Raw genomic sequence first — 50,618 nt, 5'->3', positions numbered from 1 at the left:
GCTTCAAACTCCTTCCCGAACCGGCGCTGCGGCTTGCCCATGAAATGCTCCTCTTTCCTTCAGAAGAGCTCTCCACTTTCCCGGGGCAAGTCCAGGATGGCGGGGGCTTGGACCTGAGTTTGGCGTTCAAAGGCCCGGCACTTCGCCCCAGACATCAGTCACAGAAGACGGCTCGCAATGCCATTCGCCGCTTCGAGACGATGCGGATGTTCCGGAAGGGCCGGTTCCGCTTTATGGTCGACAGCCTGACCGGCGGATCGGAGGCCCGCTTCATCGGACGGCTGTTCCAGATGCCCGTCGCCTGAAATTGGAATGGAACTGGATCAGCGCGGCCGGATCGGCTATTCGCAACGGAGCCCTGCAACGCGTTGCGGATCACGTAGACAGTGCCGCCCACGACCCGCCGGGTCGCCGGGTCGCCGACCTGAGCCACCCCATGCGCCAAAGGGAATGCGGCGAGATTCCTGCCATCTGACGCTCGCGCAATATGACATGCGGGTGAGCGTCGTCGGACCTTTGCCGTGCCCCGATACCGACCGAGCGATGATCGCCAGCTCCCGGTACCGATCCAAAAATCGAACCACCATACTGCGCCTGATCCCACCCGGTCCGGAAACGCTTCAAGGCCGTTGGAGCAGCCGTCGTGCCGCATCAGCGACGATGCGTGTCGGGTCCGGCCTCGTCCAGACGAGGAACTCGGCTGCGGCCTCGCGGCAGCGAGCGGCGAGCAAGTCGTCGTCGTGGGCTGCACGCACCGCCTCGCGCACGAAGGCTGCGTCGGCCTGCGTCACGTGGCAGGCGAAGCCGAGGCCGCGCTCCCCAACGAAGCGCCCGGCGATCTCGTTGTCGAGTTCCTTGGCCAGGATGACCTGCGGCCGCCCGGCCGCGAGGCAGGCCGTGGTGAGCTGCAGGCCACCATGATGCAGGACGCAGCGCGGACCGCTGAGGATCCATGCCTGCGGCAACGCTCGGTCCGACACGCGAATGGCCGGGCCGAGCCGCTCGCGGACGGCCGGCATGAGACCGGGAAGGTAGAGCGTCGTCGCGCGCTGCGCATCGCTCAGTCCGTCGAGGATGGCGCTGGCTCCCTGCACGAAGCCGTGGAGATAAGCGAAGACGCCCTCGCCGCGTTCGTAGCGCGTCGGCCTTTCGAACCCGGCGAGATAGGGCGGCAAGGCCGGCGTCTCGCGCTGAGCGGCATAGGTGTCGAAGGCGGGCGGACCGAAGGGATAGATCGAACCTGCCGGCAGAAGGTCGGTGAGTTCGGACAGGCATGGGCGCCCGGCCGCGCCGAGTTCGACGTTCAGCGCGTCGCGGATGTCGCGCTCGTCGAACATCGCCGCCTCGGCCTGTGTGTCGGGGCGCAGCGCGAACCGCCCGTCCCGGACGGGGGGAAGCGTCGCGTTGGTGCCGAAGGCGATGGCCGGCACCCGGCCGCGCGCCGCCAGGAGCGCCCCGGGCGCGTTGTCGCCGAGAACCACGTCCGGCTGGAACAATGCGAAAACGCCGTCGTAATGGGTCAGCGCGGCGCCGAGCGCACCGGGAAACGTCATGCCGAGATGAACGAGGACATCGCCGAAGGCCCGGACTTCGCCCTCGTGCCAGCCGGCCGCGAGGCGTCGCCGACCCGGCCAGACATAGGTCTGAATGACCGGCACGCCGATCGCGGCGAACTCGTCGCGCAGGGAGGGCTCGTAGAGCGCGGCGAGGCATTCGACCCCGGCCTCGCGCAGATGCCGCGCCAATCCCAGGATCTGCAGAACATGCGTGCGCCCGGCACCGAACTCCCATGCGAGAAGGGCACGGCGGGGTCGGGTCATGTCGGCGTCATATCCAGCGGGAGGCGCGGGGGCAAACGTTCCAGACGTGTCTCGTCGGGCTCGGCGATCTCTCTGCAGGGCGAGCCGTCATGCGCTCGAACCACCGCGTTCCGCCGGGGCGCTGCCACTTGCGTTCGGCCGGAAGTCCACCAAGAGGCAGGTGAGGTCGTCGAACTGCGGCGCGTCTCCCACGAAGGCGTCCACCGCTTCGATCAGCAGGGCCGCGACTTCCGCACCCGGCTGGCCGGCCGTCTCGGCGAGTAGCGCCGCTAGACGCTCCTCGCCGAACTCCTCGCCCGTGGGGTCCGGAGCCTCCGTCATGCCGTCGGTATAGGCGACGAGACGATCGCCCGGACCCAGCCGCGCCGTCCGCGCCGTGAACGACGCGGGGCTGAAGGTCGCCAGCGGGGGGTTCGGCAGCTCCTGGCCGAGGCGCTCCGTGGAGCCGTCGGCCCGCCGCAGGAACGGTGGATTGTGGCCGCAATTGACGAAGGCGAGATCGCCCGTCTCGAGGTCGAGCACGCCGCCGAAGAAGGTCGCGAACATCGACTGTTCGTTGTCGGCATCGAGAAGGTCGCTGGTGCGCGCCGCGGCCAGCGCCATGTCGCCGGTCTCGCGCACGGCATGGCGCATCATCGTCTGGCACATGGCCATGAACAGCGAAGCGGGAATGCCCTTGCCGGAGACGTCGCCGACCGTGAAGGCGACGTGGCCTTCGTCGATCCGGAACACGTCGAAGAAATCGCCGCCGATGTCGGAGGCCGGCCGGAATGCGGCCTCGATGGCGATCCGGGGCTCGCCGGGCAGGAAGGGGCCCTGCGGCAGCATCGAGCGCTGGATGGCGGCCGCGTTCGCCATCTCGCGGCGCCGCGCGCGCCCTTGCGTGATCTGTGCGGCGAGCTTTCGGAACGTCAGAGCGAAGTTGGTCAGCTCCGCCGGCGGGCTGAGAAGGTCGTCGAGGATCCCTGCGTCCTCGCCAGCACTTTCCAGCGCGGCGAGGGCGTTCGTGTAGGTTCCGATGGCCTGGTTGAAAGCGCGCAGACGTCGTCCCAGCTGCTCGATCGCATAGCGCAGGAGGTCGGGATGCGAGCGCCCCGTCTCGTCCAGCGCTTCGCGAGGCAGGCGCAGCGCCTCGCCGGCCGAAAGGGACCGCACCGTCGCCGTGCGCGAGACGTCGGCGAACACGCCGATCTCTCCAAGGAGGGCCGGGGCGTCGATGCGGGCGAGTTCCACCGAGCCCTGGTTCGTCTGGACCTCGACCACGACGCGTCCGCTGAGGAGAAACAGCGCGCTGTCGCTTGCTTCTCCCTCGGCCAGAAGAACGTGACAGGCGCCGAACTCGAAGGCCGTCCCCCGTTCGCGCAGCCTGTCGAGCGCATCCTCGTCGACCGAGGCGAAGGCGGGATGCGAGCGGAGCTGGTGGAGGTTGGACGAGGGGACGCTCATACGGGCTCGGGAGCCTTCCATCGGTTCGGAAGCCGAGGGCCGAGCGGCGAGTGCCGACCGAACTCTCGAATGCAGCACAGGCGATGCAGCGTGTCCCGCGCCCGCATCGTTTGCGGTCCGATTGTGGTGGTAACGACACGATGACGCCATCCCGGTACGATTCCCGCATGCTAAGGTCAAGCCGGGCGTGAGCCAGGGTTCGTCGGGGTAGTCTGGAGTTCGAGTTCGATGGTGAGGACCAGGAGCCGCGTGTCCCGCAGCTCGTCATGCCGTTGGCCCGTGGGGAGGCGAAACGGGGCGGCCGCGCTGGTCGCGCTGCTGGCATCGACCGCACTGCCGTTCGGGCCCGGAGCGGCGTCTGCCCAGTCCGCCTCCTCCGTCAACGTCGCGCCACGGGCGTCCGCGGACCGGTTGCCCGGGATCGCGGCGCAGCGTCAGGCGCTGTTCGCGCAGATGCTCGCGGATCCTTCGGATCTCGACGCCGCGTTCCGCTATGCCGCTCTCTCCGCCGAGGCCGGCGACCTCGAAGGGGCGATCGCGACGCTGGAGCGCATGCTGATCTTCGCGCCGGGGTTGCCGAGGCTCCAGCTCGAACTCGGCGTCCTCTACTTCCGACTCGGCGCCTACGACACGGCGCGCACTTATCTCGAGGGCGCGTTGAGCTCGCCGGAAACCCCGGACGAGGTTCGCGAGCGCGTGCGCCCGTTCCTCGCGGCGGTCGAGGATCGTTCGAGCCTGCAGTCGCTGAGCGGCGCGGTGCTGCTCGGCGGGCGATACCAGTCCAACGCGAACGCCGCCCCCGAGTCGCGAACCGTCAATCTCAACGGCATCGACTTCCTGCTCGGCGACGCCGCGATCCGTTCGGCCGACGTGAACGGCTTCGCGTCGGGCACTCTGCGCTACGTCCACGCACTGCCGGGGCAGGGCGACCGGTTCGAGGTCAATCTGCAGTCCTACGGCGCTCTCTACGCCGAACGCCGCGAGCTCGACACGATCCTCGGCGAGGTGACGGCCGGGCCGGTGTTCGACCTGCGACGCTGGCGGTTCGAGGGCACCTATCTCGGGGTCTACGCCATTCTCGGCGGCGTGATGCTGGACGCCGATCCCTATCTCGTCTCGGGCGGTGTCGGCACCAGCCTCGCCAAGACCTTCGATCCCGCGACGCAAGGGCTCCTGCGCGCCGAATACCGGCGCGAGGAGTTTCGCGACTCGGCTCTGCGCCCCACCGCCTCCAGCCGCACCGGCGACCGCTACAGCCTCAGCGGGCTCCTCGAGCACCGCCTGTCGGACACGCTGTCGGTGTTCGCGATCGGCAGCGGCGAGCGGCGCGACGCCGACGCAGACTTCCTCAGCCTGTGGGAGGGCGGCGCGACCCTCGGCGTCACGAAGACCTTCGTTCCCTCCTTCGCGTGGACCGAAGCCCCCTGGTCGGCGACGCTGTCGGGCGGCTACGCCCATCGGTGCTACGACGATCCCGATCCGATCATCGACCGCGTTCGGTCCGAGCGCGACGACGAATTCTTCGCCCAGGCCGCCCTCTCGGTTCCCGTGAACGACCGTTGGTCGATCCAGTCGATCGTCGGCTATCGGGACCTGTCGTCGAACTACGACCTGCGATCCTTTTCCAACGTCAGCGCCTCGCTCGGCGTCATGCGACGCTTCTAGGAAACCGCCATGCCTGGAAAGACCGCTCTCCTGTCGGCCGCCTGCCTCGTTCCCCTGATGGCGGGGGGCGCGCTCGCGCAGACCGCCGGCGTCACCGCGGCGGTGAACCAGTCGGCCACCGGAACGCCGCCCGGGCGTGCGGTGCGCACGATCGCCATCGGCGACAACATCATCCAGAACGAGCGGATCGACACGAGCGGCGACGGCCTCGTGCAGATCCTCCTCGCGGACGGCACGGCCTTCACGGTCGGGCCGAACTCGGCGCTGACGATCGACCGGTTCGTCTACGATCCGCAGGCGGGTTCGGCGCAGGTCGCCGCCACCCTGTCGCGCGGCGTGTTCCGCTTCGTGGGCGGCAGAACCTCGAAGACGGCCGGGGGCGTCGCGATCGATACGCCGGTGGGGACCGTCGGCATTCGCGGCGCGGTGGCGGACATCGCGATCCGCCCCGGCGGCACCGGACCGGCGGCGACCTTCTCCATGGTGTTCGGCGACGAGATCACGCTCGAGCGGCCGAACGGGCGGACCGAGCGCGTCTACCGTCCCGGCTACACGATCACGGTGGCGCGCGACGGCACCACCACCACCGCACGAACGCCGCCCGGCACCGCCAACGAGATCCAGGCGGCGCTCGCGGGCAAGCCGGGCCGCAGCGGCGGCTCGCCCAACGTGCCGGTCGATCGCACGGTGGCGCAGAGCCCGGTGCCGCAGGCCAACTCCGCCGAGCGCATCGCGGTGATCGCCCCGCCGATCCCGACGCCCCGTCCGGTCGATCCCGTGTCGGCCGACCAGGACGTCGTCGTCCTCGCCGCGCTCGACACGATCCGCTACGAGATCGCGCAGGCCACGCCGCCGTCACCCCAGCCGCCTCAGCCCGAGCCGCAGCCGCAGCCGCCGGCCACCCCCGAGCCGCAGCCGACCGTGCCCTCGCAGCCCGCGCCGCCGAGCCAGCCCGAGCCGCAGCCACCGGCCACCCCCGAGCCGCAACCGCCCGCCGAGCCGGAGCCGCCGATCCAGCCGCAGCCACCCGTCGAGACGCCCGCCCAGCCCCCCGCCGATCCGGGTCCGGGCCCTGCGCCGCAACCGCCTGCACAACCCGAGCCCGGTGACGCATTGCAGATCTACGGCGCAAATTCCGCCGGCGTCGTCGGCAATTATTCCCGAACCTTTCGCCTCGATGCCGGTCGAGCCGGCGCCGACGTGCGCACCGCCTCCGGCCGCGTCACCGGAACGGTCGGCGGCCTGGCGTTCGACGTGCCGGCGTTCGAGAGCCCGCCGGTCGGCAGCGGCGCGGCGCCTCTGCAACGGCAGGAGATCCTGGCGTTTCCTTCATCCGCCACTTTCGACGGACAGCCGCTGGACGGAACCGTCTTCGTGGGACGCGAGGAGTTCCGCGCCTATCTCCTCGCCACCCAGGAGGCTTCGTCCCTTCCGAGCCGGGCCTTCTATGGCGTCACCGGGCAGGAGACGAATGTGGAGACGGCCCTCAGCGGCATGGCGGTTCGGCGCTACGCCGTGCAAGCCGACCCCTGGGCCTTCGACAGGACAAACGCGATCCCCTTCAGTTCGCTTGCGACATCCGGCCTGCCGAGTTCGACGACGTTGCGATCCGATCTTCTCGTCGTCGAAGGCGCCGGCACCGCGTCGCAGGCGAGAGCGCTGCAGACGACGCTCGGCATCAATGGGACCGGAGGGAACCAGCGCAGCGCCGTCAATGTCGTCGTCGGTGCTGTTTCCGGAAGCGGGATCGAGGCGGTTCGGCGCGGGGGCGCAGCGTCCGCCTTCGGCGACGTTCCCGCCGCGACCTATCTGGGAACCATCGCCACACTCGCGGGACCGCAGGGCGCCGGCTTCTTTGGAAGCGACGGCGAGTACCTCGTCCTGTCGGGCACGCCCGGAGCCGACCGTTCGCTCACCGACCGTTCGCTGTCGAACAGTCCGACCGACACCGCGTTCTCGCGCACCCATGTCGCCTCGCTCCAGAGCGAGGCCCCGGTCGGCACCCGGCGCGCAGGATTGTTGCAGGGCTTCAACGCCGCGCTGTCCCAGTCCTTCGAGACGTCCGGCGGGGCGGTTCGAACCCTGCTGCGCGGGAAGGACCCGGCTTCGACGCGCATCGGTCTTTCGCCCGGTGTCAACGGCGCGGAAGGTACCTTCCGGTCCGCCCGTGTCGAGGGGTCAGACGGCACGTCCACGCTCGCCGTCGGCGTCGGCGGCGCCAACGGGCCGTCCGCCTACGTGGGAGATCGGCAATACGCGGCCGTGGCGACCACCGGCGGCGTGACGGCGACCACGGCGAGGGGAAGCCTGACGCCGGCCGGCGACGTCGGCAGCTACATGGTGTCCGGGCGGGTTGCGGAGGTGTCCGGCTTCGCCCTCTGCTCGGCGTGCGACTTCATCGAATGGGGCTGGTGGGGCACGCGTGCCGACGGGGCGGTGGCGTTGGGCGACGGCGCGACGGCGCAGAGCGGCGTCGCCGTTCACCTGGGCTCCTGGGTGGCGGGCGATATCGCCACATACGGACAGATCGCGACGGCCGGACCGCCGGGGGCGGGGACGCCGACGAGCCTCGTCACCGCGACCTATGCCGGCGGCGCGATCGGTACGGTGCGCAACGGCAGCGATGCCTATCTCGCACGCGGAACCCTCGACATGGGCTGGAACTTCGGCAGCCGCACCGGCAACCTGACGATCTCGGGGTTCGACGGCCGCACGCAGGCGGCGTCGCTCACAGGGACCGGAAGCACCGGTTCCACGGATCCGGCGCGCTTCACCCAGAGCGAAGCCGGTTCTCTGCGGGTCGACGGTGCTTTCGTCAATGGTCCGGCTTCGTTGCCGGGAGGCGGCGTCGCCGCGGGCGTGATCGGCAGTTTCGACTGGCGGGAGAGCGGCAACTGGTCGGCCACCGGGGTGTTCGGGGGAACCGCGAGCGCCCTGCCGCCGTCCTCCCTCTCGCCGGGCGGCGGCGGCTAGGGCCGGGGAACGACGGACGCGTTCCATTCCAGCCCATCCCGATCCGGCGAGCCCCGCGGCGACATTCGTGAAACATTCCAAGACATCACGGCGTGCAACCGCCCGCACCCGCAAGGCTCGCCTCGTCTGGCTCGCCGGCCTGCCGGTGCTCGCCGCGGTGGTGCTGCTGGCCGCCTTCGGCCAGACCCCTCTCGAACGGCTGACCCCGCTCGTCTTCGACGCTTACCAGCGCGCACTGCCGCGTGAGCAGGCCGGGGCGTCGGTGGTCGTGGTGGACGTCGACGAGGTGTCGATCGCCCGGCTCGGGCAGTGGCCGTGGTCGCGTGCCGTCCTCGCCCGCATGGTCGACCGGCTGGGCGAACTCGGCGCCGCCGCGATCGCCTTCGACATGGTGTTCCCCGAGCCGGATCGCACCTCGCTGTCGGAGGTGGCCCGCGCCCTTGGTGAGGCCGGCATCGACTTCCAGCCGCCGGGCGGCGTGCCCGCCGACAACGATGCGCTTCTGGCGGATGCCTTCTCGCGACACCCCGTCGTCGCGGGCATCGCCATCTCCAACGAGACGCGGACGTCGCTCGGCGATGCGAAATCCGGCTTCTCCTTCGGCGGCGCCGATCCGCGCTCCATCCTGCCGCCGTTCGCCGGGGGCGTCGCGAACCTGCCGAAGCTGACGGCGGCCGCCACCGGTCTGGGCTTCTTCTCGTTTCCCCCGAGCCGCGACGGCATCGTGCGTTCGCTGCCGCTCGTCGCCTCCGCGCAGGGGCAGATGTTTCCCGCGCTCGGCCTCGAGGCTCTGCGCGTCGCACAGGGCGCGGGCTCGTTCGTGGTGCGCACGAGTTCGGCCAGCGGCGAAGCCGATACCGGCACGCCCGCCATCGTCGCCGTTCGCGCCGGCGCGCTCGATGCGCCGACGGGGCCGGGGGGCGAGTTCAACGTCTACTTCTCGAAGATGCCTGAGATGGCGACGATCCCCGCCGCCGACATCCTCAGCGAGCCGACCGCGGCGCTCTCCGAGCGGATCGCCGGCCACATCGTGCTCGTCGGCACGAGCGCGGTGGGCCTGCGCGATCTCGTGGCGACGCCCGTCGATGCCGCGATGCCCGGCGTCAACGTTCATGCCGAGATGATCGACCAGATCGTTGGCGGTCAGTTTCTCCAGCGGCCGGACTGGGCGCGTGGCGCCGAAACCACACTCGCGCTCGCCGGCGGGCTGCTGCTTCTCTTTGTTGCCTCCCGGCGCGGCGCAGTCGCCTGTACCCTCGCCACGATGGCGCTCGCCGGCGGCGCGCTCGCCGTTTCATGGTTCTCCTTCTCGCGCGCGCAACTCCTTGTGGATCCGATCCTGCCGCTCGCCGCTCTGGCGGCGGCCTTCGCCGTCGTCATGCCGCTGCTGCTCCTCCTCACCGATCGAGAGAAGCAGTTCGTGCGCGGGGCGTTCGGGCGCTACCTGTCGCCGACATTGGTGGAGCGCCTCGCCGAGCATCCCGGCGCCCTTCGGCTCGGCGGCGAGATCCGCGATCTCACCGTCCTGTTTTCCGACATCCGCGGCTTCACCGGCATGAGCGAAGCGCTCGACCCGCAGGAACTGACCGGCCTTCTCAACGACTTCCTGACGCCGATGACGGACGTCCTCCTGCGGTCCGAGGCGACGATCGACAAATATATGGGCGATGCCATCATGGCGTTCTGGAACGCCCCCCTCGACATTGCCGATCACCGGCGCAAGGCATGTCTGGCTGCGCTCGACATGCTCGCGGCGCTCGACGCGCTCAATCGCGAGCGCTCCAAGCCGCTCCGCGTCGGCATCGGCCTTCATGCGGGGTCTGCCTGCGTCGGCAATCTCGGTTCGGCCCAGCGCTTCTCCTATTCCGCGATCGGCGACACGGTGAACCTCGCTTCGCGCGTCGAGGGACTGACGAAGGGCTACGGCGTTTCGGTGCTCGTCACCGACGAGGTACAGGCCGGGGCGCCCGAACTCGCGTTTCTCGAAATCGACCGCGTGCGGGTCGTGGGCCGCGCCGCGCCGGTGCCGGTGTTCACGCTTCTGGGGGGTGCCCAGTTGCGAGCGTCCGCGGCGTTCGAAACCCTCGCGTCGGCCCAGACGCGGCTGCTGGAGCGGTATCGCGCCGCGGACCCAGCGGGCGCCGAGGAGGCGCTGCACGAGGCACGCGCGACTGCGGGCGACCGCCTCGCCGGCCTCTACGATCTCTACGAAGAACGGATCGCGCTCATGCGACAGGAGCCGCCTGCGCCCGATTGGGACGGCGTCTTCGTGTCGCGCACGAAATGAGATCTGACGCCGGTTTGCGACATGGGATCGGTCTCGGCCGGATGGTGCACCGATGGGTTGACGTCGCCTCAGTCGTCGTGCGCGTTGACATGCTTAGGTTGCGTCGAACATGACCAGAGGCTTGACGTCATCAGACTTTGCATTCGCAAATTCGAAAGACCAAAGCCGCGTCCAGCGTGGGAATCGAATTGAGCGAGCACGATCTAGGAAAACGGTGAGCCAGACCCAAATCCCAGCCGACGCCGGAACTCAACCCTAACGCTCAATCGGCCTGTATGCGTTCTATCGATTTTACAACGAACTGTGTGAAGCCAAAAGAGCGTTACGATGTGTGGCGTGAGCGGCCGTGGCCGAGCTATGCCCATATTCTAAGGACGGAGCGTCCGCTCGGGGAGTTCTACTCTCATTCCCGGACATTCAAATTGGGTCCGCTCGAGTTTACGGATACGCGAATGGCGGGTCAGAACTACGAGCGTACCCAGTCCATGATCGATGCCGACGGGTTCGACGTCGTGACATTGGCCCTTGTCCTCGAAGGGCGTTTTCATGGAGAGACGTCGGCCTCTACTTTTCGGGGCGCCGCCGGAAGCGTCCTGATCGGCGATATGAGCATGGTATTCGATCAATCCTTTACCAACGCGCGCGTCATCACCTTGAGCTTCAGGCGTGGAACCATCGAGAGCTTGGTGCCACGCATCGAGACGCTTCATGGCCTTGTCCTGGCGGGCCGGGACGCCGAACCTCTCATGCAGCAGGTGCTGCATGACCTCAAGCATCTGGCGACGATCGACGATGCCAGCGGCATCGTGGTTGGTGACAGGCTGACCGGTACCTTTCTGTCTTGTCTGGGAAAGTCTGAGCTGTGCACCTTGTCCATGAATGCGGCGGAACGGCGTCTCAAGACGGAAATCTGCTGGATTCTTGAACAGCGCTATCGAGAACCCGATCTCGACATTGACACGATCGCCATGTTGGCGCGCGTCTCACGAGCTACCTTGTACCGTGCCTTCAACGACCCGACCGGCATCACGGCGGCCCTGACCAGTCTGAGGTTGCGCAAGGCTGCCGCAGCCTTGCAGGATCCTCGGGACCGACGCCTCATCGCGGAAATTGCTTACAGCGTCGGCTTCGCGCGAAGCGACACATTCAGCCGCGCCTTCCGCGAAACCTACGGCTGTAGCGCAAGGGAGTGGCGTCGCTCGGCCGCCGTCAACGGTCCAAACCAGGACTGAACGGCGTTTGACGGCAGCTCCCCGTCAGGCGGGACGGTCGACGAGGCCGAGGGCGTGCGCCAGAACGCTCATGTCGTGTCCAGACAGGACGGACGATCGTTTGATGTTCTCTTCCCTCAAGTTCGGAATGAACATCTGCCATGCCTCGCCGTCGCCCAGCGTATCGGGGACCTTGAAGCCTGCAAGCGCTTCCTTCTGCTTCATCTTCTTGACCCGATCCAGCACCTTCGCACCGGTGAACGTGTCCTTGCTGTTCGTCCAGTCCGGCGTGTACAAAGCCTGACTGAACTTCGGCATGGGAGCGAAAGTGCCCCAAAAGATGCGAGCATCGTCCAGAAGTTCGACCTGCACGTAGTTATCGAGATCGTTCCAGTCGATGCAGACGCAGGACATGAGCCGCACCATGGCCGACATGTCCATGTTCCGGCTTTTCGCCTGTTGGAATCGCCCGAGGGCCCCTTCCTTATCATCGAGGAAAGGCTTCACGGCGGACCACCAAGGTGTGACGCCTCCCTTGTCGTTGGCGGCAGCTGCGCCAGCCGTCATCTTGAAAAGCAGCGTTCCTTTCGGGACTGTTACCACCCGAAACTTCTTGAAGCCGGCCCTCTGATCCTTGTTGATAAAACTCTGATCGTAGAAGTGTTGAGTGCCAAGTCCAGCATTGATCATTTCGGTCTCCTGCGCAGTCGCCGAAAGCGATCTACGTTTTATGTTTTGTGGCCTACTTCTGAATCTGAATGAGAACCAGCTTGGCACTGACGACAGAAGAATTTTACCGTTACAAAAGCCGGCTGCGCATTTCAGTCCGACAGCGACCTGTGCATGCCGACGAGACCGAAGTGCACGTCGCCTTGCTGGTTGGGTTGACCCTGTCGCGTCGACGATGGACTGGACCCAAGAAGAGTTGACTCAAAGCGTCGTCGCAATTCTCGACGCCTTCGTGGTGGCGTAGGATGTGAACGACGCAGCGAGAAACGCCGCAGTTTGACCTACGGCAACGGCTCTTGAAGCCGGTGATATTCGGAGGCAACGTGAGTCCCTGCTTCTGTAGGTTATAGTTCTCCGAGCCGAGTTCTAATTCGAAGAATTACTATCATGGCCTCCTTTCGCGCTCATCGTGGAGTTTTTTGCCGAGCGTCTCATCATGATTGCAGAGGAAGGTTCCGCCCCATAGACGTGATCGGACGTTTATTGAAGCCGCTCGGGAAGCAAACGACGTAGAGGATGCTATTGCACTGCAAAACCCGAGAACGAGGGCCGTGTCGTTCCAACCGGAAAAGCTGCGAATCGCGCAAGGAAAAGTTATGATTTTATTTTTATATATGTGGGAAAATATATCATAAAAAATAATACGGCGTTACTCAAAATCTTGGGTCGTTCGCGAATGTGCGCGAAGAGTCCATCATCTCCGTAGTGCTGGAGAATCTTGAGGCAAGGCCGTAATAAAATGTGCACGAGGGATCGAGTAAGGTTCGCCAAATAGAGGAGCGATACGGGCGTGACAAGACGCAGCTGCGTCATGTCATCGGTTTGCTGCAACTCCCGCAGACTGGCCGGGACACCCGCGCTGCAATGGCAGGTGCCTCGCGTCCGGACGCGAAACAAGCGGAGGCGCCGTGCGGCCTTCGATCTTTGCTGACGCTTACGGCCGCGGCGTTTTCCGGCTTACCAGGAATGACCTTCGCATGCAGACTGCCGCACGGAACTCGACATTGTCTCGCAGCCCGCCGCGTCGAGCCATCCGTTTCCGTTTCGCACTGGCGGCGCTGACGGTGCTTGTGCTGGCACAGTTGCTTTCGGGTGTTCTGACGGTCTCCGCCATTCGCAAGACGGCGTTCGATGGAACCGTGACGGCCGTGCGCATCGTCGGCCACGACTGGTCGTTCCGTATCCAGAACTCGCTCCGTTTCGGCAAACCGATCTCGCAGATGTTCGGCCTGCCCGAAATCCTCGCGGGCATTCGGTCGGATCTGTCGTTCCTCACCGGCGTGGTCGTCACGCTGCCGGATGGATCCATCGTCGAAAGCAATTCCCCTGACGGCCTGTTGCGAGGTCTCGGTGCCTTGGTCGCGGAACGGCTGGCCGCCGAGCCGTCGACGGGGTCAAACCGAGCGCTCGCGCCGGCCACGCTCGACGGGACCCATGTCTTCGTCCTGCCCGTATCGGGAGCGGGCGGTCGCCTTGCCGGCGCACTGGTCATGCTCGTGCCGGCCGAGGCGATTGCGCAGCAGACGGCAAAACCCGTGGCCGACGCCATCATCGCTCTGGCCATGGCGACGCTGCTCGGCGCTATCGCGGTCGTTCTTGCGTCTCTCGTGGTGCCCATCGGCGCAGACGGAACGGTCGGTCGCTGGAAGCTCCTGGCGATCCCGGCTCTGATCCTGGTGCTGGTTCAGGGTGGATCGTCCTGGCGCAACATCGTCACCTTTCGCGACGCCTATGTCCAAGCGGCGACGCAGAACGTGCAGCGTTCGGTGGATCGCTTCGGAACCGACCTGCAGGGTCTCGTTGCCAAGGGCGTCAAGCTCGATCGTCTGTCGGATTATGCCGCGCCGTTCGCCCGTCTTGCCGCCGACATTCCCGAACTCGCGTCCCTGAGGCTGGACGGTCCGTCGGGGCGCAGCATTGCCGCGTTCGATGCCACAGGCGAGCCCCCGACCAACCGCGCGCCGATCACCTACCAGATTCTTTCAGCCGACGGCGCGAGTCTCGCAGCGCGCCTGAGTGCCAGCCTGTCGGACATGGCGATCGGACAGGGCGTACGACGTCGCGCGCTCGACGCCGGCACGGTGCTTCTGACCTCGGCTTTGTTCGGTTTCGAGCTGTTGGTCCTGTTCGGTATTTTGATGCGCCGGCTCTCGGTCCACGGGGGAGAGGGTACGACCGTAGACCGGGATGGCCATCATCTTCTCGCCCGTCCGGCATCCTTCCTGCTCGTCTTCGCCTGGGCGCTGCCTCTGTCCTTCGTGCCGCTGCAGATGGGCGTTCTGACGAGCGAGCCGCTGTTCGGCCTATCCAGAGCCATGACGCTGGCCCTGCCGATCTCCGCCGAGATGGGCTGTGCGCTCGTCACGGCGCTGATCGCTGGCATTCTGACGGATCGGCGAGGCTGGCATCTGCCCTTCGTGTTGGGTGGGCTCGTCTGCGCTGCGGGAGCGCTGGCCGGCACCCTCGCCATCGGGCCGATGACCTACATTCTCTCGCGCGCCGTGGTCGGGCTGGGCTACGGCCTGGCCTGGATGGGGATCCAGGGCTACGTCTTCTCCTGGTCCAGCCCGCGCACCCGAACGCAGGCGGTCGCCAACCTCGTCGCAGGTATCTTCGCCGGCCAGATCTGCGGCAACGTGACGGGCGCCATGCTGGCGGACCAGATCGGCTTCTCGTCGGTCTTCGCCGTTGCAGCGATCCTCGGTCTGGCGCCGATCCTCTTCGCATTCGGTTTCATGCGCATTTATTTCGGTCGCCCGCTCCCGGCCCCCGAACAAGCCGCCGAGGCACCGGTGCCGGTTCCATTGGCGCCGCCGTCAGGCTCCGCGCTCGGCGATCTGTTCAAGGACCGCAACTTCGTCGCGCTGCTCCTCCTCAGCGTCGTGCCCTTCTCGATCGCCCAAGTCGGGCTTCTCTTCTATACTTTGCCCGTCTACCTCTCCCAACAGGGCATCGAGCAGGGCAATATCGGCCGCATCATGATGATCTACGGCCTGTCGGTCATCTACATCGCTCCGCTGCTCGGCCGTTGGGTCGACCGGCATGCGCGCAAGACGCCTTTCATCGTGATGGGAGGCTTGCTCGGAGGGCTCGGGCTCGCCTTCACCTATTTGGATGTCGGCCTCGCCGCGCTCGTTGCCTCGGTCTTCTTCCTGGGGCTCGCCAGCAGCCTCGGCGGACCTGCGCAGACCAGCTTCGCCTTGCGCTTGCCGAGCGTTCAGCGACTGGGCACGGGACGCGCCATGGGCATCCAGCGCGCCGCCGACAAACTCGGTCAGATGGTGGGTCCGCTCGCCTTGGGCGGCCTGTTCACCTTCCTTGGGACCAGCGACGGCCTGGCGGTCGTCGGGGGCTACTATCTCGGCTCGACGCTGCTCTTCTTCTTGATCGCGCGGGATCCCCGACAGCCGCTGATGCAGAAGGGCGCCTCCAGCAATGCCTAGCATGCGTACGCACCCGACCCTCGGCGTCGAACTCGAAATGCCCATCGTCGATCTCGCATCGGGGGCGGGTTTCGATGGCCGAGACCTCTTCCCCCGACTGTTCGCGGCGCGTCGCAGTCGAGGCGAGATGGTCATCCCCGTCATGGCGTGCGGCAGCATGATCGGCGTTTGCAGCCCCCACGTCGTCTCGTCGATCGACAACGGCTTCAACAACTTCGAGAGCGCCATCGGCGTCGTCGGCGGGCCCGGGCAGGCAGGCTCGACCCTCAACGACCTCGCCGGTCTCGTCCAGCAGGAACTGGCGGACCTCGTGACGGGGCTCGGCGAACTGGGTGCCGGAGTTGCCAATCTCTCCCAGCATCCGGCGACGTTGATCGACGAACCCTTCTACAGGGCCATGCGTGCGCCCAAGCCCATCTACGACTACTGGCGCGGCGTTCGGGGATGGCGGCACGAAATCGGCATGGATGCCAAGGCTCAGAACGGTCCCACGACCGGCGTCGACGCCGAAGACGCGGTCGAGGCGCTGAACCTCGCGCTCCATGCGGCGCCAGCCCTCATCGCTCTCTTCGCCAACAGTCCCTTCGAGGCCGGCGAGCCGACGGGCTGTAAGGAGAACCGGCTGCGGATCTGGACGCGCATGTTCGCCGATCCGACCTTTGCAGGGGACCGCGCCACCCATCGCCCCCCGGTTCGACCCTTCGAGGATCTCGCTCACTACCTGCGCTGGATGTTCGACGGCAACCGGGCCATGCAGGCGCTGCCGCTCGGCGTCAATTCCTACAAGGGCTTCGGTGAACTCGCTCGGATGACCGGCGATCCCTCGCTCTTCACCTTCCTGCGTGCGAAGACCTGGACCGGCCGTCGGTTGTGCGATGGAGCCGGGGTCGAGGTGACACCGGATCTCTGGCATCTGGAAAGCCTGCAGTTCTCACAGTTCATGGATGCCCGCATTCGCTTCGGCTTCGCCACGGCACCGAGCGTCGACGAATTCTTCGACGCGTTGGAAGGGCGGACGGTCGAAGCGCTTTTCGCCAGGCACTGCCGGTCTCTTTACATCGAAGGCCGAGCGGCCGGCGCGAACTTCCCGGACGACGAGCTTTGCGATCTCGACGATCCGCTCGTGTCCGCCTCGGTTGCGATGGCGCCTTCGGCGATTCAGAAGGGCCTGCAGTGCAACCGTGGCAGTCTGAATCGCCTGTCTCGCCGACTCCCGTGGCAGGATCTCGCCTTGGCGCGCGAGCAAGCCATCCGTCATGGCCTCGAAGGCTGGGCAGGTCCCATGTCGCTGGCCCACTTTGCTCGGGCCGTGGTGGAGGAGGCGGAGGCCGGCCTCCTGCCGAGCGAGCGCTGGATGCTCGCCTATCCGCTTCACGTCCTTCAGACGGGTCGAAACGGCGCCGATCGGGCCATCGCCACGTTCGAGCGCGGGAGCGGCGACCGCACGACGCGCTTCCACGAACTGACCGTAAGCCGCGTTTTGCGCCAACTGCCGCTTCTACCCTTCCCGAAACGCGAGCGGATCCCCGACGCCGAGATATTCGCTACGGCGTCCGTGGCATGAGACCGGAACCGAAGATCTCGTCGCTGGCGAGGAGAATATCGACGGACGGATCGTAGCCGATCTCTTCGGCCGTCTGGAGGTTCAGCGCGATCTTCGCCGGCGCCTGCCAGACCTGGGGCAGGTCTCTTGGCTTCGCGCCGTTGAAGATGCGGGCGATCGTCTCCGCATGGAAGCGGCCGACATAGATGAAATCGGACTGCGCCACGCTCATCAGTGCTCCGAGCCGAACCTCCGATTCGCCCGCCATCGAGAATGTCGGCAGATCGTGCTCGATGAGAGGTGCAAGGCTCTTGGGCAAGCTCGTTCCCGTCAGGCCGCGATGGACGGTCAGGTAGACCGCGTCGCTCCTGGTGGCGATCTCGGCATAGCAGGCCTCGAGCTTCGCCTCGGCCTCCTCCTGCGCAATGTTGTTGAAGGGCGCGAAGCAGGAAACGATCTCGAAGCCGCGGTCCTTCGCGATGCGCTCGATATCGTCGACGGCCGCGAAGCTGCGCCCCTCCGGACTGTCCTCGTAGACGAGACCGAGCTTCTTGAAATGGAAGATGTCGCTGAACAATTCCACCTGCCGGGCGTATCGCTGCGGCTCGACCTTCGCGGTGAGGTGATCATGACCCGAGTCCGTCTCGCTCCTGATGATCTTCGACCCGATCGGATCGCTGGTCGAGGCGACGACGACGGGTGTCGACACCTCGTCCGTGGAAAGATCCTGACCGGCCCAGGTGCCGAAGGCCAACACGAGATCGATGTCGCCGCGCGTCTTCAACCGGTCGAGCAACTCGGTCCGAACCTGCGGACGCCGCTCCTTGTCGAAATTGCCAGCCGCGTAATAGGCGTCGGAGGAAAACTCGACGAAGTCGCTGACGGCATTGGTGGAAAGCCAGCGCCAGAAGCCGCCGGGCTCGGGATTGTTGCCGACCGGAAGGTCCATGGGCTTGATCCAGCCGATCGCCATCAAGCCGCGAACCGTCGATTTGAGGATGACCTCGTAATCCTTGTACTGCCCGCCTTCGTAATAGCCGATGCGCCACTTCCTGCCGTCCGGCTTGAGGCACGGCTCGGATGGCCAGATACGAACACTTGCCGGGGCGGCCGTGATGGAGCCGGCCTCGTGCATCCCGGTCGATGCCTGCGACGCCGCATCTACGCTGGAGCCCGCGAGAATGCCGAGGCCGAGAAGGGCGGTGCCGAAACGAACGGAACGGATCATGACGACCTCTTGGGCTGCTGGTGGAAACGAAGGGCGACAAGCGTGATGTCGTCTGATTGCGCGGTATCGCCAGCATGGGCCTGGACGTCGACCATGATCCGCTCGACCAGCATCTGCGCCGGTACGAAGGGGTCCTGCAATTCCAGAAGTTGCACGAGGCGCTCGTCCTCGTAGAGCTCGTTGCGCCCGTTCATCGCTTCGGTCACGCCGTCCGTGTAGAGGACAAGCGTTTCGCCGGGGGCGAGACGCATGACGAGGGGCTCGTAGTCTACCCCCTCCACCACGCCGAGAGCCGGGCCGCTGATCGAGCGGAGGCATTCCACCCGGCCGCCTTCGCGGATGATGAGAGGCGGGTTGTGCCCTCCGTTGGCGTATCGGATCTCACCCGTGACGCAGTCGAGAACGCCGATCAGGCTGGTCACGAAGATCGAGTTCGGATTGTCGCTCGAGAGGGCTTCGTTCACGACCGTCATCATCTGCCAGGGATCGGAGAAGCGATCCGCCGCCGACTTGATGAGGGTCTTGGTGATGGCCATGAACAGCGCCGCCGGCACGCCTTTGCCCGCGACGTCGCCGATCGTGAAGCAGAGGTGTCGCTCGTCGATGAAGTAGAAGTCGTAGAGATCGCCGCCGACTTCCTTCGCCGACACAAGGGCGGCGTGAATATCGATTTCGGACCGATGCGGGAACGCGGGAAAGATCTTCGGCAGCAGACCGAGCTGGATGTCGCGGGCGATGTTCAGTTCGCCTTCGATGCGCTCCCGCTCCTGCGTCACCTGCATCACGGTCTGGACGTTGCGATAGAGAGAGTCCTCCATGAAGGAAAAGGCAGCGGCGAGACGGCCGACCTCGTCGCGGCTCGTCGCAGGTCGGTCGGGCGAGACGAATTGCGAGCGCCGTGTGAAGTCCGTTTCCGACAAGGCACGAGCGCGATGCGTCAGGGCGACCAGCGGTCGGCTGACCTTCTGCGCGAGGAACCAAGCCAAGATGGCGGCCAGAACGATGCCGCCGGCGAACACCAAGCCCTGGTTGACGATGAGATCCTGCGCAGGCTTGGCCAGCGCGGCAGAGGAGACCACGGCTGCCACATACCAGCCGAGCGCCTTCAGGCGGAAAACCTGCGCCTCGACCTTGCGATCCGGCCCCGCCGCTGCGAGAGGCGCCAGCCGCGACGGCTCGTCGCCAACCGACGCCATGCCTTTCAGGTCCGTCAGGACTGATGGCGTCAGCCAGTCTCCATCGCGCGATTGGGGTGCCACGACAGACTGTCCGCTTTCGTCGAACACGAAGACGAACCCATGTCCTGCCAGTTTGAGGACGCCGAGGCTTGAGCGAAGGCGATCGACGAGTTCGGCGCGTTGCACGTCCGTCTCGCGCTGGAGATCGGCGACATCGCCGACGATGCCGATCATCCAGCCCCAACGCGGGAAAGGGACGAAGAGACCGTATTTCTGCTCCGTCGTTGGGCCTTTCAGTGATCGCCAGGAATAGGTGAGGAAGCTGGAGCCATAGAGTTCGCTGTCGCTCCACGCGGTCTGCGTGACGCCGCGCCCTCGAATGTCGCGGAACCCTGACAGATCCTGCCCCACCATGTCCCTGTCGGGGTAGACGAGGGCCCGACCCTCGCGATCGAACACGAAGATGTACTCGCCCGAGACCGGGGAAAGCGCGCCGAGCCAGTCCAGCGCGTTGGCGCGCGCCGCCTCGTCGCTCGTGCCGACACTTCTGGCCTGCGTCGCGAGTGTGTCGAGGGTCGATCGCACGGTCTGTCCGAACTGGCGGAAGGCCTCCTTCCGACCCTGGATCGCGCCGACCTTGCCGGACAGGAGCTGGTGATACTGGCTGCGAATGGCGAGTTCGGCCATCTGCAGGACGTTCTCGACGGAGCGTTGCTCCGCCTCTACCATGGCGGTGCGCACGGCTCGTAGAGAATAGGCCATGATGCCGCCGGCCATCAGCGCCAGGATGGCGATGACGCCCACGAATATCTTGACCCTGAGGCTATTCACGCGTTGTATCCTGTCCAAGATGGCCGACACTGTAGGCGCGCGCCGTGAACAAATCATGCCCTCGAACCCGGTGGGACTTGGCTTCCAGTCTCACTCCGCAGGCCGATCACGACGGCATCTTTCTTTGGACCCTCGGAGGATCGAAGAACGAGGAGAGGCTCGTACCAAGGTGACGGCACCCCCCAACTCCGGCCGCAATCGGCAGTCGCGGCCCGGCGCGTGGGAGATCAAGACGATCGAAAGCCGCTCGGAGACGGCGAACTGGCCGAAGGGCAAGATCATCACCACCGCATCTTGCCGAGACGACCACCATCGCGAAGCGTCCGCAGAAGCTCGATGCCGTACAGCTCCGGCAACATCACATCGAGAAGCACGAGGTCGAATGGCTCGTCCCGGATGCGTCGCAGAGTTTCCAACCCATCGGCAGCCTCCGCCGTGTCGGTCGACTGCATGCGCCGTAAGCGCCGCCGAAGAAGATCACGGTTCTCGACAACGTCTTCCACCACAAGAATACGGGATGCGGGCAGGGACACGGGACGGATGCCGTCGTGCGGAGGCGAGAGCGACCTAGGGCCCGCTCCTCTTCGACTGGCGTAGCGCGCCGGATGCGGCTTCAGCTCTTGGGGGCTCAAGGGCTTCGACGAAACCGGCTGCGCTCGGTCGCTGGCCCGGTACGGCGGAAAGACATTGCTGCAGCAACGGTCCGAGTGGCGACGCCACGTCGTCGGGGTCTTCCCGGCCGGTCAACCACAGGCCAATGCAACCCAGCGACCAGAGATCGGCGGCGGGGGCCGGTGCCGCGCCAGCCCATTGCTCTGGCGCGGCCCAGGCCGGCGAACCGATGGCCTCCCGCCCTGCCAGTGGATCCCCGGCGATCAGGCCGGCCGAGCCAAGATCGATCAAGACGACACGACCGGTTGCGCGAAACAGGACGTGGGCGGGCTTGAGATCCTGATGGACGATGCCTCGTCCATGAAGATAGGCCAGCGTTCGGCCCATCGTACGAAGTAGAGCAACGACGTCCTCGACCCGACCAAACGCGTTCCGGCGTTCGTCCAGGCTCGTCGCCAGAACCTCCAATGCGAGCCAGCCTTCGCCCATGCCGAGCCAGGCGGGCAGCCCCGGATGGTTCAGGATCCGCGCGAACCGTTGTTCCCGCTCGAACCTCCGACGAGCGATCGGATCCGGCGTCTCGAGATCGAGGCGTTTCAGAACGGCGATCCGGCCGTCCGGGGCTGTCGCCCGATGGACGCTCACACCATTTCGGCACGACAAGGCCTGCCAAACATTCCAGCCTTCCGGCAGGGCGAGAACCGACTCGCGCGCCTCAGAAGGCACCGATGCGTCGCCAGACCGGAAGGTCGATCGAGAGAATGGACTCGGCCTTCCGGCGCATCACGGACAGCACCTCGCCCTCGTCCTGGATGATCTCCCCGTCGCGTCGCAACTGCTCGCCTCGCGACTGAAGCAGTTCCAGGCATCTTGCGGCCAGTGCCTCGACCGTCTCCGGCGTCTGCGTCGCGAGAGCCTCATAGGCCAGCATCGAGAGCAGGGGGATCTGGAGCCCGCTCTGGATCGCGCAGGCTGCCAGGGTGATGGACGGTCGGCCGTGTTCGATGGCATTGCGCACGAAGGCAAGGTTCACCGAACGGAGGCGCTCGAGTTCGTGAGCCGTGGGCAGATGCTGAACCGTGATGGCGTTGCGCGTCTCGATGCCGACCGCCAGAATTTCCTCGTTGTTCGGCGAGGGAGGTGCGCCCGGCTTGGCCCGAAGCTCTGCGAGCGACGCGTCGCCCTCCGTCAGAACCCCGCCCATGAAGGCGTAGAAGGGTGATTTGAATTCGATCTCGCCGCTCGGCAATGTCAGTTTCGGCGCGAGCTGCGCTTTGGCATCCGCCAAGGTCAGACGCTTGCTCTCCAGCAGTCTCGCTTTGGGCAACGGCGCGATGGCGCGTGCGCCGCGCACGAAGACGTCGCGGCGAAAGATGCGGGGATTGAAATGATCCTTCAACGTTTCGCGCATCGCAGCAGGCACGGCCTCGACGAGGCGCCGCTGCTCCTCGGACAAGAAGATGGCCGGGAAGTTTTCCAGAAGAGTGGCACTCGCGACGTAGGAAAGCTTGGCGTGCGCGAGGTCCGCCGCAAGATCGGCATGATAGACCGGTTGCCAGGAGCCGTTCAGATATTCATGTGCGAGATAGGTCAGGCCGAGCTCGCGCTTGTTCAACAGGAACTTCACGAACTCCTCGTCGATGGCGATCGAGCCGGCCTGCTGGATGGCTTCGGCGAACCCCAAGGCCGCGTTCACGCGCCGGTCGCTCGGTCCGTCCTGTGTCGCCGCGAAATCATACAGGAGGCGCTGGATCGGCATCTGACGGCTCCAGCCGGGCAGAGCATTGTAGGTGACGGCGACGACGCCCCCCGGCCGCACGAAGCGCGCCAGGATCTCGATGATCTCCAGTTGATGCGCACGCGCGATCCAGGTCCAGATCCCGTGAAGGGTGACGTAGTCGAAGAGCGGAAGTTCGCCTTCGCCGCTCTTGGCCAACTCCGCGAAGGACCTTTCGGCGAAGTGGATATTGGACAAGCCGGCGCAGCGCGCCGTTTGCGTGGCGTAGGCGATATGGGCCGGGTTGAAGTCGAAGGCGTGGATCTCCGCCTCCGGATGGCAGGCGGCCAATGTCAACGCCGTCTCGCCAAGCCCGCAGCCAAGTTCGCAATAGGTAAAGGGTTGGTTCTCCTGACGAGGGGGGTAGACGCCGCGGATCAGGCAGGCGAGATCGAGATGCGACGGCATCTGCTCGGCATAGAAACCCGGAATATAGTCGATGTCGGCGACATAGCCCGAGGCCCAGTCGGTCATGATGAACCCTTCGCATGCGGATTGAGCGCGGACGTGGAAGCGAGGTCGACGACGCCCGCACATTGGCGTGGGCCGCTCGTTCCGACCCAGGTGTTCCACCCGAGCCGACTGGCGCCCAGAGCCTCCGCCGCACCGCCGATGCGCAGGGTCGGCACCGCCTCGGCCTTCAGCGTCAGACGCTGGACGAAGGAGAGGTCGGGCCCCAGCGAGAAGGCGGCGAGGTCGCCGAGCTGCTTCTGACGCCATTGCCCCGGCAGGAAGCTTTCGAATGGCGCATGGTCGAGTGGCCCGACGAGCAACCTCACGCGGCCCTGAACGCTCCAGCTCTTCTGCCCGACCACGGCGTCCCGACCCAAGCGGGAAAACGCGCCGCCGCCGAGGCCTGGCCGCCCGAGGCGCGTGCGCTCGGCGGCTGCGATGGGCAACCATTCGCCGACGAATTGCTCGATGCGGATCGGCTGGCCGATGGCGTTGGAAAGCACCTTCTCCACCGCGTGGGCAGATCGGGACTGTCGGCCGAGGAGCCCGGCATGGTGCAGCATGACGCTGTCGGGCAACGCGAGCCGCTCAGCCAGCTGTGGTGGCACCAGCCCCAGCACGGCCCGTATCGCGTCGTTACTCGTCGCCTTGCCCGTCAAGGGAAAGCGCTCGGCTTCGATCACCGGCCGATACTTGGCGAAGGCTTCATAGAAGAGCCCCGCCAACCGGTCGTTGAACAGGTCGAGAAAATCGCGCAGGCCCGGATTGCGCTCACGCAGCGAGGTCTGGACGATCTCGCTGAAGGCATGGGGCATGGCACCGCCGGCACCCGTCAGACCGATCACGGCTTGCGTCAGGCGCGCCGGAGCGCCGTCCGCAAAGCGCACGCGCGTGACCTCGCCACTGGCGAAGGACAGATTGGAAGAGGCCTCGATGCGCAGGGCGGCTCGGCGTGGATCCACACCACGACCGATCGCGTCGGGCGACGCCTTCCCGGCTCGCTGGCGCTCTTTCGCGACGATTTGCTCGACCAGACGCATCGCCTGAAACAGCTCGAACCCGTCGGGATTGCGCTCCAGCGTCTCGATCAGAGAAGAACGCGGTCGCCGGCGCGACTTGGCCATTGGCGCAGAACTCCGGTGCGCCCTTTGATGCGGGCGGTGAGACGGGAAAAGGAATTGACGGAGGCGTAGAGCCCGAGAAAGCGCTCGAGAATGCTGGCGAGCAGGAAGACGCTGGAGCCGGAGAAGTTGGCATCCTCGAAGAGGATCTCGACATCGACGCCCCGACAGAAGGCGATTTGATCGACGCCTCGCACGCGGGCCGAACCCAATTTGGCCGAGACCGACAGGACGCCGTCGATCAGCGCACGCGTCTCCGCCGAATCCTTCACGTCGTAGAGGGTCAGGAGTTCGCGGATCGCGCTGGCATCTTCGGCTTCGACCAGTGACAGATGATTGAGCGCAAGATGCGAGATCAACCTCCAGCGTCCTGCCTGACCGAAGGGATTGCGCAAGGTCGGCGTCGGAGGGGTCAGGAGGCGCAGCTTCGCGATGGCCGGCGAGGGCCTCACCATGGAAAGCCGCGGTTGCGAGCCGCCGAAAGGCAGGCGCTCTGGCAGGTCCCGATTGAGGCACATCGTATCGACCGAGAGCACGGCGTCGGGGAGAGCCCGCGCGTCGAAATCGGGATCCACCAGCGAAATCAGCGTTTCCGTGCCGGGATGATCGGCAGATCCTTCGCGCTGGTTGGCCAGCCACCAGACCTCGTGCGAGCGATCGTCGGTTCGGCCCTGCGAGGCGTCGGCATGTCGGAGACTGTAGAATGGAAGGGCCTGCTGTGGCGATTCCCGGCCACCGCCGCTGATCGCTACGTTGTCGATGCTGTAGACTTCGAGGGCAGCCTGTCGCCGGCTGTCGGGAACGATGCGGTATTCGCTCGTCCTTTGGTCGAGGCGGATCGGCTCGGCCGCTTGTGGGAAGAGGTTGACGACCGGCGTGCAACCCAGTGCGAAAGCCTCCGGTGACACCGCTCGCTCGATCGAGGATGCCGAACGCTTGAGAAAGACGAAGATCTCGAGGCGCCGTGCTTCCGGATCGAGACGCGCGGCCTCCGGCAGGTCCAGATCGACAAACAGAAACTTTTCCGGGAAGACGAAGAACTCCGTCAGCAGGCGATAGCCGGCATGGGCGGTCTCGGGATAAAGCAGCAGGCCCTCGTCCGAACCGAACCCGACGGGGCGCAGGGCCGTCGGCTCGGCGACGACGGGGTCGGTGTCGCCTGGACCATTTGCAAAAGCGACGGCCAGCGCGTCGTTCAGAAGCAGTTCGTAGAGTTGATAGGTGAGCGAGGGCTGGCCGCGCAGAAACAGACGGACACGCCCGGGGGCGATGTCGGCGAAGCTGCGTTCGCCCGAGGTCGGCTCCAATGTCAGACGAAGGCACGAAACCGCGCCAGCGGCATCCGGTACGATCGGCGCCTGAAAGGGGCGGCTGGCCAGGCTGGCGCCCACCAGCCGCATGGGATGCAGCTCGACCGGATAGGCCGTACGGAACCGGCACGTTTCCCCCTCCACCGGCTCGGTGTCCAGCATGGCTCCGGCCTCGATCAGGTAGCGCTCCTGCAGGTCGGCCGGCGGCTCCACTTGAAGCACCGACATGGACGGGATCGGCCGCTGGTAATGCGGATAGAGCATGCCGAGCAGGGCATCGGTCAGTTCGGGGAAGTCGTCGTCGAGCTTCTGGCGTACCCGCGCGGTCAGAAAGGCGAAGCTCTCGATGAGGCGGCCGACAGAGGGATCCTCGACGGCGTCGGCCGACAGACGAAGGCGACCGGCGATGCGCGGGTGCTCGGCCGCGAACTCCGCGGCCGTGCGCCGGATCGCCAGCAGCTCCCGATTGTAGTGGGTCAGAAAACTATCGGACATCGCACCCCTTCAGCCGATCATGCGCCGCCGGCTTCGACGCCGGTGATCGAAAGGTTGCGCGCTGCCGGATCGATCGCCGTATCGTAGACGATCGTGTCAACGCCGGCTTCGGTGACGAGAAGGCCGCGGATGCGAAAGCGCAAGGTCCGATCCAGCGTGTTGGCAAGGCCGACCATCTCGACGCTGACATCGCGCAGCCTCGGCTCGAAGCGGCGGATCACGTCCTCGAACTGCCGCCGGAAAGCGTCGCGCTGGGCATCCGACGCCATGGGGCGCGTCTGCAGATCGCTGAGCCCATAGGTGAGGAGCGACGTCCGGAGCTCCTTGAGCTGAGCCGGCGCGGAAACCTGGCAGGGACGCGTGTTGAATAGCGCCTCTAGGTCGCGCCGGACGCTGTTGCGTATGGCCGCCACGCTGGCGAGCGTTTCCCGCGAACCCTCCGCCGCATCACCGGCCAGAAGGCGGTCGAGGACGGAGAGACGAACGGGTTGGCGGCCTCGCGTGTTCGACATGGGAGGCTCTAGCGCTCGCGAAGGCCATTCAGTTCCGTGAAGAGACGGAACGAAGCCACCATCTGGTCGATCTGGAAATGCGGCTTGAGATGCATCACGCAAGCAAAGGATCCCGGCTTGCCGGGAACTTCGCGGATCTCGACGCGGGAACTGTTCAGCGGATACTGCGCTTTCAACTCCTCGGGAGCGTCGGCATTGCCGGTGACATATTGCTGAAGCCACGTGCTCAAGCGCGACTGCAATTCGTCGGCCGTGGTGAATGCCCCCATGACATCGCGGGCGATGACCTTGATGTAATGGGCGAAGCGGCTGACGCAGAGGATGTATTGGAGCATGGACGAGATGCGTTCGTTGGCGGCGCGCACGTCGGTTCCCGCGTGGGCGGGAGCATGAAGGGAGGGCGCCCCGAGGAAGGCCGAGTTTGGCGTGTAACGGCATGGACTGAGGGTCATCAGCCCGATTTCCTCCATCTGCTTCTGCTTGCGGTCGGTCAGCTCCACTTCGAGCGGCCGGCGATAGGCCTCCGCTTCTCCTGTGGAAAAGGGAGCGCTGGGCAGATTCTCGACCAAGCCCGCGCCGCTCTCATCCTGCCGGGTGCCGCGAATGTCGGCAAACCAGCTCCAGTCACGGAACGACGTGACGACAACGGCGCCGAACGCATAGACACCGTTGCCGAAGAGCCAGTTCTTGACGGGCAGGCCATGCCGGCCTTCCTCGTAGCGAAACCCGTCGGTGCGAGCGCCGCTGTCCGCGTGGCGTCGTCGCAGCAGAATGCGCGGCGCTGTGACGGCTAGGAAGCGGCTGTCGTCCTGGGCCTGAAGGGCACGCCAGCGAGCGTAGTCCGTGCCGCGGAAGGGGAGGGCGATGTCCTGAACGAAGGACAGTTCGGAGAACTCTTCGACGCCGAGAAGGGCAGGGCTCGCACCGATGACGCACGGGGCGAACGCAGCGGCCGCGACGCCGGCCAACGAGGCCAGGGTGGAGATGTCGTCGCCGGGAATGCCGCGCGCCGCGCCGTGCCGATGCTGGATCTCGTAGTCGCACAGGACGAGTCCGTACGGCAGCCCGCCGGGCATGCCGAACTCGTCGCTGTACAGGCGCTCGAACAGCAGGCTGCGGTCGAATTCCGACGCGCGGTTGAAGTCTCGCGCCAACTCCGCCCACGTGGCTGACATGATGCGCACCACGACGCGTTCGTCGTTGTCGGCAGAGGCCAGCAGATGGTCCAGGCCACGCCACGACGCCTCGAGCGCCTGGAACTCATCACGGTGCAGGATTTCGTCGACCTGCACCGACAGGAGGTCGTCGATCGCGGCGATGTCGCGGTCGATCGCGGCACGAAGACCGCCTCCTGTGCGGGTCAGAAGATTTTGCAGCCGGTCGCCGAACCAGAGCTGCAGGGCTTCCGCCGTATCATCGCTCCCGACGAAGCGGGCGAGATCGCTCTCGCCCGCTTCGTCCTCGTCGAAAAGGGCTTCGGTCAGCCGAAGCCCGAGCGGTGGCGCGACGATACCGGCGATCCGTTCCCCTTCGGAAGGGGAGGAAAGGTTCACTTGCATGCCGCGCCGCCCGTCAGGCCGACGCCGGAATGCGGGCCACGAGCCGCATGGAGGTGGTGAGTTCTTCCATCTGCAGCCAGGGACGCAGATAGGCGACCGCGTTGTAGGAGCCGGGCGCACCCGGAATCTCCTTCACCGTGACCTTGGCCTCGGCGAGCGGGAAGCGTGCCTTCGTCTCCTGGCCGGCCGCCGCGTTGCCGTTCACGTAGTTGCTGATCCAGCTGTTCAGCCAGCTCTCGGCGTCGCTTGCCTCGAGGAAGGAGCCGACCTTGTCCCGGCCCATCACCTTCAGGTAGTGCGCGATCCGGCCGGTCGCCATGATGTAGGGCAGACGGGCCGAAATGGCCGCGTTGGCGGTGGCTTCGGGCGTGTCGTACTTTTTGGGCTTCTGGGTCGTCTGCGCGCCGAAGAACACGGCATAGTCGGTGTTCTTGTAATGGCAGATCGGCAGGAACCCGAGCTTGGAGAGTTCCGCCTCGCGCCGGTCCGTAATGCCGATCTCGGTCGGGCATTGCTGGTCGGTGTCGCCGCTGTCGGAAACGAAGCTGAAGCTCGGCAGGTTCTCGACCTTTCCGCCACCTTCGGCGCCGCGAATGGCGGTGCACCATCCGGTCTGGGCGAAGGCATCGGTCAGGCGCGTGCCGAGCGAGAAGGCGGCATTCGTCCAGGTGAACTTATCGGGCGTCATCGCCGTCGTCCGGCCATCGGCATCGACCGGGGCTTCCTGGAAATCGAACTCCTCGATCTGCGTGCCGGCCGAGCCGTAGGGCAGGCGCGACAGGACGCGCGGCATGGCGAGCGTCACGAAGCGGCTATCCTCGCTCTCGCGGAACGAGCGCCACTTGATGTAGTCCGGCGTCTCGAAGATCTTTTCGAGGTCGCGCGGCTTCGACAGCTCGGTGAAGGAGTCGAGGCCGAACATCTGGGGCGCAGCCGCCGCCACGAAGGGCGAGAAGGACGCAGCCGCGACATTCGACATGCTCTGCAACGTCGCCATGTCGTCGGCGCCGGGGCCGAAATCGTAGTTCCCGATCAGCGCGCCGTAGGGCTCGCCACCGGACAGGCCGAACTCGTTCTCGTAGATCTTCTTGAAGATCGTGCTCTGATCGAATTCCGCGGCCTTCGCCAGATCCTTGCTCAGCTCCTTCTTGGAGATGTTGAGCAGGCGGATCTTCAGGTTGGCGCTCGTCTCGGTGTTCTTGACCAGATAGTTCAGCCCGCGCCATGAGCCTTCGAGTTCCTGGAACTCGGGATGGTGCAGGATCGCGGAAAGCTGCTTCGAGATCTTATCGTCGATCGCGGCGATCGCCTTCTGGAACGTCACGGCGAGGTTCTTGTTGAACGTCACCGTTCCCTTCATCGCCTCCTGCGTCAGGTTGCGCAGAAGGTCCTGAACTTCGTTGGCGTCCGTGTTGCGCGTCGCGCCGATGGCCTGATCAAGCAGGCTGCCGGTCTCGGACGTGGCTTCGGCGCCGGTGGCCGACTTCAGCTGGGTCTCGCTCATCACTCGTCTCCCTTACCGGAATCCGCACCGAGCTGGCTGGCTAGGGCCTGGATCTGGTCCGTGTTCTTCAGAACTTCCTCGAGAAGGCTTTCGAGCTCTTCCGAGCGATCGACCTTCGTCATCAGGTCGCGCAACTTGTTGCGGGCCTCGATCAGCTTGCGCAGCGGCTCGACTTGCTGAACCACGGCGGCCGGCTCGAAATCGGCCATCGACTTGAACTTGAGGTCGATGGCGATCTCCGAGCCGTCGTCGGAGAGCGTGTTGTCGACGCGGAACTGCGCGCCCGGCGTCAGTCGCTGAAGGGTCTCGTCGAAATTGTCGCGGTCGATCTGCGTGAACTTGCGATCGCGCAGCGGCTTCTGGGGCTCGTAGGACTTGCCCGCGAAATCGCCGAGCACGCCGACCACGAAGGGCAGTTCCTTGCGGACCGCCGCGCCTTCGGTCTCGACATCGTATGTGATGTGAACGCGGGGCTTGCGCACCCGGTTTAGCTTCTGCTGTACGCTCTCAGACATGCTTCTCTCCAGTCATAAGGTAATTACCACCCATCGCTCGACCCGGAACTGCTCGCACTGTAACTGTCTTCGCTACTGGGCGACGACGTGGAATAGACGGGTTGAGTAAGGGTAATCTCTTCTTTGCCTTCGATGCGCATGCCCGCGGCAAGAATAAAACGGCTTATGTGCGATGCGTCGGTTGTAAGCTCTTGAAGCAATTCGGGCAACGACATTCGCGCACGGCGAACGGCCTCGGTGAGCGTATAGGAAATGGGAGCTTGCGGTTCTGTCGTGCGGAAATACTGGGCCAACTGCGTCACCGCGTCCAACGCTTCCTCACGGTTGGCGAAACCGTTGATCCGGTGGACGGAAGCCGACACCCGCACGGGAGACGAGGCTTCGTCGCCGCTCACGCCTGAGCCGCTGTCCTTTGCGGCAGCGGTGCTTGACACCTGAGGCAACGCGGCGTTTTCCAGCTTCTGGAGGGCCTTCTCCTGCGTCGCGAGCTTGTCGGCGCCGAAATGGCGGATCGAGCCCGCGACATGCTCCAGCAGCTCGCGCAGTGGCGTGAAGGAGGGAGCATCATAGCCGGCGACCCTGTCGAGCGCGGTGCCAAGCGCCGCCAGTGCCGCCAACGCCTCCTCGATCGTCGTTAGAAGCTCGTGGAGATCATGCCCGGCCGTTTCGGCCAGACTGTCTCGGAAGGCCTCGAGGGAAACCGCGCCACCGGCGATACGTGCCGCACGCCGTTCCGGGTCCGTGAGCTTCTCCAGCTCCATCGCCTGATCGTAGTTCCAGATCGAACAGGGCCTGGCGATCCCCACGATGGGCAGGGTGCGCAGCGTCTGAGCCAAGGTCCCTGCTGCGCCTGCGCCGCTCAGAGCGGCGACCGCCGTCAGCCGGCCCTCGTTGCCATCTTCTTCGTCGGGTAGCGGATGGATCGTGTCCCAGAATCCGTCGACCAGCACGGTGAGCATGCGCAGTCCGTCGCGGAGCCCAAGGAAACCTTCCAGCCGAACCAGGGCTTCCGTCGTCCAGGCGGCGACTTCGAGATCCTTGGCCTGCCCGGACAGGAGCGCCAGCCCGCTCTGCAGGACGACCCCCCAAGTTTCGGGAGGCGGTGCGTCGGCATCGACATTCCCGCGTTCGGCGGCGCGAGCCGAACCCCGCGCATCCTTGACGCGGTAGTAGAGCGACTGCGCCGAACCGTCGGCGCGTGGATCGTTGCCCGATGATGTCTCTTCGCCGACTGGCTGGGACAGGGCCTCCAGATCGATCACGGACGGAAGCGACATCAGTTGAACGCTCTGCTGCTGGGGAACTGCGATACGACCGGCTGGCGCCCGTCTCCGCCATTGCCGATATCGATGCCTCGGTCGATCACGTCCTGAAAAAACGATGCCGCCCGCTCCGGGTTTCCAGCCGCGACGGCAAGCAGGATTGAGGCCGCGATGCCGGTCGGCGCCAGCACCGGGTCCGGCAACACTTCGGGAAGGCCCAGGGGCGCCATGCTGCCACCGGACCAGAACGCCGCGAGAGCGGCATAGGCACCCGGCGTCGCCGACTGGACACTTTCGGCCGCTTGCAGGCAGAGAAAACGTCGCTCGTCGGTGGTCTCGTAGACCCAGTCTTGAGCCGCGCGATAGGCCGGGTCGGGATCGATCGAAGTCGCGCCGGGCACGGCCGATCCGGCCATGCAGGCCCACCACACGCCTTCGCGCACCGGCAGGGCGAAGGCCAGGAAGCGCACGGCATCGGTCAACAGTCCGCTTCCATTGAGAAGCGTCAGGAACCCCTGCGGCGAGAGACTCGGCGTCAGGTAGGCCTGTGCATCGACCGACAGGGCGACACGACCGCAGACCTCGACCGCGGTGGCGGCACCAATCTTCTGAATGGGGGCGATCGGAACGGCCATCGTCAGTTGATCTTCACCAAGCCGCCATTGATCTGCGTCATGCCCGAACCTTTGACGTCGACTAGGAGACCGGACAGTTCGGCTTTGCCCGTCGCCTGCGTCGTGACCATCGGTCCCTTGATCGTCACGCCCTGCGGGGTCACCTCGATGGTGCTTTGCCCGCATTTCAACGTGATGCCGCGAAGCGCTTCGATCGTGACAGAACCGGCGGCGCAGGTTTGTGAAAGATTGCCCGCCTGCAGTTCGACCGTCATGTTTCCGCCCTGCAGTGCGATCGAAAGGTTGCCGCTCCCGAGCTTCAGCGCGTCGTTGCCCTTCGTCAGGCTCGCCGTTCGGTTGCCCTGAGCGATGGTCAGCGTTTCGTCGCCCTGTGAGAGTGTCTCCGATCGGTTGCCTTTGGACAAGGTCAGCGTGTCGTTGCCGTCCGCGATGGTCGTCGTGCGGTCGTTCTTGATCGTGCGGGTCTGGTCGTGGCCGATGTCGACGACATCGTCGTTCTCCACGACACGCCTGAAATCCTTCTGGGCGTGAAAGAGCACCTGCTCCTTCTCTTTCGTGTCGTCGAAGGACAGTTCGTTGAACGTGGTCGTGTCGCCGGTCTTCGTGCTGCGCGTCCGCAACCCGCTCTTGTTCATCTCGCCCGGCAAGGCGAAGGGCGGCGTGCAGTCGCCGTTGTAGAGCGCGCCGGTCACGACCGGCTGGTCCGGGTCGCCGTTCAAGAAATGCACCACGACCTCCATTCCGACTCTCGGAATGAACTGCGTGCCCCAGCCCTTGCCGGCCCAACTCTGCGCAACCCGGATGAAGCACGAACTCTGCTCGTCGTGCTGACCCAGCCGATCCCAATGGAACTGAACGCGAACGCGGCCATGCGCGTCCGTGTAGACTTCGGAGTTCGAGGGACCGACCACCGTCGCCGTCTGCGGCCCATGGGCGCGCGGCTTGGCGATGTGGATGGCAGGCCGCGCCGTCCGGCTCGCGGGAATGGCCTTGAAACGATTGGAGTAGACCGGCTTTCCGTCGTCCTCGACCTTGTTGTTGAAGAACGAAGAGTCGATCAGCCGGTGCTCGATCTCGGATATCACGAAGCTCTCGCCCGACACGGACGCATCGTCCGCAAGCGCCACTTCCGCAAACGAGTCGCTTTCGATCGAGAATTTTCGACCGGGAACGAGCGAGGCTGCCGTGGACTGGCCTTCGATCTCCTCGATCGTCGCGTCGGCCGCATCCACGTTGCGCGTGGCCGCGCCCCTCTGCCGCGCACTCAGCGCTGCGCCCTCTCCATAGGCGAAATGTTCCCAACCGCGAGTCGGCGACAGGCTGGACTCGCTCGACCCCTCGATCGCCGTCGAAGGCGCGGCGAAATCGAACTGCCGGAAACTCCACTTGGTGTCGGTAAGCCGTCGATGCAGCATGATGGACTGAACCAGCCGCTCGCCCTCGATGCTGTGTTCCACATGACGCAAAGCCGGCCCGGAGGCGCTCGCATACTTCACCGCGCTGTCGCAGACGACGAGCGTGTGCGCACCGTCGGTATGTTCGAAGAAGAAGAAATAGCCCTCCTCGTCGAACAGTCGGCAAATGAAGTCGAGATCCGTTTCGCCGAACTGGACGCAATAGGCGCGAGGCGTTTTCGTGCCGACGATTTCGAACCGGAAAGCGTTGACGTCGCGCTCGCCGAGGATCGCCGACGCGATGTCGACGACGCTCTTTTCCTGGAAGATTCTGTAGTTCGAAGAATGACGAAGCACTGCGAGAGTGGGCTCTATGTCGAGTGCGCAACGTCGATAGCCGCTGCGGAGCTGCGGGCCGAAACGAAACCCCGTCACGATCCCGTGGATCAGCCGCGTTTCATCGGCGAAGCGCGACATCGTCAGGCTCACCGCTTGACCGAGAAGGTCCGAGGCGCCGAAGGTCGGTGTGCACATTCCGCGAAGATGAAAGGAGAAGAGCCGCGACAAAGCTTCGCGACCCTCCATTTCCTCGACCACGACGACATCCTTGCCGAGCGGCGTTTGCAGCCGCAGCCAGCGCTGATCCTGCGACAGGGAAACCGTCGACATGAAGACCTTTCAGGATGCCATGAGGGTCGAACCGCGCGCCGGAATCAGGCGTTCTTCGCGGTGGACAGATCGTAGGTCATCGACACCGGCTCGCCTGCGTTGTCGACCTTCGCGACGGAGTTCTTCACCATGACCTTGGTGAAGTTGAGCGAAACGGACTCCGACGGCCGATCGCCACCCGACGAGACCGAGTAACCGGACGTCAGCGTGTTGGTCAGCTCGTAGCGCAGGAACTCCTCGACGCCGCCGCCGCCTGCCTTGGTGCGTGTGAACACGACTTCGGCCTTGACGGGCTTTCCGTGAAGGGCCGCCGCCAGGATGTCGTTCGACGCTTTATCCAAGTTCTTGGTCACGGTGACCTCGCTGAGCGAGGGCTGCGAGCTTTCCCGTACGCCTTCGCTGCCATGCGGCGAGCCGATGCCGCGCCCGACGCCCCACTGGAAGCTCTGGAGCTCGATCCACTCCTTGAAGCCCTCGGCGGTGACGTTGCCCTTGATCTGATCGTATTTGAGGTAGATGGCCATGAATGCGCTTCCTTGGTGGACGACTGTTGGGGCGACGCGGTTATTCGGCCGCGACCGGTTCTTCGACCGGGAGCGTATCCCCCTCCGCCGCGTCGGCAGGGGAGAAGTTGAAGCTGCCGTCGGAATGGAGGGAGATCCGCACGTTCGGCACCTCGCGATCGTTGGCGATCCAAGCGAGGACCTGCGCCGACAGTTGCGGCAGCAAACTGCGCGACAGGATGTACTCGATGTTGCGGGCCCCGCTTTCGACCTCCGTGCACCGCGCTGCGATGGCCGCCACGAGCTCGGCATCCCAGAGCAGCCGCGACTTGTAGGTTTCGGCGAAGCGTTTGGCGATCCGCTTGAGCTGCAGGTCGACGATCTGGCGGATCACGTCGTCGGCGAGCGGGAAATAGGGGATCACCGAACACCGACCGAGGAAGGCCGGCTTGAAGCTTTTCAACAGCTCGGGACGCAGCGCCTCGGACAGCTCGTCCGGACTCGGACGCGTGGCCGGATTTGCGCAGAGGCGGTGGATCAAATCCGTGCCGGCATTCGACGTGAGGATGATCACGGTGTTCTTGAAGTCGATGTCCCGACCTTCGCCGTCCCGCAGCATCCCCTTGTCGAACACCTGATAGAAGACGTCCTGAACGCCGGGATGCGCCTTCTCGACCTCGTCGAGCAGGATCACCGAGTACGGCCGCCGCCTCACGGCCTCGGTCAGCACGCCGCCTTCGCCATAGCCGACATAGCCGGGAGGCGAGCCGACGAGCATGGAAACCTTATGCTCTTCCTTGAACTCCGACATGTTGATGACGGTGAGGTTCTGTTCGCCGCCATAGAGCAGTTCCGCCACGGCCAGTGCGGTCTCCGTCTTGCCGACGCCGGACGTGCCGACCATCAGGAAGACGCCGATCGGCTTGCGCGGGTCGGACAGTTTTGCACGCGAGGTGCGGATCGTTTCCGCGATGGCCTCCAAAGCCTGCGGCTGGCCGATGACGCGTTCCTCCAGCTTCGGCTTGAGGTTGAGCACCGTCTTGATTTCGTTCGAGATCATGCGGCCGACGGGAATGCCGGTCCAGTTGGCGATGACCTCGGCGATCGCTTGAGCATCCACGGTCACCCGCATCAGAGGGTGCTCGCCCTGCAGCAGGGTCAGCTCTGTACCAAGCTGGCGCAACTCCTCGCGCAGCACGGCGGGGTCGCCTGCTTCCTCGCCCGTCGTCTCGCTGCCCAGCGTTTCGTGCAGGGCGCGCATGCGATCGACGATCGCCTTCTCACGTTCGAACTGGCGCTCCAGCGCGTCGAGCCGATCCTGCGTCGCTTCGCGCCGCTCCTCAAGTTCGGTCATGCGTGCGCCGTGGTCGGCGCCGATGCGCGTCTCGCGTCCCAGCACCGCCAGATCCGTGTCGAGCATCTGGATCTGACGCCGGGCATCCTCGATCGCGGCTGGCGTCGCGTTGCTGGCGACCGAGACGCGGCCTGCTGCCGTGTCGAGAAGGCTGACGGCCTTGTCGGGTAGCTGGCGACTGGGAATGTAGCGGCGCGACAGACGAACCGCATCCTCGACCGCTTCCGACAGGATGCGCACTCCATGGTGGCGCTCGAGCGTCGGCACGAGACCGCGCATCATGGCGATGGCCGCTTCGTCCCCCGGCTCCTCGACCTTCACCACCTGGAAACGCCTGGTGAGCGCCGGATCGCGCTCGAAGTACTTTTTATATTCGGCCCAAGTGGTGGCTGCGATGGTTCGCATTTCACCGCGAGCAAGCGCCGGCTTCAGCAGGTTGGCTGCATCGTTCTGCCCGGCGGCTCCACCGGCGCCGATCAGGGTGTGAGCTTCGTCGATGAACATGATGATCGGCTTGGGCGACGACTTCACCCCCTCGATCACGTTCTTCAGACGGTTCTCGAACTCGCCTTTCATTCCGGCTCCGGCCTGCAGCAAGCCGAGGTCGAGCGAAAGGAGTTCCACGTCCTTCAGGGCATCCGGAACGTCGCCGGCGGCGATCTTCAGCGCAAATCCCTCGACGACCGCCGTTTTGCCAACGCCCGCCTCGCCGGTCAGGATCGGATTGTTCTGCCGGCGGCGTGTGAGAATGTCGATGATCTGGCGTGTTTCGGCATCGCGGCCGAGAACGGGGTCGATCTTCCCCTCGCGGGCTCGGGCGGTGAGGTTCACCGTGTATTGGTCGAGAGCGGCGGATGCGGCGCCGACAGCGGCCCTCGGGCGTGTCGGCTCTCCCGTGGGCTCCGCGCCTTCGGGGGCTTCGGTGCTGGAGGCGGTGATCGTCCCGAGCGCCGCCTTCAGATCCTCTCCGTTGATCTTGGCCAGTTCGCGAGACGCGTCCCGCGCCACCGCCGAGAGCGTATCGTCGTCCATCAAGGCCGCCAGGACGTGACCGCTGCGGACGCTGGCTTCACCCGACTCGAGCGATGCCAGGAGCCACGCTTCCCGCATCAGGCGGACGACGTTGGGAGCCAGGGACGGGGCGCGGCTGTTGCCGGTCTTGAACCGATCGAGCACTCGCGTGAGATCGGTCTGCAAGCGCGCCATGTCGATCCCGAAATGGCGCAGGATCGCCGCAGCGTCGGTGTCGGCCGGTTCCACCAGCTTCGTCAGCCAGTGCTCGATCTCCACGTTATAGTGGGTCCGCGAGAGGGTCAGGCCCACCGCGGCTTCAAGGGAGGCACGCGCCGGCGCATTGAGGCGCCCTACCAGAACCTGCAGATCGACAGCCAATGAAATCTCCCGATGCCTTCGACGCGAGGCCCACGGTCATGCGTTCTTAGAACCCGTCAGGATCCGAGAGCCTGCGGAAATTGCGACCGAGACCTACACCGATCGAGCGGTCGGGATCGAGCCTGCCCGAAAACCAAGACTTGGCTCTCAGTCTCAAAAGGCACCAAACGGCTTGATGGCGCAACTTGGATCGGATGCATCGGGTGCACCTCGTGCGTTTATCTTAAAGAAAGGTTACGTTAGGGTTGGGCGACGGCCTCGTCGACATTGGTGAAGATTGGAAAAAGACGTAGAAAGCCACTCATTTCGAAGACAAGCCGGATGCGGCTATTGAGACCCGAAAGAGAAAGCGAACCGCCCGGGATCGGCTTAATTTTCTTGGCGGCGGACAAAAACACCGATAGTCCTGTACTGCTGACGTAATCGATACCGGCGAGATCGAGCACCAGTCTCGTATCGCCGCGTTGGATCGCCGCGGAAAGATGACGGTCCAGTAGGGGGGCCGTATTGCTATCGAGCCGGCCGACCGGGGCGACGACGAGCCGGTCGCCTCGTCTAACTTCAGTAATGTTCATGGCATGATCCCGAAAAAATCGCGTCTCGATGGGTATCGTCAAGGCTTCGTCAATGCAATTTCTATCTTCTACTCATCGGGCAGTACTCTTACAAATGCGTTTTCATGACCGCTTCATCGATCAAACCGCATCCGACGACGCCCGGTGACCGGCTGGCCGCCGAGGTCGCGCGCATGTTGCTGCCGCAGCGGTTTCCCCACCGGCGCGACCTCGAGCTTTCCGGTTTGGTCGCCGAGTCGGCGGATGTCTGCTCCTTCTATGATACGTTCTGGCAGCCGGGTGGCCTATTGGCGCTCTGTGCCGCGCATATTCCGCGCGCCGGCGCGTCGGGCGCGATGCGGGCGGCCGCTCTCCAGAAACTCGTGCGAGCCGGGCTTGGCCTGTCGCTGCCGACGGACGAAACGCTGATGCTGGTGGAGCGGGCCTACGAGGCGGAGTTCGCCGACACCGCCTTCGATCTGGCGCTTCTCACCCTCGATCCCGCAAGCGGGCGGTTCAGCGGCGGCGGCCGGGGGCAGCACGTCAGGGCGATCGGCGGGCAGACCGTTTCCAGCGATGGCGTACTGCCGGCCGGATCGGTGCTCTGGCTCGTCGCCGGCACGCGGGCGCTGGGCGATCCGGCGAAAGAGACCCCTGATTTCGGCATGGACGATCTCGCGTCTCGTCTCCTCAAGACGCTGGTGCCCGGCGTGTCGTTGGTGGGACTCACGCTGCGCGCCACCAGCGGGAAAGCCCCCCACGATTTTTCGATGATGAACGATCTTGCTGCCATTGCCGGCCTGGTTTCGGGTATCGAGGCGACCCTGGCCCGCGAAGGGGTTCCTGAGCCGGTCGGTGCAGCGCTGGGACTGGCGCTCGACGAATTGCTGACGAACACGGTGAGCTATGGTTATCTCGATGGCGGACAGCATGAGATCTTGGTGGGGCTTGACGTCGCGCCCGGCTGCGTTGATCTGTCCGTACGCGACGACGGTCGCGCCTTCGATCCTCTCCTTGCGCCCGACCCCGATCTGACCGCAGAACTGGAGGATCGCAAGGTCGGTGGGCTCGGCATCCACTTCGTCCGCACGCTCGTGGACGAGACGAGCTACGAGCGGGAGAGGGGATGGAACGTTCTAAGGCTGAAGAAGCGGTTCGACGCGGAAGCGGATCGTGAGCCATCTGGCGGTTGAACCGGCAGATCGTTAAACAGACATCGTTTTCTCCGGCAGAGTTCGCCTGCCCAAGGTCTCCTATGCCTCCAGCTGCCAGAATGACCGACCTCGTGTTGCAGGACGCACCACATTGTCATGCGCCCATTCATCCGGCAGCGCCCGTGCCGACGGCTGTTCCCCATCCGGCCATGCCGCTTCCCATCGTGAAGGGCCAACCCAACGTCCTCATCGGCAATCTTCCGGCCGCGCGTTTGTCCGACATGACGCAACCCTGCCTTCTGGCCGGCTGCGTTCCGGGTGGGCCGGGGATGCTGGCCAAGGGATCGGCGACGGTGATGATCGGCGGCCTGCCCGCGGCTCGGGTCGGCGACCTGACGATGCATCCTGCCTGCGTTGCCCCCGTTCCCAGTCCCACCGGGAAGGTTCTGCCGCCCGGCTATCCCACCGTCATGATCGGTGGTTGAATGCGGCTCGGGCATTTTCAATCCTTGCGTCCGGTCTGCGTGGCATGTCGCCTGAAGGGCGGTCTCGCACCACTGACGCTGACCTGCGTGGAGGAAGAGCGGAACGACGATGTGCGGGCCGGCATCCTCCAGTGCGACGCTTGCGGTTCGCGCTATCCCATCCTCGATGGTTTGCCGGTGCTGGTGCCCGACCTGTCCCGCTATCTGTCCGACAATCTGTTCTACCTGACGATGCGACGCGATCTGTCGCCTGCCGTCGCAGATCTCCTGGCGGAAGCGACGGGCCCCGGTGCCGGGCTTGACGCGATTCGCCAGCACGTCTCCTCCTACGGTTGGGATCATTGGGCCGATCGCGATCCGGCGGAAGCCGGAGCCGAGCAGGTCGAGCCGGGGCAGGCCGCCCGAATCATGGCGCACCTTCTCGATGGGATCCCGGCATCCCTTCCTCCCGGACCGCTCCTCGATCTCGGCTGTGGGGCGGGGCGCACCGTGGCGGAACTCGCCGAGCATACGGACCAGCTGGTGCTCGGGCTCGACCTGTCCGTGCCGCTGGCGCGTGTGGCCCAAGATGCCGTGGTCGGCGGGCAGGTGGCCTACGACCGACGGCGCGGCGGCCTGCATTTCGAACGACGCGCCTTCGACGTTCCCGCCCATCCGCGCTGCGACATCTGGATTGCCGATGCGCTGGCGTTGCCGTTTGTCGACGCGAGCTTCGCACTCGTCACGGCGATCAACCTTCTCGACTGCGTCGCGGATCCCTCGCAGGCGCTGGCCGAGTTCGGCCGCGTGCTGATGCCCGACGGAGCCTGCGCCCTCGCCACCCCGTTCGACTGGAGCGGTGCGGCGACGCCGCTTGCGAATTGGCTGGGTGGACGTGCGGCGCAGAGCGCGCACAAGGGGCGTCCCGAGCAGGCCCTGGACGCACTTCTGTCCGATGGAGCGCAGGCTGCCGGTTCCCTGCGTCGAAGCCGTCCAACCGAAGAGGCGGAATGGCAGATCCGGCTCCACGACCGCTCGTCGATGCGTTACCTCACCCATCTGTCCTGGTCCGCCAACGCTCTTGTAGACGTGGCGACATGATCGCCGTCCCAACACGCTTGCGGCGTCCGATCTCGTCTTCGGTCCACGCTCGTCCCGCACGTGCCCGGCAGTCTCCATCACGTTCTTCTTTTGGCCATCAGCCTGTCCAGGACGGCCGCATCGCGCCCCGGTCCGACAGCGCTAGCCGGGCGGCATCGATCATGCGTCTCACCCTGACCCTTCAAGGACCGGAACGACTGATGGGCGCGGCGCGGTCGCGAAGCCTCGACACCGGCAGCCTGCTGATCGGCCGCTCGCCTGTCTGCGACTGGGTTTTGCCCGATCCCGATCGGGTCGTGTCCGGACGTCATTGTCGGATCGACGGCGAAATCGACCGCTTCGTCCTGACCGATCTCTCCACCAACGGAACGTTCCTCGGCGATGCAAGCGATCCGATCGGCTTCGGCGCCAAGGTCGAACTTCAGGACAAGCAGGTGCTTCGCCTCGGAGATGCGTGCGTCGTCATCGAACTGACCGGCGCGTCCCCCGCCACCGCGCCACATACGATACCGGGAAGTCTGGTCGCCGACGACTGGTTCGCGGCTCCCGCATCCATGGCCGGTGGATCGAGGCTGGAAGAAGAGTTCGACGAGCTGTTCGCCCGAGAACTGGTCGATCCGTCCCGGCAGGTAGAGCCGGCCGTGGGGCTTGCGGCCGGGGGCGCAAGCCTTGCCCACCTGTGCGATGGGCTGTCGGGCCGTGCTGTTCTTGCCGCTTTGGAGGACGTGACCGCCGATTGGGAATCGGGGACGGCAGATCGACTGAAGCGCCAACTGGCCGCACGCCTTCAGCAGATGCTATCAACGGCACCGCTGTCCGACGACCGCGAGGTCGGTGGTGCGTGACGTGACCTTCAGTCGCCGATCTTTCTTTGCGCTCGGTCTCATTCTGCCGGTGGCAGGCTGCAGCCTTCTTAAAAAAGACCCTGTGCCGGCCAAGGAGATCGAGATCAAGAAGCCGGCCGACGGAGCCAAGATCGACTTTCTCGCCACCGCTTCGCCCCTCGTCAATCCGGGTCGGGATGGCGTGCCGTCGCCGATCTCGGTTCGTCTATACGTCTTGTCGTCGCCCGATGTCTTCACGGAGGCGAACTTCTTCGAGTTGTGGGAGAAGGACGAGGCGACCTTGGGTGCGACGTTGCTCGGCAAGAAGGAACTTTTCCTCACACCCAGCGACGTGCAGCGCATTTCCGCGCCGCTGGCCCCGGATGCGCTGGCCGTCGGCGTGACGGTGGGCTTCGAGGAATTCCAGAAGGCGAAATGGCGCGCGATCATTCCGCTGCAGGGCGAGAAGACCCTCAAGATCCGCGCGAAGATCGACAGCGAATCGGTCACGCTCGGACCACAGGACGAATGAGACTGAAAACTTCCGGCACGCGGGACGTCCGCGTGGTGATGACTGCGAACAGGAACGGGACCGCAACGTCATGGCATTTGCGAACAGGGTCGTCTGGTCCGAGGGCATGTTCATTCGTGCCCAGCATTTCCAGCAGGATGCCCGTTACATGGAGCGGCTCGTGCGCGGGCGGGCCGCGGGGCTTCGCGGGTACGGCTGGGGGCTGCTTGAGCTGAAGCTCAATCACGAGTTGCTGTCCACCGGACGGTTCGCGGTGGAGCGCGCCGGCGGCGTGTTCGAGGACGGCACGCCCTTCGTGCTGCCTGACGACGCGCCGCATCCCGAGCCGCTGCATCTGCCGGAGAATACGCGCAACTGCATCGTCTATCTGTCCGTCCCCATCAGCCAGCCCGGCGGTTTCGAAGCAGCGGGCCCGAACGGCGAATCGACGACGCGCTTTCGCGTGGTGGAACGGGACGTGCCCGACGCCAATGCCGGAGAGACGGCGTTCGCGCCCATCCAGGTCGGTGAGCTGCGCCTGTCCTACACGCTGGAGACAGCCGAACGCAGCGGTTTCCACCATATCGGCCTCGCGCGCATCATCGAGGTGCGCTCCGACAACAGCGTCGTTCTCGACAATAACTATGTGCCGCCGCTTCTCGATTGCGCCGTGTCTCCGTATCTGACGGCCCTGCTGAACGAGGTGGTCGGACTTCTCAACCATCGCGGCGAAGCCATTGCCGGTCGGCTCGTGGCGGGCGGCGGGGCAGGGACCTCGTCGGACATGACCGACACGTTGATGCTGCAGGTGGTCAATCGCTGGCAGCCGCTGTTCGAACATCTCGCCGTCGCGTCCGTCGTCCATCCCGAAACCGTCCTGACGGCCATCGCTTCGCTGGCGGGGGAGCTTGCGACCTTCACCAGCGCCGAGCGACGGCCACGCTCGTTCCCGGCCTATCGTCACGATCAACTGCACCTGACGTTCATGCCCGTCGTGACGGCGCTGCGGCAGGCGCTTTCGACGGTTCTCGACCAGGGAGCGATGGCGATCGCGCTGACGGAACATCGCTACGGGATCAGGGTCGCGCAGGTCCCGGAGCGCTCCATGTTCGCCAAGTACAGCTTCTTTCTCGCGGCGAAGGCCAACATGCCCGCCGACGTGCTCATGCGCGGTCTGGTCGGGCAGGTGAAGATCGGTCCGGTCGAGCAGATCCGGGAACTGGTCAATACGGCCTTGCCAGGCGTGCCGTTGCGCGGCCTGCCCGTCGCACCGCGGCAGATCCCGTATCATACGGGCAAGGCCTATTGCGAACTCGACCGGTCCTCGCCGCTTTGGCGTCAGTTCGCCACATCGAGCGGCATGGCGCTGCATGTGGGCGGGGATTTCCCCGGTCTGGAGCTCGAACTCTGGGCGGTGAAGGACTAAACCGTGCAGATGAGGCCACCCAACCCCTTCGCGCCGGATCCGGCAGCGGGCTCGCAGTTCGATCCGGACGCCACGATCCGGCGTCCGCTCTCGCCCTCCTCACCTTACGCTGCGCCGTCCAACTCGCCTGCCCAACAGCCGTCCTACGGATCGCGGGTCGGCGGTTCGGGCTTGGGCGCCCCTCCGGCATGGGGGGCACCCAGCAGTGAGTTCGCATCGTTCGACGGCCCGAACAAATCGGATCCGTTCGGCTTCTCCGGCAATGGGCGAGACCCACTGGATTTCGGGTTCTCTTCCGACAGGTCTTTCGGCAGCCCGCCCACCCCGCTGCGCTCCGAGTTCGGTGCTCTCGCAACCACGATCCGTCTTGGTCCGGACTCGCATGTGGAACAGGCTTTCGAACTCGCGGCGCTGAACCCCCTTGTCGCCGTCGCATCGCCGCTTCTGTGGCTCGCAGCGCGCCTCAACGAAAGTCTTCCGGTTGACGACGTCGGGCAGTTCCGGGCGCGCGTGATGGACGACGTCTCGCGTTTCGAGAGCCACGCGATGACGCGGGGCGTCTCGCCAAGGCTCGCTCGTGTCGCCCGCTACGCTCTTTGCGCGACGATCGACGATATCATCCTGAACACCGCCTGGGGCGGGCAGTCGGACTGGCCGGCAAAAGGGCTCGTCAGCACCTTCTATCAGGAGACGTGGGGCGGCGAGCGCTTCTTTGATCTCCTCGGACAGCTTTATGGGCAGCCCGAGGAGAATCTCGATGCGCTGGAACTGATGGCACTCTGCCTGTCGATCGGCTTCGTCGGCAAGTATCGCGTGATGGAGGGCGGGCCGGCTCATCTCTCGCGGTTGCGCGGCGAGCTGTACCGCACAATCCGCCGGCTACGTGGGCCGCATGAGCGCCGTTTGTCGGCGGGCTTCACGGCAGTCGATGCACCCTATCGTCCGCCGGCCCGGATGATCTGGTTCTGGGCGCTGTCGGCCGCGATCGTCGCCGCGCTGGTGGTCCTCCATGTCGTCCTTGGACTGCTCCTGTCCTGGCGCGTGGACGCTGCAGCGGAGCGCGTCGCCGCCCTGTCGCCGGCCATGCCGATCTTCGTCGGGGCACCGAACCTGCCCGACGTTCCCGAGCCGTTCACGCCGCAGGGCGAACTTCAGACCCAGCTGCAACGCGTTCAGGATGCGGTCGCGACGGACATCGCCAGCGGTGAACTCGAAGTGGTGGCCGACGGCGGCGACATCGTGGTTCGGTTGCTGCGCGCGTCCTTCCCGACGGGCGGCACCGCCCTCGGCGAGAACGAAGCGCCGATGCTTCGCCGGATCGCGGCGGCCCTCGACCCGGAGCCCGGCCGCGTCACCGTGATCGGGCACACCGACAACGTGCCGATCGCCAACGCCTCGCCGACGCGCAACAACGACACGCTCTCGCGCGACCGGGCGGCATCCGCCGCGGCCATGCTTCAGCGCTTCCTCTCCGATCCCTCCCGCACGTCGTTTCTGGGCCGTGGGGATGGTTCGCCCATCGCATCGAACGCCACCGCGGAGGGGCGGACACGCAACCGACGCGTGGAGTTCCGCATACCGGCGGAGGACGCGACGCCGTGACGCCGCGCCGCATTGCGATCTGGAGCCTCAGCCTGTTGCTCGCGCTTGGCGCGGGGCTCGTCGTCTGGCGCCAAGCTCCCGTGGCCGCAGACGACGTTCGGTTCGTCCTGACCGCCGCACCGGTCGTCCTCTGGGCGATGCTCCTTTTGTTGCTTGGAATGCGTCCGGCGCGGCCGGACGTGGTGGCTGCGGTTCCTCTGGCGCGCGAGGGCGCGCGGGAATGGCGCTCGGCGTTGGCCGCGCGCCGCCTGGCCGGGCCGCACCAGCGCTATCGGCTCCCGCTCTTCGTCGTCGTCGGCCCGCCCGGCATGGGCAAGACACAGCTTCTGGAACGATCGGGCCTCGATCTCGATGCGCCGGTGGAGGCGGAGGGGGCCCGCTGGTGGCTGGGATCCGAGGCGATCTTCGTGGAGATCGCGAGCGTCCCGGCCGAGGTCGAGCGTTTGGCGGCATTCCTTCGACGCTTTCGTCCGGCCTGCCCGATCAACGGCGTCATCCTCGCCGTCAGCCCCGCCGATCTGACGCTTGCCGATGCGCTGGAGCGCCGCGAGATCGGGGAAGGCTTGGCGGCAAGTCTCGCTGCGCTCGAAACGCAGGCTCGATCGCGCCCCCCCGTCTATGTCGCGCTGACCAAGATCGATCTCGCACCGGGCTTCCTCGAAGGATTCGAAGCCCTGGAGCCGGGCGAACGCCACCAGTCCTGGGGCTTCTCGTTCCCCTTGTCGCTGCGCGACGGTGCCAAGACGGCCGATGTCGTCGAGGCCTTCCATGCCGGCGTGCGCAGCTTGGTCGAAGCCACGCGAACTCGACTCCTGGATGCGCTGGCCCGTGTGGACGACCCGCTGCGGGGGGGGCGGCTCATCGGCTTCGGCGCGCAGGTCGCGGCCATGGATCCGATCGTCGATACGGTTCTGCGTCCGATCCTTCCCTCCGATATCCGTCGTCGCAAGGGCGCTTTCCTGCGCGGCGTCTACCTCACCAGTTCCCAGCAGGACGCGTTGACGATCGACGCGCTGCTGCCCGAGCTGGCAGCCCGCTACGCCATGCCGCGCAGCGGCACGCTGCCCGATATCGAAGTGGGCGATGCCGAGCACGGGTTCTTCGTGGCGGGCCTGCTGCGAGACGCGGTGATCCGCGAAGCAGGTCTCGTCGGCATGGCTCGCCCGCCTTGGTATCGTCGTCCCATCTTCGGCGTGCTGATCCTGACCGTCTGCGTGTGTCTGTCGCTCCTTGGCGCGGTGACGCTGCGTCTTGGGTTCGACCGGGCCGAAAGCCGGATCGAAAGGGTGGAGACACAGCTGTCGCGCCTTGACACGGCGGTGCTGTCGTCCCGCGATGCCAGCGACGACGTGCTGAGCCGCGTCGCCGAGACGACGGATCGCATCGGTCGGCTGAATGGCTTGGACGAGCTCGGTATACTCTTCCGACCCTTCCCGATCACCGATCTGCGTCGGGAGATCGCCACGGCCCACGAGACCGCCCTGCGCAACAGTCTGGGTCCGCACCTCACGGCGCGGCTGGCGCGGGATCTCGCCGATCTCGGCGCTGACCGCGATACCGTTGCGCTTCGTCTCGCCGCCGCCTCGCCCGATGCGCAAGGTCACGCGGCAGCGCTTGGCCAATGGTTGGAGCAAACCGCTGCGGCGCTGCCGGGTGGCGGAACCCAGGCTTCATTCCTGCATGAAAGTCCCGCTGCGTTGTCGCTGGCGCCTGCTAGACCCGACCCGGTCTATCTCGACGTGGCACGACGTATCCTCGCCTGGAAGGACAGCCAGCCATGAGCCGGTCGTCGTCCCGCGGGCGCATGCGTCACCTCGTCACCCATCCGCTGACCTGGATGTCCGCCGCGGCCCTCATCGTCGCCGCCCTCGTCTGGTTCGGCGGGCCGCTCCTCGCCTTCGGCGACGTCCGTCCCCTCGGTGACACGACACCGCGTCTCGCGCTGCTTCTGACGATCGCTTTGGCCTGGGGCATCGCGGCGGTGCTTCTGGGTTGGCGCAAGGGGGCGCACGACCAGCGCCTGGTGTCGGCTCTGCGCCAGCAGGAGGCGGAGACGAATGCCGGTGCGAACCAGCACCGCTCCGAGGTCGAGCGTCGCTTGACCGTCATCCGGCGCAAGACCGACGAGACGCTGGCCCGGCTCGGACGCGACGGCGGACGCGGACGCATCGGGCGGCGCGCCTTTCGCCTGCCGTGGTACCTCGTCATCGGGCCCACGGCATCGGGCAAGACGGCCCTGCTTCTCAACGCCGATCTCAGCATGCCGTTCGGCCCACCGCAGGGGGCCGGGGGACCGACGGACGACGTCGATTTCGTGTTCACCGAGAACGCCGTCTTTCTCGATCTCGCCGGGCGCCTGACAGGGTCGGGAAGCGAGCCGGCAGACGGTCAGGTCTGGCTGCGGCTCCTCGATCTCGTCCGGCGGTTGCGCCGACGGCAACCCGCCTGTGGAATCGTTCTCGTCGTGGATGCGTCAAGCTTTGCCGAGATGGGCGAGGAGGCACGTCGCTCGCTCGCCAAGACGCTGCGCCGCCGACTGGACGAGGTCGGCGAGCGGTTGCTGGCCCGCCCGCCCGTTTATCTCGTCTTTTCCAAGCTCGATCGCCTCTTGGGCTTCTCGACCTTCTTCGAGACGACCGATCGCAGCGAGCGCGAGGCTGTCTGGGGCATGCCGTTCCTCGCATCGGAAGACGAACGGGAATTCGCGCCTGCCGAACGGTTCCGAACACGGTTCGGCGACCTGGCCCGATGGGCGGCCGAATGGCGTCTGCCGCGGCTTCAGGAAGAGCCCGACGCGCGTCGCCGGGCGCTTGTCTATGAATTTCCCGAGCAGTTCGCCGCGCTCGGGGATCTGGTGGCGCCGTTCATCCAGATCCTAGCCGTCCCGCACCGGTTCGACCGCCCGCCCTATCTGCGCAGCATCTCCTTCGCCTCGGCGCGACAGGGAGGTTCCGCGATGGATCTCGTTGGCTTGGCGGCTGGAGAAAGCTTTGCCGCGCCCTCCGGGCTTCCCCGACCGGGCGAGCCTGATCCCTCTCTGTCACGCCCCTTCTTCGTGCGAGAATTCCTGGCTGCCCTCGCGCCACGCGACGCCCTGCGCAGTGGCCTGTCCACAACCGCGCGCCGTGTCACGCAGAGTTGGCAGATGGCGGCCGCCGCATGTCTAGGTCTGCTGGCGCTGGGTTTGTCCGCACATTGGATCTCCCGCCATCAGGCGGCATCCGCCTATGCGGCTGCGATCGAAAGCGACGCTGCCGCCATGCAGGATCGCCTGTCGAGCTCGCGGTTCGGCTCCCGGCTACCCCCTTTCATCGACGTCCTCCCAATCCTGAACGGCCTGCGGATCCTCGAAGGACGCGAACCCGGCGAAGACCTCGGTCGCATTGCCGAGGTGCCCGCGCTGCAAAGCGCCGCCGGGGATGCGTATACGGCGGGGCTCAATCGGCTCTTCGTGCCCTATTTGACGGAAGGGCTCCAGGCGACGCTAGCGGACGAGGCCACCAGCGTGCCGGATCTCTATCAAGGGCTGAAACTCTACCTCGCGCTGTCGGGAGAGCGCCCGCTCGACACGCTCGACCTGCCGCGATCGGGCGCATGGCTGGCTCGACGCTGGCTGGCCGGCTCTTCCGATGCGGACCGTGTCGCGTTCGCGGCGCATGTCGCCGCGCTCGGAACCCACGTCGTCGCGGTGTCGCCTGTCCAAGCTTCGCTCGTCGTCGACGCACGGCGACGCATCGCCGCCTATACGCTGGCGCAATTGGCGCTCGACGTGGCGCGCGCGCGCCCTGAGATCGAGGCGCTTTCGCCTTGGCGGCCGAGCGACCATGCCGGTGCAGCGGGGCCGCTCGCCTTGGCGAGACTCGATGGCGGCTCGATGTGGGACGGCCTTCCAGGCTTTGCGACAGCGGGCGCCTTCGACCGTGCGTCGCTGCCGGCCCTGCGGGCCGCGGCGGCGGAAATCCAAGGCGACGCCTGGGTGCTCGGCTCAAGCGAAGGGCGCGCATCGAGCGATGTCTTCGAGGGGACGCTGGGTCTCTTCTCTGCCGAGACGATCCGCCTCTGGGATGGGCTCCTGTCCGATCTGACCGTGCGGCCCATGCCGACGGCGGCGGACGGTGCGAAGCTCCTATCCCTGTTGGTGACGACGCCCTCGCCGGTCGCCGACCTTCTGTCGGCCATCGCGAAGGAGACCGACCTTTCGCCCCCTGCCATCCCGCCCGCCGCCGCAGACGCGATCGCTGCGGCCGTAGCACCAGCCGCCACCACGCTCGGCATCGGCGCACCTGCTGATCCCGGGCGCGTGGTGACCGCAGCGTTCGCGCCCCTGCGCCGGGCGACAGCTGCCTCCGAAGGGAATGCCTCTCAGGTCGCCGGCGTTCTGGCCGCGTTCGAGCCGCTCTACCGCCAGCTCAACCATATCGCCGAGGGCGGCAACGTTCTCGAACTCGGCACCGAACCGCAGACGGTCTCGGCACAGATCGACCTTCTCGTCGCGGCTCTTCCACCCTCGCTCCAGCCCTTCTTCAAACGCGTGCAGACGGCGGCGATGGACCTGATCCAAGGCGCATCCGGCGAACGTCTGCGCGAAGTCTGGAACACCACGGTCCTGCCCGCCTGCCAAGCGGCGACCTTGAACCGCTTCCCCTTCAGCGCACGTGCCAGTGAAGACACGCCCTTCGAAGACTTCAAGTCGGTCTTCGGGCCTCGGGGGCAGATCGCTGCTTTTCGCGAAGCCTATCTCAAGCCCCTCATCGACACGAGTGCGAGACCCTGGACCTGGCGAGCGGGACGCCCCGAGGATCTGTCGCTCGATGCGGCGGCGCTGAGGGCGTTCGAACAGTCGGACGGCATCACGCAGGCTTTCTTCCCCGGCGGCGATGGACCTGCCTCCCGCTTCGCACTCTTGCCGATCAGTCTCGACCCCCAGGCACAGGTGGCGCGCTTCGACGTCGGGGGGCAGACCTTGCGCTTTGCCCATGGACCCGCGGTTCCGCTCAGCGCACAATGGCCTCCTGCTCTCTCCAACGCTCCGGCGGCGTTGACCATGACGCCTGAGATCGACGGCGGCACGAACATGGCGATGGGAGAGGGGCCGTGGGCCTTGTTCCGTCTGATGAACCAAGCGGCGTCACGTCGGTTGGTCGACGGCAATGCGCTCCTGGCGAGTTTTTCTCTTGCAGGTCGAGCTTTCACACTGAAGCTGACACCCGCCAGCACACGCAACCCGTTCGAACTAAAGCTGCTCGACAATTATCGATGCCCTCAGCTCTGAAGATACATCGGATGAACCGCGGGTGATGTTGTCGCCCTTTGAATTGGCTTGAACCTCATTTTACCTCGGCAGGTGACTCACCCAAGCGATCAAGTCACCGTCGCGATCAGGGCGGTGGCGGCGAGAGCGTTGACTGCGGGGCGGTCGTAGCGGGTCGCGATCCGCTTCGAATTCTCGAGATGGCCGAACTGGACTGGACTTACCCCGGGAAAGTGGAGAGCGGTTTCGATATTACGCGGCTTGTCTCTCGAACTGAAGCGGGCTGATGAAGGTTAGCGCCGAATGTCGC

At 65.7% G+C, this 50,618-nt stretch carries 36 protein-coding genes; 16 read left to right on the top strand and 20 right to left on the bottom strand.

Going from position 1 to position 50,618, the window contains the following annotated elements; genetic code table 11:
* On the top strand, positions 1 to 305 hold a 305-nt coding region (locus tag GGR04_RS21340), incomplete at its 5' end, for a hypothetical protein (RefSeq protein ID WP_210291916.1).
* 315 nt (positions 306 to 620) lie between these two features.
* Here GGR04_RS21340 and GGR04_RS21335 read toward each other — a convergent pair.
* Both GGR04_RS21335 and GGR04_RS21330 read right to left on the bottom strand, forming a co-directional pair.
* Entirely contained in the window at positions 621 to 1,820 is a 1,200-nt protein-coding gene (locus tag GGR04_RS21335) for a glycosyltransferase (RefSeq protein ID WP_183202303.1), read from the bottom strand.
* An 87-nt stretch (positions 1,821 to 1,907) separates the two neighbouring features.
* Positions 1,908 to 3,266, bottom strand: a complete 1,359-nt coding sequence (locus tag GGR04_RS21330; protein ID WP_183202301.1) for a PP2C family protein-serine/threonine phosphatase — start codon at positions 3,264 to 3,266, stop codon at positions 1,908 to 1,910.
* A 411-nt stretch (positions 3,267 to 3,677) separates the two neighbouring features.
* On the opposite strand from GGR04_RS21330, the gene GGR04_RS21325 reads away from it, so the two are divergent.
* The 4 genes from GGR04_RS21325 to GGR04_RS21310 all read left to right on the top strand — a co-directional run bounded on the left by GGR04_RS21325 (position 3,678) and on the right by GGR04_RS21310 (position 11,423).
* On the top strand, positions 3,678 to 4,931 hold the full coding sequence (locus tag GGR04_RS21325) for a tetratricopeptide repeat protein (protein ID WP_183202299.1): 1,254 nt from the start codon (positions 3,678 to 3,680) through the stop codon (positions 4,929 to 4,931).
* A 9-nt stretch (positions 4,932 to 4,940) separates the two neighbouring features.
* A complete protein-coding gene (locus tag GGR04_RS21320; protein WP_183202297.1) occupies positions 4,941 to 7,904 on the top strand; it encodes a FecR family protein in 2,964 nt (987 codons plus the stop codon).
* 67 nt (positions 7,905 to 7,971) lie between these two features.
* Positions 7,972 to 10,191: a CHASE2 domain-containing protein gene (locus GGR04_RS21315; protein WP_183202295.1), complete on the top strand. Its 2,220-nt coding sequence runs from the start codon at positions 7,972 to 7,974 to the stop codon at positions 10,189 to 10,191.
* A gap of 452 nt (positions 10,192 to 10,643) precedes the next feature.
* Positions 10,644 to 11,423 (top strand): helix-turn-helix transcriptional regulator, encoded by a 780-nt coding sequence (locus GGR04_RS21310; protein ID WP_246393492.1) that lies wholly within the window; start codon positions 10,644 to 10,646, stop codon positions 11,421 to 11,423.
* 24 nt (positions 11,424 to 11,447) lie between these two features.
* Here the strand turns inward: GGR04_RS21310 and GGR04_RS21305 are convergent, their stop codons facing one another.
* Positions 11,448 to 12,092, bottom strand: coding sequence for a hypothetical protein (locus GGR04_RS21305; protein WP_183202290.1), 645 nt, complete (start codon positions 12,090 to 12,092; stop codon positions 11,448 to 11,450).
* A 1,016-nt stretch (positions 12,093 to 13,108) separates the two neighbouring features.
* On the opposite strand from GGR04_RS21305, the gene GGR04_RS21300 reads away from it, so the two are divergent.
* Complete coding sequence (locus GGR04_RS21300; RefSeq protein ID WP_183202288.1) at positions 13,109 to 15,574, top strand: MFS transporter; 2,466 nt, start codon at positions 13,109 to 13,111, stop codon at positions 15,572 to 15,574.
* Position 15,575: 1 nt separating this feature from the next.
* Entirely contained in the window at positions 15,576 to 17,138 is a 1,563-nt protein-coding gene (locus tag GGR04_RS21295; protein WP_183202286.1) for a glutamate-cysteine ligase family protein, read from the top strand.
* On the opposite strand, the gene GGR04_RS21290 is transcribed toward GGR04_RS21295, so the two are convergent.
* The 17 genes from GGR04_RS21290 to GGR04_RS21210 form a co-directional block, all read right to left on the bottom strand.
* Positions 17,119 to 18,345: an ABC transporter substrate-binding protein gene (locus GGR04_RS21290; RefSeq protein ID WP_183202284.1), complete on the bottom strand. Its 1,227-nt coding sequence runs from the start codon at positions 18,343 to 18,345 to the stop codon at positions 17,119 to 17,121. The genes GGR04_RS21295 and GGR04_RS21290 overlap by 20 nt on opposite strands.
* Positions 18,342 to 20,354: a SpoIIE family protein phosphatase gene (locus GGR04_RS21285; protein ID WP_183202283.1), complete on the bottom strand. Its 2,013-nt coding sequence runs from the start codon at positions 20,352 to 20,354 to the stop codon at positions 18,342 to 18,344. Before GGR04_RS21285 ends, GGR04_RS21290 begins: the two co-directional genes overlap by 4 nt.
* A gap of 281 nt (positions 20,355 to 20,635) precedes the next feature.
* Positions 20,636 to 20,887: a response regulator gene (locus tag GGR04_RS21280; protein WP_183202281.1), complete on the bottom strand. Its 252-nt coding sequence runs from the start codon at positions 20,885 to 20,887 to the stop codon at positions 20,636 to 20,638.
* Between the two features lie 34 nt (positions 20,888 to 20,921).
* Positions 20,922 to 21,692, bottom strand: a complete 771-nt coding sequence (locus GGR04_RS21275; RefSeq protein ID WP_183202279.1) for a protein kinase domain-containing protein — start codon at positions 21,690 to 21,692, stop codon at positions 20,922 to 20,924.
* Positions 21,682 to 23,217 carry a class I SAM-dependent methyltransferase gene (locus tag GGR04_RS21270; protein ID WP_183202277.1) on the bottom strand — a complete coding sequence of 512 codons (1,536 nt, stop codon included), beginning with the start codon at positions 23,215 to 23,217 and terminating at the stop codon, positions 21,682 to 21,684. Before GGR04_RS21270 ends, GGR04_RS21275 begins: the two co-directional genes overlap by 11 nt.
* Positions 23,214 to 24,320, bottom strand: a complete 1,107-nt coding sequence (gene tssG / locus GGR04_RS21265; RefSeq protein WP_183202275.1) for a type VI secretion system baseplate subunit TssG — start codon at positions 24,318 to 24,320, stop codon at positions 23,214 to 23,216. Before tssG ends, GGR04_RS21270 begins: the two co-directional genes overlap by 4 nt.
* Complete coding sequence (gene tssF, locus GGR04_RS21260) at positions 24,284 to 26,122, bottom strand: type VI secretion system baseplate subunit TssF (protein ID WP_183202273.1); 1,839 nt, start codon at positions 26,120 to 26,122, stop codon at positions 24,284 to 24,286. The genes tssG and tssF overlap by 37 nt, the downstream gene beginning before the upstream one ends.
* 17 nt (positions 26,123 to 26,139) lie before the next feature.
* Positions 26,140 to 26,634 carry a type VI secretion system baseplate subunit TssE gene (gene tssE, locus GGR04_RS21255; protein ID WP_183202271.1) on the bottom strand — a complete coding sequence of 165 codons (495 nt, stop codon included), beginning with the start codon at positions 26,632 to 26,634 and terminating at the stop codon, positions 26,140 to 26,142.
* Positions 26,635 to 26,642: 8 nt separating this feature from the next.
* Positions 26,643 to 28,193 (bottom strand): type VI secretion system contractile sheath large subunit, encoded by a 1,551-nt coding sequence (gene tssC / locus GGR04_RS21250; RefSeq protein ID WP_183202269.1) that lies wholly within the window; start codon positions 28,191 to 28,193, stop codon positions 26,643 to 26,645.
* Positions 28,194 to 28,206: 13 nt separating this feature from the next.
* Positions 28,207 to 29,700 carry a type VI secretion system contractile sheath large subunit gene (gene tssC, locus GGR04_RS21245; protein ID WP_376769885.1) on the bottom strand — a complete coding sequence of 498 codons (1,494 nt, stop codon included), beginning with the start codon at positions 29,698 to 29,700 and terminating at the stop codon, positions 28,207 to 28,209.
* Positions 29,697 to 30,212: a type VI secretion system contractile sheath small subunit gene (gene tssB / locus GGR04_RS21240; RefSeq protein WP_183202265.1), complete on the bottom strand. Its 516-nt coding sequence runs from the start codon at positions 30,210 to 30,212 to the stop codon at positions 29,697 to 29,699. Before tssB ends, tssC (GGR04_RS21245) begins: the two co-directional genes overlap by 4 nt.
* A gap of 23 nt (positions 30,213 to 30,235) precedes the next feature.
* Positions 30,236 to 31,489 (bottom strand): type VI secretion system protein TssA, encoded by a 1,254-nt coding sequence (gene tssA, locus GGR04_RS21235; protein ID WP_183202263.1) that lies wholly within the window; start codon positions 31,487 to 31,489, stop codon positions 30,236 to 30,238.
* Positions 31,489 to 32,109 (bottom strand): DUF6931 family protein, encoded by a 621-nt coding sequence (locus tag GGR04_RS21230; protein ID WP_183202261.1) that lies wholly within the window; start codon positions 32,107 to 32,109, stop codon positions 31,489 to 31,491. The genes tssA and GGR04_RS21230 overlap by 1 nt, the downstream gene beginning before the upstream one ends.
* Before the next feature lie 2 nt (positions 32,110 to 32,111).
* Positions 32,112 to 34,172, bottom strand: coding sequence for a type VI secretion system Vgr family protein (locus tag GGR04_RS21225; protein ID WP_183202259.1), 2,061 nt, complete (start codon positions 34,170 to 34,172; stop codon positions 32,112 to 32,114).
* 44 nt (positions 34,173 to 34,216) lie between these two features.
* Positions 34,217 to 34,696 (bottom strand): Hcp family type VI secretion system effector, encoded by a 480-nt coding sequence (locus GGR04_RS21220; protein WP_183202257.1) that lies wholly within the window; start codon positions 34,694 to 34,696, stop codon positions 34,217 to 34,219.
* Between the two features lie 40 nt (positions 34,697 to 34,736).
* On the bottom strand, positions 34,737 to 37,421 hold the full coding sequence (tssH, locus tag GGR04_RS21215) for a type VI secretion system ATPase TssH (RefSeq protein ID WP_183202255.1): 2,685 nt from the start codon (positions 37,419 to 37,421) through the stop codon (positions 34,737 to 34,739).
* A 239-nt stretch (positions 37,422 to 37,660) separates the two neighbouring features.
* Complete coding sequence (locus GGR04_RS21210; protein WP_183202253.1) at positions 37,661 to 37,996, bottom strand: STAS domain-containing protein; 336 nt, start codon at positions 37,994 to 37,996, stop codon at positions 37,661 to 37,663.
* A 104-nt stretch (positions 37,997 to 38,100) separates the two neighbouring features.
* Between GGR04_RS21210 and GGR04_RS21205 the strand changes: the two genes are divergently transcribed.
* The 9 genes from GGR04_RS21205 to tssM all read left to right on the top strand — a co-directional run bounded on the left by GGR04_RS21205 (position 38,101) and on the right by tssM (position 50,329).
* Positions 38,101 to 39,168 carry an ATP-binding protein gene (locus tag GGR04_RS21205; protein WP_183202251.1) on the top strand — a complete coding sequence of 356 codons (1,068 nt, stop codon included), beginning with the start codon at positions 38,101 to 38,103 and terminating at the stop codon, positions 39,166 to 39,168.
* Positions 39,169 to 39,311: 143 nt separating this feature from the next.
* Positions 39,312 to 39,614, top strand: coding sequence for a PAAR domain-containing protein (locus GGR04_RS21200; protein WP_376769884.1), 303 nt, complete (start codon positions 39,312 to 39,314; stop codon positions 39,612 to 39,614).
* A 39-nt stretch (positions 39,615 to 39,653) separates the two neighbouring features.
* Positions 39,654 to 40,694, top strand: coding sequence for a methyltransferase domain-containing protein (locus GGR04_RS24490; RefSeq protein ID WP_183202249.1), 1,041 nt, complete (start codon positions 39,654 to 39,656; stop codon positions 40,692 to 40,694).
* A 161-nt stretch (positions 40,695 to 40,855) separates the two neighbouring features.
* Entirely contained in the window at positions 40,856 to 41,539 is a 684-nt protein-coding gene (locus GGR04_RS21190; RefSeq protein ID WP_183202247.1) for an FHA domain-containing protein, read from the top strand.
* Positions 41,532 to 42,050, top strand: a complete 519-nt coding sequence (gene tssJ / locus GGR04_RS21185; protein WP_183202245.1) for a type VI secretion system lipoprotein TssJ — start codon at positions 41,532 to 41,534, stop codon at positions 42,048 to 42,050. Before GGR04_RS21190 ends, tssJ begins: the two co-directional genes overlap by 8 nt.
* A 70-nt stretch (positions 42,051 to 42,120) precedes the next feature.
* Complete coding sequence (gene tssK, locus GGR04_RS21180; protein WP_183202243.1) at positions 42,121 to 43,455, top strand: type VI secretion system baseplate subunit TssK; 1,335 nt, start codon at positions 42,121 to 42,123, stop codon at positions 43,453 to 43,455.
* 384 nt (positions 43,456 to 43,839) lie between these two features.
* A complete protein-coding gene (icmH, locus tag GGR04_RS21175; protein ID WP_183202242.1) occupies positions 43,840 to 45,057 on the top strand; it encodes a type IVB secretion system protein IcmH/DotU in 1,218 nt (405 codons plus the stop codon).
* 407 nt (positions 45,058 to 45,464) lie between these two features.
* Entirely contained in the window at positions 45,465 to 46,838 is a 1,374-nt protein-coding gene (locus GGR04_RS21170; protein ID WP_210291914.1) for a type VI secretion protein IcmF/TssM N-terminal domain-containing protein, read from the top strand.
* A complete protein-coding gene (tssM, locus tag GGR04_RS21165; RefSeq protein ID WP_183202240.1) occupies positions 46,835 to 50,329 on the top strand; it encodes a type VI secretion system membrane subunit TssM in 3,495 nt (1,164 codons plus the stop codon). The genes GGR04_RS21170 and tssM overlap by 4 nt, the downstream gene beginning before the upstream one ends.
* Positions 50,330 to 50,618 lie beyond the last annotated feature (289 nt).

It is taken from the genome of Aureimonas pseudogalii (genome assembly GCF_014196835.1).
Taxonomy (GTDB): domain Bacteria; phylum Pseudomonadota; class Alphaproteobacteria; order Rhizobiales; family Rhizobiaceae; genus Aureimonas; species Aureimonas pseudogalii.
This window is presented reverse-complemented; position numbering and strand designations above follow the sequence as displayed.

Bases quoted from the DNA above. Each gene is read 5' to 3' on its own strand.
- GGR04_RS21335 (WP_183202303.1), bottom strand. From the start codon at position 1,820: ATGACCCGACCCCGCCGTGCCCTTCTCGCATGGGAGTTCGGTGCCGGG.
- GGR04_RS21330 (WP_183202301.1), bottom strand. From the start codon at position 3,266: ATGAGCGTCCCCTCGTCCAACCTCCACCAGCTCCGCTCGCATCCCGCC.
- GGR04_RS21320 (WP_183202297.1), top strand. From the start codon at position 4,941: ATGCCTGGAAAGACCGCTCTCCTGTCGGCCGCCTGCCTCGTTCCCCTG.
- GGR04_RS21310 (WP_246393492.1), top strand. From the start codon at position 10,644: ATGGCGGGTCAGAACTACGAGCGTACCCAGTCCATGATCGATGCCGAC.
- GGR04_RS21305 (WP_183202290.1), bottom strand. From the start codon at position 12,092: ATGATCAATGCTGGACTTGGCACTCAACACTTCTACGATCAGAGTTTT.
- GGR04_RS21300 (WP_183202288.1), top strand. From the start codon at position 13,109: ATGCAGACTGCCGCACGGAACTCGACATTGTCTCGCAGCCCGCCGCGT.
- GGR04_RS21295 (WP_183202286.1), top strand. From the start codon at position 15,576: ATGCGTACGCACCCGACCCTCGGCGTCGAACTCGAAATGCCCATCGTC.
- GGR04_RS21290 (WP_183202284.1), bottom strand. From the start codon at position 18,345: ATGATCCGTTCCGTTCGTTTCGGCACCGCCCTTCTCGGCCTCGGCATT.
- GGR04_RS21270 (WP_183202277.1), bottom strand. From the start codon at position 23,217: ATGACCGACTGGGCCTCGGGCTATGTCGCCGACATCGACTATATTCCG.
- tssG (WP_183202275.1), bottom strand. From the start codon at position 24,320: ATGGCCAAGTCGCGCCGGCGACCGCGTTCTTCTCTGATCGAGACGCTG.
- tssF (WP_183202273.1), bottom strand. From the start codon at position 26,122: ATGTCCGATAGTTTTCTGACCCACTACAATCGGGAGCTGCTGGCGATC.
- tssE (WP_183202271.1), bottom strand. From the start codon at position 26,634: ATGTCGAACACGCGAGGCCGCCAACCCGTTCGTCTCTCCGTCCTCGAC.
- tssC (WP_183202269.1), bottom strand. From the start codon at position 28,193: ATGCAAGTGAACCTTTCCTCCCCTTCCGAAGGGGAACGGATCGCCGGT.
- tssB (WP_183202265.1), bottom strand. From the start codon at position 30,212: ATGTCTGAGAGCGTACAGCAGAAGCTAAACCGGGTGCGCAAGCCCCGC.
- tssA (WP_183202263.1), bottom strand. From the start codon at position 31,489: ATGTCGCTTCCGTCCGTGATCGATCTGGAGGCCCTGTCCCAGCCAGTC.
- GGR04_RS21230 (WP_183202261.1), bottom strand. From the start codon at position 32,109: ATGGCCGTTCCGATCGCCCCCATTCAGAAGATTGGTGCCGCCACCGCG.
- GGR04_RS21225 (WP_183202259.1), bottom strand. From the start codon at position 34,172: ATGTCGACGGTTTCCCTGTCGCAGGATCAGCGCTGGCTGCGGCTGCAA.
- GGR04_RS21220 (WP_183202257.1), bottom strand. From the start codon at position 34,696: ATGGCCATCTACCTCAAATACGATCAGATCAAGGGCAACGTCACCGCC.
- GGR04_RS21210 (WP_183202253.1), bottom strand. From the start codon at position 37,996: ATGAACATTACTGAAGTTAGACGAGGCGACCGGCTCGTCGTCGCCCCG.
- GGR04_RS21205 (WP_183202251.1), top strand. From the start codon at position 38,101: ATGACCGCTTCATCGATCAAACCGCATCCGACGACGCCCGGTGACCGG.
- GGR04_RS21190 (WP_183202247.1), top strand. From the start codon at position 40,856: ATGCGTCTCACCCTGACCCTTCAAGGACCGGAACGACTGATGGGCGCG.
- tssK (WP_183202243.1), top strand. From the start codon at position 42,121: ATGGCATTTGCGAACAGGGTCGTCTGGTCCGAGGGCATGTTCATTCGT.
- tssM (WP_183202240.1), top strand. From the start codon at position 46,835: ATGAGCCGGTCGTCGTCCCGCGGGCGCATGCGTCACCTCGTCACCCAT.